The following is a 57671-nucleotide window of genomic DNA, read 5'->3' on the forward strand; positions in this document are numbered from 1 at the left end:
GGATTTTAATAGAACAGATTTTGATTTTGATAGAAAAGTTAAGTAGCTTGATGCGACAACTATATTGACAAACACCGCTATTACTTGATATAATTTAGTTGGAAGATAAAGGGGTGTGGCAGTACAATGCAGGAAACATTTGAAGCAATCGGGGCAGTTGCAGAAAAGAAAAATAAGATTTTGCATAGAAGTGTATTTAATTATTTAATGCTCGCCTTTTTTGGAGGGTTATTTATAGGATTTGGCATGCTTGCCTTCATTGTGTTGGGAGGATTATTGTCTCCATCAGAAACACCGTTGTTAAAAGTGATTCAAGCAGCGGTTTTCGGAATCGCTCTATGTATGGTCATGTTTGGAGGAGTCGACTTATTTACCGGTAATAATTTTGTTTTAGCAATCGGAGCACTGGAAAAAAAGATAGGCTGGTTTGAGGTAGTGAAGATTTGGACAGTCAGTTATAGCGGAAATTTTGCTGGTGCATACTTTTGCGCATCGTTATTTTTTATGACAGGCTATGTTGTCGATGATTTGGCGGTGTACGTGGAAAAAGTGGCAATTGCAAAAATTTCGGGTTCGGCTACTGAATTATTGTTCCGGGGTATTTTTTGTAATGTGCTTGTATGTTTAGCGGTTTGGTGTACATATCGCGCAAAGAGCGAAGTCGCAAAAATATTGCTTATCTTTTGCTGTATCTTCCCGTTCATATTGGCAGGTTTTGAACATTGTATAGCTAATATGATGCTCTTTTCGCTTGCAATGATGATTCCGCACAGCGATATGATTTCTATCAATGGAGCCATGCATAATCTAGTTCCTGTAACAGCAGGAAATATTATAGGAGGCGCCGTTATTTTAGGTCTCGGTCTTTGGCTAACTGAGTGGGGGCGCAATATCACGAAGGAATAGCATGTTGCATTAATCTGCTATTAGAAATTATCCGCCTGCATGAACTTGTTTAAAAGTTGGAACTATGCCACTATAAAGGAGATGAATGACTGGAGGTTACATAAATGGAACAATTACCAAAATGCCCGGAATGCGGGTCGGAGTATACGTACGAGGATGGTCAAAACTATGTATGCCCAGAATGCGCGCATGAATGGGCCCAATCGGAGGAAACGATTGAAGAAGGATTGGTCGTCCGCGATGCAAACGGCAACCTTTTAACTGACGGGGATACCGTTACAGTAATTAAAGATTTAAAAGTAAAAGGGAGCTCCTCAACACTGAAAATCGGGACACGTGTAAAAAACATCCGTCTTGTAGAGGGCGATCACAATATTGACTGTAAAATCGACGGCTTCGGGGCGATGAAGCTGAAATCGGAATTCGTAAAGAAAAATTAAAAAATGCGAGACCCATATCTGGACGGGTCTCGCATTTTTGCATGTCCTTCAATTATTCGGCTTTAAAACTAGTAAATGCGTCCTTTAAATCTGCATCCTTCACGTCCACTTTAGCTTCTTTAATTAACTCAGCCATTTTTGTGTTCCAATCGCCTTTAGTTGCTGCGATTGCTTCACGGATTTCCTCTTTTTTCTCTTCAAGTGTACCGTAGTCTTTAACAGCACGTTTTTCTTTCACCTGAATAATATGGTAACCGAAATCAGATTTTACGGGCTCGCTAATTTCATCGACTTTTAAAGCATACGCAGCATCGTTAAATGCAGGAACCATCGCACCAACTGAGAACCAGCCTAATTCCCCGCCTTTTTCAGCAGTGCCGGTATCTACAGAATTTTCTTTCGCCAATGCAGCAAAGTCTTCGCCATCTTTTAATTTTTTGACGATTTCTTTTGCAGTTTCTTCATCTTCCACTAAAATATGACGAGCATTTAATTCTTGAGAAGCTTGGTCATAATATTTTTGGATTTCTTCGTCTGTTACTTCAACATCTTTTGTTGCTTTTTCCTGTAACAATGTGAAACGAATGTTAGTTTTCAACATTTCCTCAGTCAAATTGCTTTGTGCTAAAGCAGCTTCATAGCCTTCGCCATACTGCTCTTTCACAGTCGCCAATTCTTCCTCGATTTCCTTATCTGTTACTTTGTATTTGTCATTTAAAATTTTCTCAACTACTACTTGTTGTAATAATTGGTCCCCGGCAATTTCTTTCATGGAGTTATAAAATTCTTCTTGAGTGACATCGCCCACACTCGTTGATACAACTACTTCATCTCCGGTATTACTGCATGCAGCTAAACCGATTGAAGCAGCAACTGTTAATGCAAAAAGGGTTTTTTTCATTTTAATACGCTCCTAACTTAACTTTAATGCAATTGTAACTATAACATAAACGTTTTAAAAACAAAATGGTTGCACGTTAGTAATGCCTATGTTTTGCAAAAGCGAGTGCATACGATATTGAGAGAAGGGAGGTGGCAGCATGGGTGGCGGAGGCTATAATGGCGGCGGCTATGGCTCTGGATTCGCGTTGTTGGTTGTATTGTTTATCTTGTTGATTATTGTAGGCGCAGCGTTTATTTATTAAGCAATACTTAATAAATAATGCCAAGTCAAAGGTGATAAAAATCGGTTTTTTTCGGTTTTTATCACCTTTCCTATTTCTGGATGCAGCATGAAGAACTACAATTTAAACTGCAAGCAATACTTCTACGTACAAGCTCACAAGCAAAATCGTAATTAGTACATTAATCGTACGGAAAATTTTCGGTTGTTTTTCTTCTGGAATTTCACGTCGACTGCATAGTGCGGCAGTCATTCGATTTATTTGGAATAAGTATATTACTGAAAATAAAATGACAACGAGTAGTAACAAATTTATTCCTCCCCTCTAAAGCGTCAATAAAAACTAAAAATCAAGCGGCACTAAAATTTCATATCCTCTTGGCGTCTCTTCAATTATAGCATTGTTTGGTGCAGACATTAAATTTTTCACATATAAAAAATCCATTAAACAAATACTGCAGTGAAATGCGAGCAGTACACCAAAATAATGCGCATATTGCGGAGTTAAAAAGCCACCGACTAACAAGCCTGTATTTATTGCGAAAAAAGGTGTTAGCAATGCGAAAATATAAGAACGTTTCGGAATGCCGTTTTGCAGGCGCATATGAATAATCGGAATAAAATAATATTGTATTTTAAAACGGAATATGAGCGATTTTTTATATTGTAATAATGCGATATAATGTAAAAATTTATGCATAGGATAAATAAACGGCATTATAAAGAAAACTAACCATAAATAGCGGTCATTATGCTTACCGGTAAAATTAAAACTAAATGCAATGTATGAAAAGCAAAAAACCAGCACGAAAAGAATCAAAGCAAGTAAATAAAGTCTTGTCGTGCCGTATTCCCGTTCAATATTAATCGTCTTCCAACAATGCATGAAAAATCCCCCTAAAACGTAATGGAAAAGGTTCTACTATGTTATTCCATTAAATGATACATATTTAACATTAAGCTAACTATAATGAAAGACAAAAGAAATGTCATCAAAATAAATTGACGACATTTCTTTGATTTATATAATGTTGGTTTTCGCAAAGGAGCATGGCTCACCTGGAAGGAACCGCCTCCATATTTCATTGCATAATCAATTCTATTAAAAGTTTTATATAGAAAATTTAAGTTGTGGTAGGGATAGTTGGTTTACCCGATTCATCCAATGTTTCTTTGAAGTTGAAAAAAGAGCGCTCGAAAATTTCGATGAAGTCATCCCCGTAAATATTGCGGATAACGGCCATTACATCCAAAAATTCAGGGAAACGCCCATAAAGTTCCTTTAATGGCAATGCGCCCAATAAAATAGAATGCTCTGTATCGTGATAATGTTCGTACATACGTAAAATCAGTTCAGAGCCTTTATCTGTTAGCTCGACATATGTATTACGCTTGTCTTCATCACGTTTTGAGAAAGTCAGTAATCCGCGTTCTTCCAATTTTTTCGAAAAGTTGAAAGCGGTAGATACATGCATGACGCCGAATTTAGCTACATCCGAAATCGAGGCGCCTTTCAAGTGATATGAAATCCATAAAATATGATGTTCATTAATGTTTAAATCGAAAGGTTTAATCCATGTTTGCCAATCTTTTTCGATAGCTTTCCAAAGAGCTTTCGATAGCTGTGCGACCCTTTGGCTAAATAGCATAGCCTCTCTTTGCGAGTATAAATCTTCTGTCAAAGCAATCACCTTCTTCTTTCATTTAGCATTTTAAAATTATTATAGCAATAAAAGAAAAAACTTTAAAGTTAGAAAAATTGAATAATTAAACATTGACTGAAATATACTAAAAAAAGATATTTTTGGGATTGAATTGGCTTTTTTTATAATAATATATAGGGCTAAAAAACTATAGGTGAATAGTTGTTCATTCTTTGGTATTTTTGTTTGAGGGGATATTCTTCTCGATTTCATTTATAGAATTCTGTAAATTTTCGATTTCTTGTTTCAGTCTTGTCGTTTCAGGCTCGATTTCTGTTTTGAAAGTTGTTAAATCATCCTTTAATTCATTTATTATACTAGGCATATTATTTTGTGCTTCAGCCTTTAATGTTGTAATCGATTGTTTTACATTATTTAATTCATTTTGAACTTCTTGGAATTTGGATTTTGCAATTCTTGTGTTTGATAAAATGTTTTGTCTTAGTTGTGTGCCTGTCTGCGGCGTGGAAAATAATATAGCTGCTACACCGCCTGCTAATCCCGTTGTGACACCTAAAAGAAATGATTTTGCTTTCATAATGAGAACCCCCGCTTTATTTATTATTTTCGTTATCCAAATCTTTTTCCGGATTTTCCATCCATTAAACATGGAAAGGACAAGATGTGGTCTATCTATGGAAAAGGTTTACTGAAAAATAGTTCAAATAAAAACCAGCATTTTCTGCTGTGAAAAAGATGCTGGTAATGAAGTTTTCATCCATCGATGTATATGATTATAAATATGCTTTAATTTGTTCTGAAATAGTTGTAAGAACATCCGCAGGAAACTCTTGTTGGCGACTATTCCATTCAACTTCTAAGCCATCCGTTTCATCATAGCGCGGAACGAAATGAAGATGGTAATGGAAAATTGTTTGGCCTGCAGCTGCACCATTATTGTTAATTGTGTTCATCCCGACTGGATTAAATGCCGCTTTAATCGCATTTGCGACTTTCGGGGCTGCTGCGTATAAATTACGTGCAACTTCCTCAGGCATTTCAAATAAATCTTTGCAATGTGTTTTAGGAATTAATAATGTATGGCCTTTTGTTAATGGCGCAATATCCATAAACGCGAAAACATGGTCATCCTCATATACTTTTATACTTGGGATTTCTCCTGCAATAATTTTGCAAAATAAGCAATCACTCATCGTTGTTTTTCGCTCCTTTTCATTTATTTTCCTTTATTTTATCATAGATTATTTGGAAAACTACCTTATATTGAGGAATTGCCGTACGCTAATAGAAATGATTGATACATTCAGTGTTCAACTTCATAAGCTTTTGATAAACTTAATTTTAGAAAAGAGGAGTGACGACTGTGACAATTTTACAACTGCAAAATGTAACAGGGGGCTATACAAGAAAGCCTGTTATTGAAGACTTATCATTTGAGATCAATAAAGGGGAGCTTGTTGGGTTAATCGGATTGAATGGCGCGGGGAAGAGTACGACGATTAAGCATATTATCGGCACGCTCTTGCCGCGTTCAGGCGAAATCCGCTTAAACGGTGTGACGTTAAAAGAAAATTTGGACAAGTACCGATCAAGCTTCTCCTATATTCCGGAAACACCTGTATTATATGAAGAATTGACATTGAAAGAGCATTTGCAATTAACCGCAATGGCATATGGATTAGATGAGAAAACATTGAATGAGCGTTCGGGAAGTTTATTGAAAGAGTTTAGGATGGAAAAACGTTTGAATTGGTTTCCATCGCATTTCTCAAAAGGGATGCGCCAAAAAGTGATGATCATGTGCGCGTTTTTAGTCAATCCGAGCCTTTATATTATTGATGAGCCATTCGTTGGTCTTGATCCGCTCGGTATTCAGTCATTGCTCGATCAAATGGATGTAAAGAAGCGTGCAGGTGCATCGATTTTAATGTCGACACATATTTTATCGACAGCCGAAAAGCATTGTGACCGTATCATCTTGCTGCATGAAGGCCGTGTACGGGCACAAGGGACGATGGACGATTTGCGAAAAGCGTTCAACATGCCGTCTGCGACATTGGATGATTTGTATATTGCGATGACAAAGGAGCAGGACAATGAACAACATGCATAATGTATGGGCTAAGCGCTTCGAGCATTACATCGGCGAAGTGATGAAATATATGCGCTTCGTCTTTACAGGGCATATTGCGATTGTCCTCGTTTTTATCGTCGGGGCAGGGGGATATCAATACAGTGAATGGCTGAAGGTCGTGCAGCCCGATTTTCCGGCAGAATGGCTCATTGCCGTTATAGTAGGGGGCTTAGTTGCATTCAGTCGACCGGTCACATTACTGAAAGAACCGGACCAAGTTTACTTACTGCCATTGGAAAGCCAGATGCCGAACTATTTCAAAAAGGCGATGAACTGGACATTTTGGTCACAGCTGTTAGTGCCGGTTGTTCTTTATATAATAGCGATTCCGTTATTGAAAGAGGTTACGACACTTAGCGCAGCGGAAATTTGGCTGACTGCTGCATTTATCGCAGTTTTAAAATTTATTAATGTTCGCGCGGAATTTAATTACCGTTATGCGAATCGCGGGAATGCCATAATACTCGACCGCTTTGTACGGGCAATCGTGTCGATTATCGGAATCCAAATGACCTTGGCAGACGGTTTGCTAGGCATCGTATTTCTTATTATGATGGCTTATTATACGTTTGCATTGAAAAGGAAAGTGCAAAATAACCCTGTGCCATATGAACATTTTATTAAACTCGAGCAAAACCGCATGATGCGTTTTTACCGTTTTGCCAACTACTTCACAGATGTACCGCATTTAAAAGGTTCTGTGAAACGACGTGCATGGTTGGATATCGCGTATAAGACGATTGCTTATAAAAAGGAAAATACGCAAGCTTACCTAATATACCGCACGTTTATCCGAACAGACGACCATTTTTATTTATGGGTGCGATTAACAGCGATTTCAGCCGTTATTGCAATGTTTATTACAATACCTTTTGTAACATGGATTGTTGTTGGTGCATTGGCGTTTGCGACGACATTGCAGCTTAAATATGCCCTTATGTCTGCGGGGGACTTCCGAATGGACATGCTATATCCAATTCCCCGTGATACGAGAAAGCAGGCGGTGGCAAAATTGCTTCGCCAACTGAGTTTTGTACAGGCAATCATTGTGACATTATGTGCAGTAACGCAGCCCCAATTTTATATTGCTCCAATTGTAATAATTGCTGTAAGTGAATTAACGATGCGCATGTCCAAATAAAAAAGGGGTAGTTAGCAATCTCGCTAACTACCTTATTTTCTTCTAGGTTTAAGCCCGCTGTTCAATAGCTCTAAAATGGATTGGGCTTGCTGCATATGGAGCATCATAGCATATTGAGTGGCCTGCATCAGAATACTTGCTTTCGTGTAGTTCATCATTTCTTTTGCAATATCCGCATCACGAATTCGGGATTCAGCGGCAGTTAGATTTTCGGATGTATTCATTGTCACATTATAGGCATGCTCCAGCCGATTTTGGTATGCGCCCAGTCTTGCGCGTTCCATCGATGTTTGGTGAAGGGATTGGTCCAATTGTGAAAGTGACTTTTCCGCGTCTTCCCTTGTCGCAATCGACAGATTATCCAATCCCAATGATGAGCTGCTCACTTCACCTATTAAAACTTCAATATTTTGTCCGCTATTTGCCCCGACCTGAATTTTTAAACCGCTATCTTTATAGTCGCCATTTAATAATGTGCGCGTATTGAATTCTGTATCTGTAGAAATACGGGTTATTTCTTTTTTTAATTCTTGAAATTCGATGTCGATTAATTGACGATCCTCGTCTGTCAATGTATCGGTCGAAGCTTGGACGGAAAGTTCACGCATACGCTGAATGATGGAATGTGTTTCGTTTAATGCACCTTCTGCAGTCTGGATAAGGGAAATCCCATCCTGAATATTTTTTCCGGCCATATTCAACCCGCGAATTTGGGCCCGCATTTTTTCCGAAATGGCCAAACCTGCAGCATCGTCAGCCGCACTATTAATGCGATACCCTGTAGAAATTCGGTACAACGCTTTATTCATCGCTTTATAATTCCGCGTATAACTATTGTAAATAGCTAAACCAGCCGCACCCCAATCACCAAGTCGCATGCTGCTCCCCCCTCAAATGTTCCTTATGAATATATTATCGGCAAAGAGAGGGTGAATATTAATTATAAAAACAAGCCGCCGATTAATAAGCCGCCTATAATGACGAAAGCAGGATGGATTTTAAATTTTTCCAAGGCCAAATAACCTCCAACAATTAAAACAATTGTTGGAATGAGATTGTTTAATTCATAAGATGTTTTCGCAAAATCGAATGTTAACGATAGCATCAAAATCGCAATTGCGGGCAGCACATAGCTAGATAGCCGCTTCACGCGCGGGGAATTGCGATGCTTATACAATATATTAAGCAATAGCAGCATGAGTGCTAATGATGGCGCAATCGTTGCAAATAGCGCCACACCACTGCCGAAAATCCCAGCCACCTCAAAGCCGATATAGCCCGCCATTTTTGTCGCAATAGGTCCAGGCAATGAATTTGCAAGTGCAAGCAATTCACTGAATTCTGTTTTCGACATCCACCCGTATTTTTGTACAACTTCATGTTCGATTAACGGAATAGCGGATGGACCACCCCCGTACGCAAGAATATTCGGAAAGAAAAATGCTAAAAATAATTGAAAATACGTCATGATGCGTCTCCCCCTTTAGAAGGAAGAATAATCGCAATAATCAACAATGTAGCAATGACAAAACCTGGATGAATGTTCAACAAAATAATTGCAATAAAGCTACCGGCAAAAATAATAGCCGCCAATTTAATGCCGAGCGATGTTTTTGATTTTTTTATAAAATCCCATGTTAAAACACCCATCATAACAGCGACGATTGGAATAACACCATGTGTCATACCGCTTACAAAACTTGATTCATTAAACTGATTCAATGAACCAAGCAATAAAATCAATAGGAGCACAGTCGGAAGTACAGTAGCGATCAACGCATTAATCAGGCCAAGCCAACCTCCGACCCGATAACCAATATAGCCGGCCATTTTTGTGCCAATCGGGCCTGGTAACGTATTGCCTATGGAGATGACATCCGCAAACTCTTCGTCCGTCATCCATTCATATGTTTTGACAACTTCCTTATGAACAAGCGGAATCGTAGTAGGACCGCCTCCGAAACCTAAAATTCCTGATCTGAAAAAAGCTATGAAAATATGTAACTGTTTCGCCAATATGTTTCCTCCTTTATGTAATAAGAGAGGAGCTACCTACAATACAGATAGCTCCGCGAAATATTATTCTCTAGGTGGGGCACTATATGTCGTAATATAAGAAGATGAATTGAACATCGATTGCAGTGCTGGAGTATTTCCTTCAAATACAGGTGAAAATGAAGTTTTATAATAATCGCCATTTTTCCATACTTCATAAGAAGCAGGGCCGCCCCATTGGATAATAAATAAATATGTCTCCGCTTTAATCGGACGAAGTAAACGATATGCAATCACACCATCATTTGAATTCAGTGATGGAATGATGTCGAGAGCTTTTTTCTCGAAAACAGGGCGCTCATCTGACATAATGGGCATATTGTAAAAAGTAAAATAGCCCTTTTGCTCAAACTGTCCTTTTTGTGCAATGACTTCAAAGTTCCGAGGTACAGCAAAAATGGATTTCTTATCTGTTTCATGTAATACAACGGAGTTTCCATTTCCGTGTAATAAGATCAATGGGTGCTGCGGATTTTTTGCGATTAACTTTTCCATATAGTCAGGTGTTCCTGAAGTTACATAAAAATTCATATAACCGACCTCCTTTACACTATTATTTCCATTTATAAAGATGTTCAAGCCATTTGTCAAAAAGTTATAAGGCAGAAGGGACAATTTTATGACATTTATTTAAGAAATCTATACAAGTTTTCATGAAAAGTTTATAGTCGATAATGGATATTAATAACGTTTTTAAAGTTTGGAAATAAAAAAGAATTTATTTTAAGGGGTAGAAATCTAACATGATGAAATTTAACGATACATTATTACGTGCTGCTCGTGGTGAACAAGTGGAACATACGCCAGTTTGGTTTATGCGTCAAGCAGGTCGTTCACAGCCAGAATATCGTGAAATTAAAGAAAAATACTCATTGGAAGAAATTACTATGCAGCCTGAGCTATGTGCATATGTTACACGTTTGCCCGTTGAGCAATACAACGTGGATGCTGCAATTCTTTATAAAGATATTGTAACCCCTTTACCAGGTATGGGGGTAGATGTAAAAATCAAAGCGGGTATCGGTCCGGTCATTTCAAACCCGATACGTTCGGCGGCAGATGTAGAAAACTTGCGCGAGTTCAATGCAAAAGAGCATACACCTTATGTTTTGGAAACGATTGAAATGCTGACAAAAGAGCAGTTGAATGTTCCGTTAATCGGATTTGGAGGCGCACCATTTACTTTAGCCAGCTATATGATTGAAGGCGGTCCAAGCAAAAATTACGCAAAGACAAAATCATTTATGGTATCACAGCCGAAAGCTTGGTTTTTACTAATGGAAAAGCTTGCAGATATGATTATTGCAGATATTACTGCCCAAGTGGAAGCAGGGGCAAAAGCAATCCAGATTTTCGATTCTTGGGTAGGCGCATTAAATGTGGAAGATTACCGCATTTTCATCAAACCAACGATGACGCGTATTTTTGCCGAGCTGCGTGCTTTAAATGTGCCTTTAATTCAATTTGGTGTCGGGGCATCACATTTAGTGAACGAATGGCATGATTTGCCGATTGATGTAGTAGGTTTGGACTGGCGTCTGCCAATTCGTGAAGCGGAAGCGCGTGGTGTAACGAAAGCAGTCCAAGGTAATTTAGACCCGACATTGTTATTGGCGGATTGGAATGTAATCGAAGCAAGGGCGAAAGATATTGTAGATCAAGGTTTAGCACATACAGGCGGCCATATTTTCAATTTAGGGCACGGTGTATTCCCGGAAGTGGATCCAGCCGTACTAAAACGCCTTACAACTTTTGTACATGAATACAGCCGAGAGCAAATCGCAAAACGTTAATTTTATATATTTTGGTAGATAGATGTATCTAAAAATATTCAGAGGTGATAGTACATGAAGGAAGTACGCGGGTTATTAGTGATGGCATATGGTACGCCATATAAAGAAGAAGATATTGAACGTTATTACACACATATTCGTCATGGCCGCAAGCCAAGCCAAGAGCATATCGATGATTTAACAGAGCGTTACCGCGCGATTGGCGGTATTTCACCTCTTGCAAAAATGACGGAAGCGCAGGCTCATGCATTATGCGCACGACTTAACGAAGTGCAAGATAAAGTGGAATATAAAGTATTTATCGGCTTAAAGCATATTGAGCCATTTGTCGAGGATGCAGTAGAGGCAATGGTGAAAGAAGGTATTACTGAAGCGGTATCGATCGTTTTAGCACCACACTTCTCAACATTTTCGATTAAGTCATACAATGGCCGTGCAAAAGAAGCAGCCGAAAAATTAGGTGGTACGCTAAATATCACTTCTGTTGAAGCTTGGTATGATGAACCGAAATTCATTGAGTTTTGGAAAGAAGCAGTGAACGGCGAGCTTGCGAAAATGACTGATGAAGAGCGTGCACATGCATGTTTAATCGTATCGAACCACTCATTGCCAGAAAAAATTAAATTAGCCGGCGACCCTTACGAAGAGCAATTAATCGAAACGGCGCGTTTAATTAAAGAGGCTTCCGATATCGTAAATGTGGAAGTAGGCTGGCAATCTGCTGGTCAAACACCTGAGCCATGGCTAGGTCCGGACGTACAGGATTTAACGAAGGATTTATTTGAGCAAAAAGGCTATAAAGCATTCATTTATACACCGGTAGGCTTCGTGACGGAGCATCTGGAAGTTCTATATGACAATGATATTGAGTGTAAAGTTGTATGTGATGAAATTGGCGCAAGCTACTATCGCCCGACAATGCCAAATACCGATCCTTTGTTTATTGATGCAATGGTAGATGCGATCAATAAAAAAATTGCGAAATAAAGTAGAGAGTGATGATGAAGGTGACTTTAAAAAGGGGAAAGGTTGTTATCGTTGGCGGTGGAATCACTGGTTTGACGACGGCATACTATTTACAGCAAAAAACGAAGGCGCATAATTTACCGTTGGATATCGTGTTAATCGAAGCGTCACTACGTTTAGGTGGTAAAATCCATACTGTACGCAAAAATGGATATATTATCGAACGTGGGCCTGAATCGTTTTTTGATACAGGTAGCAGTGTCCGTAAGTTGGCACGTGATTTAAATATCGAACATGAAATGATTCAGAATAATAATGGTCGAACTTTCATCGCAGTTGGTAGCAAGCTGCACCAAATACCGAGTAATCTTTTGCTCGGGGGGTCACCTAAAATCTTTCCGTTTATAAAATCGAATGTCCTATCTGTAATCGGTAAGCTGCGAGCAGCGGGAGATTTATTTTTACCGAAACTGCCGCATGAAGCAGACGAACCGATTAGCGAGTTTTTCCGCAGACGTTTTGGAAAAGAGCTTGTAGAAAATCTAGTCGAGCCAGTGTTGGCAGGCACATTTGCCGGTGATGTCGACCATGTAAGCATGCAGTCGATGTTTCCGCAATTTTATCAGCTGGAAAAAGATTACCGCAGCTTACTGATCGGCATGAAAAAAACAGGAAAAGGGATTTATGCGCTAGTGGATACGCCGGGGGAAATTCATTACGAATCATTTATAGACGGATTGGAATCATTAATCGAGGCACTGGAAAATTCTTTGACAGATGTAAAAATTCTAAAAGGATTAAAAGTGAATTCCATCGAAAATCAAAGTGAGCATACACAACTGATAGAACTGAATGATGGTACATCCATTCAGGCAGATAAAATAGTCGTCACGACACCGTTCAATGTGACGAAAAAAATCTTCCGTGATTCGGAAATTATGCAACAAGTTCCAGACATGAATTATGCGACAATAGCAACCGTAACGATGGCTTTTGAAGAGGGCTCGATGCAAAAGTATGAAGATGCACTTAATTTCTTTGTCTCCCGCAACAGTGATTTTGCAATTACAAGCTGCACATGGAGCCACCGGAAATGGGATAATGTATCTCCTGAAGGCCATGACTTATTGAGAGTATATATCGGTCGTGTCGGCGATGAATCAATCGTGGAGCTATCGGATAGTGAAATTGAAAAAATTGTACTGCAGGATTTGGAAAGAGCAATCGGATTAGATACACAGCCATTATTGACAGTAGTCGCTCGCTGGAAAGAAGCAATGCCGCAATATACAATCGGTCATGAAGCACGCATGTCGACAATGAAGGCACAGTTTTATAAGGAATTTCCGCATGTTTATTTGGCTGGAAGTTCCTATGAGGGAATCAGTATTCCGGACTGTGTGCTGCAAGGGAAAGATGCTGCTGAAAAAGTAATCAACCAATTAGTCGAATCTAAATTAGCGATATAATATTTCAATAGTCAAATTGAACGAAAACGCTGTATTAAAAGTGAAGCTGCTTTTAATGCAGCTTTTTTGTGTGCAGGGAATGCATGGTCGGTGGGATCATATATAGCCCGCGCCAAATTTGCTTGAGCTCTTATACCTTTAGCCGTTCACAAATTTTCCCTATTCCTTTCATGCAAATTTCACATTTTTTTAGTACGCTATTTGGTGAGGTGCAATGACTATGAAAAGAACTCGAATCTACTTTCTTTGTTGCATAATTTTTCTGCTCGCAGGCTGCAGTGGGGAAAGATTGCAAGAAATCAATCCGCACCAGCCTTTTGTTGCATCCGTAAATATTATACAGCCATCTATTACGTTTTATGACAATTCCGGGGAATTAATCGCGACCTGGCCTTTTGAGAAGGGCTATACAGGAGCAGCATTAATCGGCTTTGACCATGTGGTATTATATGGCTATCAATTGGAAAAAGCGGATATTGTACAGCTTTCGTCCGGTAAGTTTGTTCGTTCTATTGATGTAGGGGCCGGTGTGACAAATGCATACTATGATGAAATGACAAGCCGTTTATTTATGACAAACGGGAAAACGAATGAACTCGCCAGCTATACGGATAAAGGAATACTTGCGAATAAAGTGAAACTCCGCAATTATCCGATGTCCATGGTCTCGGCGCATGATTGTTTATATGTTGTAAATTATAAGGACACGGTGTTATCAGTCGTTCATAAAGAAAGCTTAAACGTGGTGGATGAGTGGTCTATATTGTCTTCCTCACAAGGACTGTTTATAGCAGAAGAACGTCAAGAGCTATGGGTAGGCGGTCATGGAAAAGGAAATAAACCGAATGAGTTCGTTCAAGTATATAATATGGCTACAGGGCAATTAAAAAATAAGATTTTGCTGCCGCTTATGCCGATTGCTTTTTCGCAAGCAGAGGGTGATGTCGTCATATCGAGTCATGGCTCAAATATGATTTATCGTGTGACGCTGGATGGGGATGTTTTGTGGAAGCGGGAGATTGGAGCGAATCCATTTGCGGTCACCCAATTTCAGGATAAGACGGTTGTTGCGGGATATGACGACCATACACTTTATTTTTTAGCGGATGGCGAAGTCCGGAAGCAAGTCCAAACATATAAAGGTCCTTTTCAATTGCTCGTAAGGGGGGATAGGCATTGACGACCATTTTAATAGTGGATGATGAAGAGAACATGCGAAATCTGATCGATGTCATTTTGCGCAATTCCGGCTTTCATACATTGCATGCAGGTGGCGGTGCTGAAGCGTATTTTATATTGTCGCGGCACCAGGTTGATTTAGTATTGCTTGATGTAATGATGCCGGGAGAAGACGGATTTGCTGTTTGTGAAGCGATACAGGCGATGGCTGCTGTCCCGATTATTTTTCTGACAGCCCGGGATGCAAATGAAGATAAAGTTAAGGGACTCATGATCGGCGGTGATGATTATATCGTGAAACCGTTCACCGGCGATGAGCTTGCCGCACGGATTTTTGCGGTATTAAGAAGGGCAGGTGTCGCAAGTGAACAACCCCAAATCAATTATTTGCGATGCGGGGTCATAAAAATAGATGAAGTTTCGCGCAAGGTATATGTCAATCAGGAAGCGGTGACTTTGACTTTAAAGGAATTTGAGCTTTTGCATTTGTTTATGCTGAAGTCGGGAATTGTCTATACACGTGAACAACTTTTGGAGCGTATTTGGGATGGCGATTATGTGGGTGGGACACGTACTGTTGATACACATATTAAAACATTGCGGCTGAAACTAGGCAAAAAATCGAAAGACGCGAGTGAATACATTCAAACAGTATGGGGTGTAGGCTATCGCTTTGAGTACAGGACATGAAAAAATTATCCTCAAAGCTGTGGCTGCTGATTGTCCTATTTTTAAGTGCTACAGTTATTTTTATGTACATATTTACGAATTTTCTGTATGAACAGCTATATGTGGAAGATACGAAAGCGACAATGATTGAAACAGGTGAAAAGCTCCAAGCAAAATATGCCGGCGGAAAAGTGTCGGAAGAGCTCATCGCCGATATTGAAGCATTTGCCGCTTATTCCAATATCGAAATATTTGCCGTTCGCAATCCGCGCGAGCTAAGCGCATGTGTGCCTTTTGAAATTGATTATGATGCTTTGATCGGGACCGATGAGCGTCAGCAGCTCCTATCAGGAAAAGCCATAACGAAAATAGGCTATGAAGAACGCTTCGAACGTCAGATTATATCTGTGATTTTGCCTTTTACCGATCAAAACCGATTAGAAGGGATCATTTATCTATATTATCCGCTTGCAAAAATTTCGGAGCTGGCAAAAGAAGAGGTGATTTTGCTTAGTACCGGGGCGATTATGTTTTTGCTTGTCGCTGCATTTTTCGTATATCAAGGAATGCGAAAAATTCTACAGCCGTTGGAAAATTTGCATCAAGCGGTAAATCAAATGACAAAAGGCGATTACGATGTGCGGGTCAACGTTTCATTAAATGATGAAATTGGCCATTTATCATCGGCCTTCAACCAAATGGCCGATGCAATCCAAAGGGATGACGAAGCGCAAAAATCCTTTTTGGCAACGGTTTCGCATGAACTGCGCACACCGATCAGCTATGTGAAAGGCTATAGCGAAGCCATTCAAAAAGGGTTGATTGAGGAGGAAAAGCGTGAAGAAGCCATCCAATTAATCGTGAGAGAAGCAGCACGGATGGAAAGATTGACGAATGAGCTTATGCAGCTTGCACGAAAAGAGAATGTACAGCAGGAAGCGCAATACGACATGCTCGTGCTCGCCGAAACAATTCGTGATGCACTTCGTCTAGTAAGTCAAAAAGTGACAGCAAAAAATATAAAATTGGTGCTGCGACTAAACGAAGATATTATTGTCATTGGCGATGAGGAAAAGCTCAAGCAAGTATTCATTAATATTATTGAAAATGCGATTCATTATTCATATGAACAATCAAACATCATCATTGAGTCGGACATCGTACAGTCACAAGCCGTATTGACAGTCACCGATTATGGCATAGGAATCCCATCCGAAGATTTGCCGCATGTGACGGAGCGATTTTATCGCGTCAATAAAGCCCGGAGTCGTTCAGACGGGGGCAGCGGTCTCGGATTATCGATTGTCGAGCAAATTGTTAAACAGCATAAAGGAAATTTAAAAATTGCAAGCAAATTAGGTGAAGGGACATCCGTTTTTATAACGCTCCCTTTAATGGAGGAATAATGATGAAAAAATGGTTATACAGTGCAGCAGCAGTACCGTTCTTATTATTTGGCTGTGGGGACGAAAAGGAAGTTGAAACATTGGACACAGCGGAAGTGCCTGAATTCGTGGAAGTGGATATTCAAACGGCGGAAGAGCTGAATGTAGGAGAATCGGTTCAGCTGGCTGCACATGTTACACAAAATGCGGAAGCTGTGGATGATGCGAAGGAAGTAATGTTTGAAGTATGGGAGTCAGGTCTTCGGGATGATGGCGAAATGCTGGAAGGGAAGCTGACTGAAGACGGTGTATATATCGCTGAATATACGTTCGATCATGATGGAGTATATTATATGTTTGCACACACAACGGCGCGCGGTATGCATGTGATGCCAAAGAAAAAGCTCATTGTCGGCAATCCGGATATGAGCAAAGTGCTGGAAGATACAAGTTCGGATTCAATGGAACACGGTTCAGAACATGGTGAACATGAAGACGAAAAAAAAGATGAAGAACATGATCATTAATTGTTGCAAAATGAAAAGAACGGTGTATAATAATGACTGGATGACCGGATTGGTCTTCCGGTCACTTTTTGTTTTAGAAGAAATTATAAAAATCGCATTTGTTATGAGGAGGTGGATTTATGGACCGTCGACATGAAATTTTGCTTGCTGCAACAAAATCCTTTACGTTATTTGGCTATAAAGCGACAACGATTGAACAAGTCGCAAAAATCGCAAATGTTGGGAAAGGGACAATTTATACTTTTTTCACAAATAAAGAAGAGCTTTTTCAAGAAGTGGTATTTCATTTGATCAATGAAATGAAACACGAAACAGATCAATTAATCGACGCTAATGCAAGCTTTATGAAAAATGCCCATACAGCGTTGATGAAAATGCTGCAATTCCGCGAGCGCCATTTACTATTTGCCAAACTAATAGAAGAGGAAACAGCGCTGGGAACACCGGAAGTACAGCAAATGCTATTAAAAATCGAGTCGGAAATCATTTCATATGTTTCAAGGCGAATTCGCAACGGCATCGAAAAAGATGAGATTATTGACTGTAACGCTGAGCATGTAGCCTTTTTATTGTTTAAATCGTATTTAGCTTTTATTGTAGATTGGCAGTTGACGCATAATGAGCCACTCAACGAACAAGAAATTTTGACATTATTCAGCGAGACCATTTTCCGTGGTTTAGCAAAGAAAAAGTAATATTCACTTCCACGTGAAGTGGTTTCTTTTTTACAGTGAAATGACCAATTGACGTTTTCAGTCATATAGTTTTTAAGGAGGGAATTAGTGTGATAAAAGCAGAATGGCTTAAGATTTTTAAAACAAGAAAAATGCTTATTTCTGTCATTGCCGTTCTTTTTGTTCCTGTCATGTACAGCGGGATGTTTTTATGGGCGTTTTGGGATCCATATGCCAATTTGGAAAGCATGCCAGTTGCCATTGTCAATGAAGACAAAGGAGCTGTGATGGATGACGAAACGATGGAACTCGGCCAAACATTGGTCGACAAGCTTATAGATAGTGAGCAGTTCCAATTTGAAGAAGTGGACGCGAATGAAGCAGAGCAACAATTATTAGATCAAAAATATTATATTTTAATTAAAATTCCGGAAAATTTCTCGGAGCACGCAACAACATTATTGGATGATGCGCCACAAAAATTAGTAATTGATTATATTCCGAATGAAGGCTTCAACTTTTTAAGCGCACAAATCGGTGAAACAGCAATGGACCGTATTAAAGCGGAAGTGAACACACAAGTTTCGGCAACATATGCTGAAAAATTATTTGATTCCATCACACAGCTTGGTGACGGTTTTGTTGAGGCGGCGGATGGTGCCGGCAAATTAGATGAGGGCGCAAAAAAATTGGCGGATGGCGCGGATGAGCTAAAAGGCTATTTAGAGCAATTGGCATCAAGCTCTGTTGAACTTTCTGACGGAACCGGCACATTAACAGCCGGGGCGAAAAATGCTGCGGCAGGCGCAAATGAATTAGCGACAGGTGTAGCAAAAATTGCTGACGGAAGCAACCAATTGGCAGCAGGAGCAAAATCAGCTGCAGATGGCGCAAATACAATGCAGCAAGGCATTGAGAGCTATACAGATGGTGTAGCTCAAGTAGCCAATGGTCAAAAGGAAATTACATCAGGCCAAGCGAGCTTAGCTGAAAACTTGAAGTTGCTAACACAAGGTACGGCTAATATTGATGATAAAGTGAAAGCATTGGCAGATGGCTCAGCAAGTGTAGCAGGAGGAATGGATCAATTGGCGAGCCAATTAGAGGCAATCCTTCCAATGCTGCCAGAAGAAAACCAAGCAGCTTTAAAAACAGCGCTCGCACAGTTGCAGGCTGGCAGTAAAGAGGTAAGCGGTGGTTTAGGCCAGTTACATGAAGGCACAAATGGGTTAGACGATAAAATCGCGGCGATCAGTGAAGGCGCGAATAAATTAAATGCAGGACAACAACAAGTAAATGCAGGTGTTGCACAATTACAGCAAAATTCGGCACAGCTTGTTTCAGGAGCTAAATCATTAACAGAAGGCAACACAACAATTGCAGGAAAATTAAATGAATTGAGCAAAGGTGCATCGAGTGCGGCAACAGGTGCGAATTCATTAGCGCAAGGTTTGAACACATTAGTAGATGGTTCGAATAAGTTAAATGATGGCACAAGCTTATTAGCTGAAAAATCAGGTGAGTTGGCGCAAGGTTCAACAACTCTAGTGGATGGCACAAAAGAGTTAAAGGACGGTACGACAACATTATCTGAAAAGTTAACAGAAGCAAGTGACAAAGTAGATGTCAACCCAACTGAAGATACGTACAATATGGTCGGCTCACCAGTGGAAGTCGAAAAAGAATCTGTAAACCATGTACCAAACTACGGTACAGGTTTTGCACCATACTTCATTTCATTGGGGCTATTCGTTGGGGCATTATTAATTTCGATTGTGTTCCCATTTGTTGAACCAGCCATTCTCCCGAAAAACGGTGCAAGCTGGTTTGCAAGTAAAGTAACAGTATTAATCGGTGTCGGGTTAGTGCAATCCTTCATTACGATTGCCATTGTAGTTTGGGGCCTCGGTCTTGAGGTCAACAGCATGCCGCAATTTATTATTACAACGATTTTAACAAGCTTTACATTTTTAGCGATGGTTCAATTATTAGTATCGTTGTTCGGCGATCCAGGACGATTTATTGCCATCGTCGTATTAATACTTCAATTAACGACAAGCGCGGGGACATTCCCAATTGAGCTAGTGCCAGAGCAATTGCATTTCTTCAACAAGATTTTACCGATGACATTCTCTGTGCAAGGCTTTAAAGCAGCCATTTCAACTGGCGATACATCATTCCTGATGTTCAACTGGTCGATTTTAGGTGCAGTAATGTTCTCATGCTTGGCAATCACGTTCGGCTACTTTGCATTGCTTCATAAAAAACGCTATTCAAAACATCATACAGAAGCATAGAAAGAAAAAGCATGGATTCGAGTTTCCCTTGAATCCATGCTTTTTTAGTACAGAAAAAACCGCGAGCATTGAGCGGGCTCGCGGTTCATGTAAGCTATTATAGGTTCATCTATTTTCTAAGATGAAGGCTTTAAAATAGTGCGAATTAAACAGTGAATAAAGAATTAAAGAGAGTTACATTTATCACAATTGTTGCTGTAGCACTCGCTTTGTTCTTCAATTTTGTCACCGCATTGAACGCAAATTTTATCAGGCAGGTTCTTGAAAAATTCCACTACGTTTTCTAACATTGTGCATGCCTCCTTTAAATTTCTGTTATATTACTTCTGTTTATATATCGTATTGTATTATAACAGATTTAATTCGTCAACACAAAATGCCTAATTTAAGTTAAAATAAATATGGACAATTTGTGGAGGAGTGAAGACTCATGTATTTTATCGATAATAAAGGAATTACAGATCCGCGCATTAACCTGGCGATTGAAGAATATGTGCTAAAAAACATGGATATTGAAAAAGATGATTATTTGCTGTTTTATATTAATCAGCCATCAATCATCATCGGAAAAAACCAAAATACGATAGAAGAGATCAACACAGACTATGTAGAAGAAAACGGAATCATTGTTGTTCGTCGCTTATCCGGCGGAGGAGCGGTCTACCATGACTTGAACAATTTGAACTTCAGCTTTTTAACAAAGGATGACGGCAACAGCTTCAGCAACTATAAAAAATTCACGCAGCCTGTAGTGGACGCACTTGCAAAGCTTGGTGTAAATGCCGAGCTATCGGGCCGTAACGATATTTTGGCGGAAGGCAGAAAAGTATCAGGGAATGCGCAATATTCAACGCGCGGGCGCATGTTCAGCCATGGGACGCTTATGTTTAACCTGGATATTGATGCTGTCGTGAATTCGTTAAAGGTAAAACAGGACAAAATCGAGTCAAAAGGCATTAAGTCGGTACGCTCCCGTGTTGCGAACATCATTGATTTTCTACAGGAGAAAATTACAGTTGAACAGTTCCGTATGGAAATTTTAAAATCGATTTTCGGTGGCGAGGAAAACATCAAATATTACGAGCTGACAGAAGACGATTGGGAACAAATCCACAAAATTTCGGAAAGCCGTTATCAGCTATGGGAATGGAACTACGGCAAATCGCCGCGCTTTAATATTCAAAAAACAAAGCGCTTCCCATCAGGCAGTTTGGATATTCGTTTAGAAGTAAATAAAGGAGTTATCGAAGAGGCAACAATTTTCGGAGATTTCTTCGGTATAGGCGATGTGGAAGAAATAGCACAATTATTGATTGGAACGAAATATGATCGAGCGGCGATTGCGGAAAAGCTGAAAGAAATTGATATCCCTACTTATTTTGGCGGCATTACAGAGGAGGATTTCCTTCAATTGATTTATTAAGCGCCATGCAAAAAAACGTAAACAAAATTTGAATAATACAATGAGGGGGCTCCTATTTTCGAGTGCTCCCTTTTTTTGTTACAATGAAAGAAACGAAAAAGGATTTCGTTTTTTTCGCTGCACTGAAGATGGTTGTGTATTTGCACCCATATTAGAGGCAGTACTTAAACAGCATAATTTAAAATATTTAGATAAATTTTAAATAATTTTTTTGAAAAGGAGGTCATTCAGATGGAAAAGCATCGAATTTTCATCGTTGAGGATGATCCGAAAATCGCCTCTCTATTGGCGGACACATTAAGGAAATACCAATATGACGTTGAAACGATTAAAGACTTCGATTTATTAGTCGAACAATGTTTAGCGTTTTCGCCGCATATTATTTTATTGGATATTAATTTGCCTTCCTATGACGGGTACTATTGGTGCCGGAAGTTAAGGCAATATACGAAATGCCCTATATTATTCATTTCGGCTCGCTCGGGTGAGATGGATCAAATTTTTGCGTTGGAAAACGGCGGGGACGATTTTATTACGAAGCCGTTCAACTATGAAATTGTACTTGCCAAAATCCGCAGTCATTTACGTCGTACATATGGAGAATATTCCACAAGGCAAGAGGAACGAACAATTGTACAAGGACAGCTCACTTTATATTTGGAACGGATGGAACTTCAATTAAAAGAGCTAGTCGTCCCTTTGCAAAAGAAGGAATGCATCATTTTAGGGTTATTAATGGGCCAGGCACCGAAAGTGGTGTCCCGTGATCAGCTGCTTGAGGAATTATGGGATGACCAAGCATTTGTTGATGAAAACACATTGAATGTAAATATGACGCGCGTGCGGAAGAAGTTGGCGGATTACGGCATTACGTCCGTTATTGAAACAGTTCGCGGGGCGGGATACCGCTTTTTAATGAGCGCGGAGGAAATGTAATGGCGATAAAGTTATTTTTCAAGGAGCATCTTTCCTATGTCATTTTTCAAGTCGCTTTAACTTTATTTTTGCTTTCTTTATTTTGGCTGGACGGCTTCCGCAATACGAATACCGCCATTTATGCGATTGCTATTAGCATTCTTTTGATTATATCCTTTTTAGTCATCCGCTATATGTTAAGACGGCGATATTTGGCAAAAATTTTAGCGCTGCCTGTGACGATGGAAGATGCGCTTCAAAAAAATGCAAAAACGTCGGAATATGCAGTGACAGAACGCTATTTGAACGAGCTGTACAAACTTTATCAGCATGAAGTGCAAGCTTTGTATGCGACACAGTCAAGACAATATAAATTTATGAATCAGTGGGTGCACCAGATGAAAACGCCTGTTTCGGTATTGGAGCTACTGCTGCAGCAAGAAGATGAGCTCGATAAAAAAAGCGTGCAGGAAGAAGTTGAGCGTTTGAAGAGAGGGCTTGAGATGGTGTTGATGCATGCAAGGCTGGAAAACTTTGCGGACGATATGCAAATTGCGAAAGTATCGCTCAAATCTGTAGTGACAGCGACCGTCAATGACAATAAGCGCCTATTTATAACTAATCGCGTCTTCCCTGAAGTAAATATTGCGGATGATTTAATCGTCATGAGCGACTTGAAATGGCTTCATTTTTTAATTGAACAGTTTATTACAAATGCAGTGAAATATACATTTGATCCGAATAAAAAAATATATATAACGGCAGAACAAAAGGAACACCAAGTACGGTTGCTCATCCGGGACGAGGGGATCGGCATACCTAAATCCGACTTGTCCCGTGTTATGAAAGCGTTTTATACAGGAGAAAATGGCCGGAAAACAGGGGAATCCACTGGTATGGGGCTCTATATCGCAAAGGAAATATGCGATAAGCTCGGGCATCAGCTCGTTATTGAATCAGAAGTAGGTCAAGGCACACAAGTAGAAGTGATTTTTCAATCATAGGAGGCGCGCTATGCTGCATATCGGGGACTGGAAATTAGCGGTAGATGTAGAAAAAACGAAGATGGCATTTGAATTTAATAGTTATCGTTGTATGAGTAACGAATGTCGAAATTTTGTCGAAGCTTGTGAAAACCATTTAAAACCAGCTGTACTTGAATTTGCAGGGGAGCTTGGTATTGACTTGTCGAAGCCCAGTCATCTGGAAAGCCATCAAGTAAACGACAATACCGCTATTATGTATGCGGGTAAGTACCATATTATCGGTGAAATTGTTGAAGGGGAAATAGATGGATGGGATGTAATAGTAGGTGAACACTGTTTTTCGCTGACGGACGAAATGGAGCGGGTTCCCGTAGTCTTGGACGGGCCGACTATCGAAATTAGCTTCGAAGTTGTCCTGCCCTGGGTGATAGAAAGTAAGATATATGTCTAAAAGGAGTTACTATGTCTATTTTACAAATACAAGAAGTTACAAAAGTGTATGAGGGAAAAGTTACGAAGCGCGCGTTAAATCAGCTTAGTTTTGAAGTGGAGAAGGGAGAATTTGTTGCCATTATGGGTCCATCCGGCAGCGGAAAAACGACACTGCTGAATATGGTCTCAATGATAGATACGCCCACATCCGGCGAAATTATATTCAACGGAATGAAACCGCAAAAGCTGAATAGCGAGGAGCTTGCATACTTTCGTCGACGCCAGCTCGGATTTGTTTTTCAGGATTTCAATCTGCTTCCGACATTGACTGTGGAGGAAAATATTATATTGCCATTAACGCTTGATGAACAGCCAATCTCCATTATGGAAGAGCGCCTTCATGATTTAAGTGAATTACTTGATTTAGCACCGATTTTACTGAAGCGTCCAAATGAAATATCCGGCGGACAAGCGCAGCGCACTGCAATAGCACGGGCTTTAATTCATAGACCGATGCTTGTTTTGGCGGACGAGCCAACCGGAAATTTGGATTCGAATGCATCACGGGAAGTATTGGAGCTTTTAGGGAGAATGAATAAAGAAAATGATACGACCATTTTAATGGTGACACATGATCCGATTGCAGCTAGCTATTGTGACCGTGTTATTTTCATAAAAGACGGAGAGTTTTTCAATGAAATTTATAAAGATGATCGGCGACAAACATTTTTCCAGCGCATTTTAAATGTATTAAGCCTATTGGGGGGACATGTCGGTGACTTTTCTTCAATTCGCTTACCGTAACGTTTTCCGGAACTTCCGAAACTATGCTGCGTTTTTCATGGCCAGTTTTTTTAGCGTTTTTGTATTTTTCATCTATTCCATGCTCATGTTCCACCCTGAAATCGAAAGCGGATTTTTAGGCGAAGTATCGATTGCGGGTATGGTTATTGCTGAAATAATACTTGTATTGTTTTCCTGGTTTTTTATTTTTTACTCAATGCGCGCTTTTTTGGAGACACGCTCCAAAGAATTTGCAATCCTGCTTCAACTTGGGATGGACCGCAACCAGCTAGGGAAATTGATCATCATTGAAACGATGACAATTGGCTTGTTTTCCTGTATTTCGGGAATTGTTTTTGGCTATGCGTTTTCAAAGTTTTTCTTTATGATCGTCCGGGAAATTTTGAACTTGACTGCATTGCCTCTCTATTTATCATGGAAGCCATTTGTGCTTACATTATTTGTTTATTTAAGCGCATTTATCGTAATTTCTACTATTAGTATGATGTTCAGTCCCGATATTAAAATCCGCACGCTGATCCGCGGACCTAAATATGTCGATGTCGCAGATTCCTATTCGGAGCGGAGCGCTATTTTAGGCATCGTATTAATTTTATTTGGCTATAGCTTGGCACTCGTTACGACAAAATCATCCATTTTTACGTACACACTGCTCATCCCGATTTTAGTAACCTTTGGAACGTACTATTTTTTTACGGATACAACGCTTTATATTATTGACCGTTTGAAACATCGTAAATTATTTTACTGGAAACGTGCACGCATGCTGGCGATAGCAGAACAAGTGCAAATTTTGCGTGTGAATTCCCGGATGTTTTTCATCGTGACACTTGTATCGACACTCGCATTTTTGACAGTCGGCGTTTTGTCTGCAATGTCTTCCTACACATCCCAATATGACAAGCTCAATCCGATTGGCATCCTTTATAAAGGAGAAATCGATAACCCGCATGAAACCGAGCATATATTGTCGCTTATTGAAGAGCTAGAATTCAGCGGGATCAGCTACCATATGACCCGCTTTACAGTAGTGCGCCAAACATCCTCTTACACATCCAATCCAGTAGAGGTTTTTAGGGAAACGGATATTAATCACTTGCTGTTTTCCTATAAATATCCGCTCGTCAACTTAAAAAGCGGTGAGGCGATGTTCATCCCTTATTCGGAAGATTCGATTGATACATTGGAAGAAACGGTTGTCACAACAGTCCTGAAGGAAAATAATATCGACTTGACGATTAATAGCGTCTACCCGAAAATGTTTTTTCCGGCGGCAATAATAAGCAGCAATTCGATTATTATTAGCGATGAGGATTTTGAACAGTTAGTAAATGATTTTGAACAGGCACCTTATGTGGAGCCAGGCTATCACTTATTTACATTCGATATTCCAAACTGGACGGAAACGGAAAATATAGGTGTGGGGCTTCAGCAAATGGTTGCACATGATTATATTTTGAATAATGAATATACGCTGCCATTTTACTTTGAAAATGCAGGCTTAAATTATTCTTATATATTAGCTACGTATTCCTTGTTAACCCTAGTTGGTATATTAGTAGTAGCTGTATTTTTACTTGCATCCGGCAGTTTCGTTTATTTCAAAATTTATGCAAACTTGGATCGGGAAAAAAAACAGTTCGACATGTTAAAGAGAATTGGTTTAAGCGACAAAGAACTAAAGCGGCTTATTACGCGGAATTTAGTTATCCAATTTTTCTTGCCATGGGGATTAGCCTTTGTACATAGCGCTTTTGCGTTCTATGTGGTACAAACGGTATTAAAGGATGTTATGAATTTATCGATCGTAAAAGAAGTTGTCTTTTCATTTACACTCTTTGCGCTCATCCAAATTGTTTACTTTTTCTTAATTCGCTGGCGCTATATTTCACATATACGCGTATGAAAGGGATTAGAGAAAAAATGATTTTAATACAATATTTAAGGATAAACGAGAGATTTATATTGTTTTATTAATATACTTATTTTATAATGTTAATAAAGTGAATATTTTTTCATTTTACGCATAAAGGGGATGGGTGTATTGAATTTAGTTGAAAAGGTAAGACAACAAGCTTTCGAACAACCAGAAAAAACAGCGTACTACTTTTTAGGGAAAGGCACATCATATGGCGAATTGGAGCAATCGATTGCACGTTTCGCCGCTGCCTTGGAAGATTTGGGTGTACAAAAAGGCGATCATATCGCTTTTTTGCTTGGAAATACACCACATTTCATCATTAGTCTATATGCGTCTATGCGTATTGGCGCTGTCGCGATTCCGGTCAATCCGATTTATACAGCAGATGAAATTTCGTACATCATTAAAAATGGTGATGTAAAGGTTGTTATCGCACTTGATTTATTATTACCGCTTGTGGAAGCAGGGGTGCATAGATTCCCGCAAGTCGAACATTATATCATTTGCGAAACTGCACAGGATGTCGGCGAAAAGTATGCTGCACTTTCGGATGCGGCAAAAGAAAAATCAAAGCTGTTTTCACAAGTGCTTGCTACAGCGACACGCATGATTGATCCTGTAGAAGTCGCACCGGATGATACAGCTATAATTTTGTACACATCGGGTACGACAGGTCATCCAAAAGGCGCAATGCTGACACATAATAATTTATATTCCAATGCACGAGATATTGGCGACTATTTAAAAATGACGACAGAGGACCGCATTATTGCAACATTGCCTGTATTCCACGTATTTGCATTGACTGTAGTCGTAAATTCACCATTAACTCGCGGTGCGACAATTTTATTGGCGCCACGCTTTAGCCCAGGGGAAATTTTTGAGCTTGCCTCCACATATAAGGCCACTGTATTCGCTGGTGTGCCGACGATGTTTAATTTCCTGTATCAATATGGGGAAGGCGATGTTTCTGCATTCTCGACTATCCGTCTAGCCATTTCAGGCGGTGCTTCATTACCTGTATCATTACTACATAACTTTGAGCAAAAGTTCAATGTGCGGATTTCCGAGGGGTACGGTTTATCGGAAGCTTCACCTGTAACATGCTTCAACCCGATTGACCGCGAACGTAAACCAGGTTCGATTGGACAATCCATCGTCAATGTAGAAAATAAAATTGTCGATGAAAATGGTGAAGAAGTAGCTGCCGGGGAAGTGGGGGAATTGATCGTACGTGGACCGAACGTAATGAAGGGCTATTACAAAATGCCGGAAGAAACAGCTGTTGCCATTCGTGATGGCTGGTTATATACTGGCGATTTGGCGAGAAAAGATGAGGAAGAGTATTTTTACATCGTGGACCGCAAAAAAGATTTGATCATCGTTGGAGGATACAATGTATATCCTCGTGAGGTGGAGGAAGTATTGTTCTCGCATGAAGGTATTGTAGAAGCGGCGGTTGTTGGCTTCCCAGACCCTGATTTCGGGGAGGCAGTACATGCGTATGTAGTATTAAAAGATCCGTCTGTAACAGTGGCGGATATTCAGGCATACTGTGCTGAGCATATTGTGAAATACAAAGTGCCGTCCATCATCGAAATTTTAGATGAACTTCCGAAAAACACAACAGGCAAAATACTGCGCCGCTCATTAAAAGAAATCGCCAAAGCATAAACTTTCAAACACCTATTGCATTTGTAGTAGGTGTTTTTCTTTTGATTTTTACATGTACATGTAAATACTGCATTCAGGGAGGAGAATTTCCTTCAAATCATTAATTATATTTTGAAATTTCAAATAAAAAATGATAAAGTATTATTACGAAAATCGAAATAAATAAGAGGTGCTAATATGACAAACTATGTAACGAAAGAAAGCTTATTTAATATTCAATCAATCACAAACCCTGTGCTTGCGCCAAACGAGCAAGAAGCGGTATTTATCCGCACGCAAATTAATAAAAAGGAAAATAATTACAATGCGCATCTATTCCATATCGACCTTCCAACAGGCGAGCTGACGCAATGGACATTCGGCAATGAACGTGTTTCGAATCCAAAGTGGTCACCTAATGGAAAGCAAGTTGCATTTTTAGTGAAGCGCAATGAAAAACAGCAGCTATACATTTTGAATAGCCGCGGTGGGGAAGCTCAGGAACTGACGACACTTCCGAATGGCGTCAATTCTTTCTTATGGAGCCCTTGCGGCGGGAAAGTTTGGATTACGAGTACAGTGAAAAAGGGGTTAGACATTACTGAAGAAGAGGAAAAAGAAGACACAAAGTTTCCGAAAGCCTATGTAGTCGACAAAATGAAATATAAAGCAGACGGTGTTGGGCTATTGCCTCAGAACCGCTATTCCCAAATTGCTGAAGTCGATTTGGCGTCAAAAGAAGTGAAAGTCTTTACGGAAGGTGATTATTCTCACAGCCTGCAAGGGATTTCCCATGATGGAAAAACATTGGTTGTCGCTGTCAATCGTGCCGAAAATACGGATGATGTATTCCGCACACCACTTTATTTAGTAAATACTGAGACGAAGGAAGAAACGGTGCTAATCGATACAGACGGCCACTACGGTGATGCGGCATTTTCATTTGATGATCGTTATATCGCATTTGGCGGGTCGGACCATACATATAAAAACGCAACGCATGGCCATGTTTATATTTATGATGCAAACACAAAAACAACGCAAAAATTAACGGAGATGCTGGACGTACCTGTAGGGGATTATGCGGTTGCGGATATTCAGCAAGGCGTCTCGGCACCAGCGGTAATGTGGACGGAAAACAATGATTTGTATTTCCAAGTGTCTACTGAAGGTGATATTCGATTATATTATGCAACATTGGAAGGGGCGCTTTACCCGGCTTCACCTGAAAATGAGCATGTATATGGCTATGCGATTTTCAAAAATGGCAATCGTGCATTAATGACCGTATCGAATGCAACATTCCCCGGGGAGCTATTCGATTTTGATATTACGTCAGGCGAGCGCAAGCAATTAACAACATTCAACGAGAAGTTTTTAAAGGAAACGACACTGTCAGCACCTGAAGCGATCTCATATACAGCAAAGGATGGTATTACTGTGCATGGGTGGATTATGAAGCCTGCTCACTATGTGGAAGGCGAAAAATATCCATTTATTGTTGAAGTGCATGGCGGACCGCATACTTTATATGCGAATACATTTTTCCATGAGATGCAATTACTTGCGGCGAAAGGCTATGGCGTACTCTATGTGAATCCGCGGGGCAGTCATGGCTACAGCCAGGAATTCGTCGATGGGGTGCGCGGCAATTATGGTGACGGAGACTACGAGGATATTATGGCTGGTGTTGACTACGTATTGCAAAACTATAAATGGATTGATGAAACGCGACTAGGTATTACGGGAGGAAGCTACGGCGGGTTTATGACGAACTGGGTTGTCGGCCATACGAATCGTTTTAAAGCAGCAGTGACACAACGCTCGATCTCCAACTGGATCAGCTTTTACGGTGTATCGGATATCGGCTATTATTTCTCGGAATGGCAAATGCTTGCGGATATGAAGGACGTGGAAAAACTGTGGCATCATTCGCCGCTGAAATATGCGGAAAATGTGGAAACACCGCTCCTTATTTTGCACAGTGAACGCGATTTCCGTTGCCCGATTGAGCAGGCGGAGCAACTTTATATTACATTAAAACGAATGGGGAAAGAGGTTGATTTCGTACGCTTCCCGGAGTGTGACCATAATTTATCGCGTACAGGTATTCCAAGCCTAAGATTGGAACGACTTGAGCAGATTACCGGCTGGTTTGAAAAATATTTATAAGTTTAATATGACAATAGTAGAAATATGCTTAATTGGCGTATTCCTATTATTAAAGAGGGCTGTGCAAAAAGATTTCGCTTTTTGCGCAGCCTTTTTTTATCTTATGGCCGATTATTAAAAGAGTCGTTACACTTCCATCAATTTACTTCCCTTTAAACTGCGGGGGTCTCTTTTCTGCAAAGGCATTGAGCGCTTCTACGCGATCTTCTGTAGGTATCGTAAGTTCATATGCTTTTCGTTCGATTTGGAGGCCTGTTTGAATGTCTGTTTTCATCCCTTGCTTCACAGCGAATTTCGCTTGCTGGATGGCAATCGGCGCATTTTTTAAAATTAATGCCGCAAAGTCTGCTGTCACTTCATGCAAATTTTCAACAGGCGCTATTTTTGTGACAACGCCGTATTGAAGCGCTTCTGCGGCAGTCATTCGCTTCGCCGTCAAAATGAGCTCCAATGCTTTTGCTTCGCCGATTAAACGGGGCAATCGCTGTGTCCCTCCTGCGCCCGGAATGATGCCTAGACTTGTTTCGGTTAACCCGACAGTAATATTGTCGGCGGCAATGCGGAAGTCGCAAGCAAGCGCAAGCTCAAGTCCCCCGCCAAAAGCATAGCCGTTCAATACACAAATTGTCGGTTGCGGCAATTGCTCAATGAGTGTAAACACTTCGCCAAAACGATTTAAATTCCGCTTTACAAGTGTGTCAGGCAATGTTTTGCGTTCTTTCAAGTCGGCGCCAACAGAAAAAGCTTTTTCGCCAGCCCCTGTAATGACGACAAGACGAATGTCAGGATGGATTTGAATTGATTCCATTACATTGCGCAATTGCTCAAGCATTTCAAAATTAAAGGCATTTAGCATATCGGGACGGTTTAGTGTAACGTATGCAATAAAATCTTTTTGCTCATATTTTACAGTATTCACATTTACTGCCTCCTCAAATTTTGTTAATCTAGTTTCATAGTACAATGTAAGGAAATATAATGACAACTTTTTACACATATAGATCATTGCTAATTTAATAGAGAAATCTAGTCGCGTATTTAAAAGTGAAAATATACTAGTATTGGGGAAATTCAATGTGGAAGTATTTATTGGCAGACAACCTATATTTAATATCCAGGAAGAAATTGTTGCATACGAGTTGCTGTACCGAAATAATAACGTAAATAACTTTCCACAAGTTGATTCGGATACAGCTACGATTGATTTATTAATAAATTCCTTTCTTTCCATCGGCATTCAGGAAGTGACATACGGAAAGCCTTCATTTATTAATTTCACGGAAAATTTAATTATGCAAGGGGCGTTGGATTTTCTGGATCCCGGGCAAGTCGTCATTGAATTGCTGGAAAATATACCGATTACACAAGGGCTGATTGAACAGCTGAAAATATTGAAAAACAAAGGCTTCAAACTTGCACTCGATGATTTTGTCATGGATGAAAAAGTGCTGATTTATGATGAGCTTTTCTCTCAAATTGATTATATAAAAATTGATTTTTTGCTTACGACTGCAGCAGATCGGCTGGAAATCGAAAATAAAATTAAAGCCAGATTCCCTCATATAAAGCTTTTGGCCGAGAAAGTGGAGTCGCGCGAACAATATGAAATCGCAAAGCAGGCTGGTTATTCTTTATTTCAAGGATATTTTTTTGAAGAACCGCAAATATTAACAGCAACCGATATTCCGGCAAATTTGTTTCAATATTTCCAGATCATTTCGCTGCTGCAGGATGATGAGACGAATATTGATTTACTGGCAGAAAATATTGAACGGGAGATATCTTTATCCTATCGTCTTTTAAAATTGATCAATGATTCGACAAAGCGTACAAATACGAAAGTCCGCTCCATTAAACAAGCGATATTATTGATAGGGTTAATGGAGCTGCGGAAATGGGTTTACTTGCTGGCGATGCGTGAATCGGACGGGAGAAAAAACGACGATATTTTTAAAGAGTTGATGTATGCTTCCTTATTTAGGGCGAAAGTATGCGAAAAATGCGCGCGCCGCAATTATAAAGGCAATTTTTCGGAGTATTTTTTAGTCGGGCTGTTTTCATTGATCGATTCACTATTGAAGCGGCCGATGAACACAATCGTGTCACAATTGCCGTTATCGGAAAATATTTTGGAAACAATTACAGGGGAAAATACAGAGCTGACACCTTATTTGCAATTCAGCATCGCTTTAAACAAACTCGACTGGGGCAATATCACGCCACTAGCCGCCGAATTAAACATTCCGAATGACGAAATTTTGCTGATGTATAAGGAAGTGAGAATTTGGGTCGAAGAAGCGTTTATTATGAAATGAATGGTGGGATGAACGTATTTCTCCTTTAGTTTAATGAAGTTCTCATTTCGAAGAGGATTTGCTATAATTCAATGGAATTTGTAAAAGAAGCGAGGATTTATATGACGTATAGTACGCAAAATTCAGTGAAAAATAGCATTAAAGAATATGTATTTGTCATTATCGGCGCGGCAGTTATCGCGTTTGGCTTCAATGTGTTTTTATTTCCGAATCAGGTAGCATCCGGCGGTGTAAGCGGAATTAGTACAATTTTGCACGGCATGTTCGGATGGAATGCAGGGATTGTGCAGTATGCATTCAATATTCCGCTATTTATTGCAGGTGTCCTCGTATTAGGAAAGAAATTCGGCATTAAATCATTCGTCGGGACTGTAGCTTTACCATTTTTCGTAATTATAACGGAGCGCTGGGACCCGTGGACTTTGAATCCATTACTAGGAGCAATTTTTGGGGGCATCGTTGTCGGCTTAGGAATCGGGCTCGTATTTAAAGGCAATGCTTCCACGGGCGGCACGGACTTGCTTGCCCAAATCATTACGAAATTTACAGGTTTAACTTTAGGGACAAGCGTGCTGTTGATTGATGGGGTAATCGCGGTAAGTGCAGCACTTGTTTTCGATTTGGAAAAAGGTCTCTACGCGTTAATAGGTCTTTATGTTACGACAAAGACGATCGATATTGTGCAGCTTGGTTTTAGTCAATCGAAAATGGTCTACATTATCACGAAAAAGGAAATGGAAGTGCGCGATGCCATTTATAAAGAGATTAATCGCGGTGTTACGAAGCTTTCCGCATTTGGCGGCTATACGGGCGAGGAACGCCCTGTATTAATGGTTGTCGTCTATCAAACAGAGTTCACAAAGCTGAAACAAGTGCTTAAAACAGTGGACCCTCAAGCATTTGTCATTGTTTCGGATGCATATGAGGTGCTTGGCGAAGGTTTCAAAAAGGTATAAGTTTGTTATAATCGATAGTGCAATATAAGTTCATTTTTGGAGGGTTCAGAATGAAAAAAGGCTTACTGACATTAGTGTTCGGCTCTGCTATCGTTTTGGCGGCATGTGGCGGAGGAGATTCTAAATCATCGAATGGAGAGAAAGAAGAATTAAGCGGCGAGAAGCTTGTACAGCGCTCTTGTGTAACATGCCATGGCGGTCAGCTTCAAGGGGCAAGTGCTCCGGCATTAAATGAATTAGGGGCGAAATATTCAGAGGACGAAATATTGGATATTATTTTAAATGGTAAAGACCGTATGCCTCCTGGTTTACTAAAAGGTCAAGAAGCGGAAGCGGCAGCCGAATATTTGGCAGGATTAAAATAATGAAACAAATAAACGATGGGGCGATAATTGCCTCATCGTTTTTAATTTTTTTAAAGGGGGTGCAAATATTACTGAAAGAATTACTAAAGCCGAATTTCAGCGCAATTATATTAAGGCATAAATGATATTCAAAAAATTAAGCTCGTTTTATATAGGAATTGGAATAGTCATGATAAAATACAGGATAGATGCAAGAAGATGGGAGCGTACCAAATTTATGATTCAAGTAATTACGAAAGATGTTATGGAAAAGTTTAATTTGGAGCTGGCTAGTGGAGAGGAAGGAATTGGACGTTATATAACGACGAGCGATATTTCACGCCCTGGGTTGGAAATGGCGGGCTATTTTACACACTACCCTGCAAATCGTGTCCAGCTTTTAGGGAAAACGGAGCTGTCCTTTTTTGAAATGCTACCTAAAGAGGAGAAAAGAAGTCGCATGAAGCAATTATGCTCCGACGAAACACCTGTCATCATTATTTCGCGCGATTTAGCGGTTCCGCAAGAGCTTATTGATGCATCAAACGAAAATCATGTGCCTGTGCTCATCACAAAACAAACGACGACACGATTTTCAAGCCGTTTGACCAACTTTTTGGAAAGCAAGCTTGCACCGACAACGGCAATGCATGGCGTCCTTGTGGATGTTTACGGAATTGGCGTGTTAATAATGGGCAAAAGCGGTGTAGGTAAAAGCGAGACTGCTCTTGAGCTTGTAAAAAAGGGGCATCGTTTAGTGGCGGATGACAGCGTGGAAATTCGTCAGGAAGGCGAAAATATACTTGTTGGCAGCCCTCCGCCTTTATTGGAGCATTTACTTGAAATCAGAGGGATCGGTATCATTGATATAATGACGCTTTTTGGCGCGAGTGCAGTGCGTCCTTACAAACGCATTACATTAATCGTCGAGCTTGAAACATGGGACCCGGAAAAGTTTTATGATCGCCTCGGATTAGATGAGGAAAAGATGAAAATTATTGATACCGAAGTAACAAAGCTTACGATCCCTGTTCAGCCAGGGCGAAATGTCTCGGTCATTATTGAAGTGGCGGCTATGAATTACCGTCTGAAAAAAATGGGCGTGAATGCAGCAGAGGAATTTTCGCGTCGTCTGGACGATATGCTTGTCGTAAATGATGAAATGGATGATTATTAATGCAATGAAGAAATATAAATGGTTTAGGTAGTTGAAGGGAGAACTTTATGACAACAAATTTATTAGCGATTAATCCTGTCGCGTTTCATCTAGGGCCAATCCCAGTGAACTGGTACGGAATAATTATCGGAGTAGGCATCGTCCTTGCTTATTTTTTGGCACAGCGGGAGTCGGTGCGCCGCGGATTTGATCCGGAATTTATGGCAGACTTGCTTATATGGGCAATACCGATTTCGATCTTATCAGCCCGTATCTATTATGTTGCAATGAAATGGGATTATTACAGCCAAAACCCAGGTCGCATCATCGAAATTTGGAATGGCGGTATAGCGATTCATGGTGCTTTAATCGGAGCATTTATTACCGCTTATATTTTCACTAGAAAGCGCAAAGTAAGCTTTCTGCGTTTAGCTGATATTGCTGCGCCAAGTATTTTAGTTGGCCAGATTATAGGTCGCTGGGGCAACTTCATGAATCAGGAAGCTTATGGCGGCCCTGTAACACGCGAGTTTTTGGAAGGTTTGTATTTGCCGAACTGGATTATCGAGCAAATGTATATTAAAGAAGAAGCTACATATGTACACCCGACTTTTTTATATGAATCATTATGGAATGTTGTTGGCTTGGCCATTTTGCTGTTTGCACGTAAATGGAATTGGCGCCGCGGGGAAATGTTTTTCTTCTATTTAATTTGGTATTCATTCGGACGCTTTTTCATCGAAGGAATGCGTACAGACAGCTTGTACTTAGTAGGAGATTTACGATCAGCCCAAATCGTCTCCATTATCGGAATTGCGGCGGGTATTATTGCTATCGTTTATCGTCGAATTAGTGTGAAGCCTGCTGTCCATTATTTAGATGGAGAAAAGCCGGCTGCTGATAATAAGAAGAAAAGTAAGAAAAAGAACTAATACTAACACCGTTTGCATGTTTGCGAGCGGTTTTTTAAAAGGAAGAGGTTATTTTTCATGAAAACTACAGCATTATTATTTGATTTTGATGGCACGTTATTAAATACGAATGAACTGATTGTGCAAACATTTATGTATATTTTTGACGAAAAATTTCCCGGGCAATATTCGACAGAAGACTGTTTAAAATTCCTCGGCCCGTCTTTAAAGCAAACTTTTGACGAATTAACCCCTGGCGAAACCGAAATAATGATGGCTAAATATAGAGAATGGAATGCAACTCACCATGATGAACTAGTGACAGGCTATGATGCGGTCGTGGAAACGTTGGAGGAGCTCCGTGCATTAGGGATGAAGATGGCGATTGTTTCCACGAAGAGCAGTGAAGGATTGGCACGCGGCATGAAAGTGCTGCAAGCAGAGCATTTATTTGATGCCATTGTCGGGTTGGATGATGTCGAGCATGTGAAGCCGCATCCGGAGCCGATTTTATTGGCGCTGCAAAAGCTTGGGGTCGATAAAGAGGAAGCGATTATGATAGGGGATAATTCGCATGATATAGAAGGCGGAAAAAATGCAGGTGTTCGAACAGCGGGGGTTGCTTGGTCTGCGAAAGGTGTCGACTATTTAATGTCATACGAACCGACATATATGCTGCATCATATGCGTGATTTACTGAAAATTGTGAAAGGGGAATCTTCATGAGAAGGACTGAACGCTATCGGGTGCAAAATGCCAATTCATTATGGAATGTATATAAAACTGTTTCGTTTTGGAAAGTGATGAAATGTTTTATCTTCATTCAAATTGGTCGCATTACACCATTTATGTCTTGGAAAAATTGGCTGTACCGCACTTTTTTAAAAATGGAAATAGGTAAACAAACGTCCCTTGCATTAATGGTCATGCCGGATTCAATGTTCCCGGAGCGCATTTCGGTTGGCGACAATACGATCATCGGTTTTAACACAACGATATTGGCGCATGAATACTTAATTGAGGAATATCGGTTAGGCGATGTCCAAATAGGCAGTAATGTCATGGTCGGCGCAAACTCCACGATTTTGCCGGGAGTGAAAATCGGCGACGGCGCAATTGTATCAGCTGCCACATTAGTCCATAAAGATGTCCCCGCAGGAGCGATGGCGGGTGGCAACCCAATGCGCATTATTTTTACTGCCGAAGAAATGGAAGAGCGAAAAAAGAATGATCAGCCAGTGTGGCATAATTGAATTTCCGTTTGTTAAGGCGCCTTGCGATTGCAGGGCGCCTTTATTGGATTAAAAACGATTTTAAGAAGAGCAAAGAATTGCAGGCGAAGTATTGGATAAGATTACGGCGTTTGTGTTGTATAGGCTACAGTTATATTTATATGTAAAGCGGCTTATATAATTTATCTCTTCGGCACTGTTCTGCTTATTCAAGCAAATGGACCAATAAGCTAACCTTAGCGGCTTCTAAAAATCCCTTTATCACTAAAAGCTAGATTACTGCTTTAGTTTATACGTATTAACGTAATTCCCCCTCTTTACAAACCAACCTGAACTAAACAAGCCTAAATAAGGTATAATTAAAAATCAGAATATTTAATTATATACGAATATTTCAAGAACCGATTGACTGTTAAGCAAAGTAACAGTAAAATACTTTCATACACTAGTGATTCATCACTCTAATATGATGAAGTTAAATTACGGAAACGGAAATAATAATCTATTCAAAAAGTTTAGGATGTGTCAAAATGTCATCGATAAAAATGTTTGAAAAACCGCTTGGGATGCGTGATACATTTCCCGAAATTTACGAGAAACTCGAATTGATCCGCTCAACAGGACGAGAATTGCTCCGTGCGCGCGGCTATGAGTTTATTAAAACACCATCTGTTGAATATTACGATACTGTCGGCAAAGCGTCCGCGATTTCAGATGCGAGACTTTTTAAACTTGTCGATAGCCAGGGAAATACACTTGTGCTAAGACCGGACATGACGACACCGATTGCACGTGTTGCTACGGCAAAATTATTAAAAGAGAAAATCCCGCAGCGGTTGGCGTATTTTGCCAACGTGTTTCGCGCACAGCAACGCGAAGGCGGGCGCCCGGCGGAATTTGATCAAATGGGTATCGAACTGATCGGCGATAATTCCGTATTTGCAGATGCGGAAGTTATTATGACCGCCATCGATTTAGTGAAAGCGTACCATATTTCCGATTTTAAAGTGACGATCGGACATGCAGGTGTTTTGAGCTGTATTTTAAAGGACTATACAGAGAGTGAAGCTCAAGCCTCACATATAAATGAATTGCTTGTTCAGCGAAATTTTGTCGGATTTGAAGAAGCGGTATTGACATTTGACTTGCCGAAGACAAAATCGGATGCACTGTTATCGTATATCGAGGAAGCAATTAGCCTTCCTTCCATTGAAGCAATTGAAAAATATGTACGCAAAAATGATGCATTGGAATATATGCGGAGCTTAGCGGAAATTTTGGATGTGGCAGGGTATGGGAAGTACATAGCGTTTGACTTTACATTATCAAGCCATATGAGCTATTACACAGGAATGCTTTTTGAAGTATTCGCGTCAGGGAGCGGCTTCCCGCTAGGAAATGGCGGACGCTATGATGGATTGCTGCAGCATTTCGGGTCACAGGTTGGGGCGACCGGCTTTGGTTTACGGGTAGATCGCGTATTTGAAGCAATGCCGAAAATTGAAATTGCAAATGATGAAGTGCTCGTGCTTTTTGCGGCAGACCGGTTCTCGGATGCTCTGGCACAAGTGCAATTTTTACGCGAGCAAGGAAAACAAGTGACATTCCAATCATATGAAGGAATCGGGAATATCGAGGCATTAAAGGCGCAATTCAAAGTAGTCCAAGAATTCAACAGCAGGGGGGCAAGAGCATGACACAGCTAACAATCGCAATGCCAAAAGGGCGTATTTTTGATGAGGCATATGAAATGCTGCTTGAGGCAGGCTTCAACCTCCCTGAAGAAATGGAAATGTCGCGTAAATTAATGATAGATATTCCCGAAGAGAAAATCAGCTTCATTTTAGCCAAGCCGATGGATGTACCTGTATATGTCGAACATGGAGTAGCGGATATCGGCATAGCAGGAAAAGATGTATTGCTCGAACAGCGCCGCACTGTACATGAGCTGCTCGATTTGAAAATCAGTGAATGCTATATCGCATCGGCAGGTTTGCCAAATACGACGATGAATGAAATCGCGCCGCGAATCGCGACAAAATATCCGAATATTGCACTGAAATATTATAAAGGGATTGGCGAGCAAGTGGAAATTATCGAATTGAATGGTTCGATTGAACTCGCACCGATGATTGGTTTAGCAGACCGCATCGTCGATATTGTTTCGACGGGTCGGACATTAAAGGAAAATGGCTTGATCGAGTATGAGCATATTGCCGAAGTATCGTCACGCTTAATCGCCAATCCTGTAAGCTACCGTATGAAAAGCGACCGTATTCAAGATTTAGTGGCACGGTTAAAAAAATGTGTGAAATAAGAGGGGCATAAAATATGAAAATAACAATTTTAAACGATGCTATTTCTTTAAAACGCCAACTCGAGCAAGGCAATGAACAGCAGCTGCAAACCGTTCGTGAAGTCATTCAGGAAGTGCGCGTGAAAGGCGATGCGGCAATTAAATACTATAGTGAGAAATGGGACGGTTTCGCGCCTGAAAAATTGCGCACAACAGAGCAGGAAATTACAGAGGCTGTCAGCAATTTTGATAAGCAGTTATATGAGGATTTACAAGAAGCGGCAAACAATATTCGCCTATACCATAATGAGCAAAAACGGGTAGGGTTCCGTTTGCCATTAGCTGACGGATCTTATTTAGGACAACGCATTACACCGCTCGATGCAGTAGGTTTATACGTTCCCGGGGGATCGGCGGCATATCCGTCCTCTGTATTAATGAATGTGATTCCCGCACAAACAGCGGGCGTGAAGCGCATTGTCATTGCATCTCCCGCCGGCAAAGACGGGAAATTGCCGGATGCCGTCCTCGTTGCGGCACATATATTAGGCGTGACGGAAATATATAAAGCGGGCGGGGCACAAGCGATTGCGGCACTTGCCTATGGGACGGAAACAATCGCCCCGGTTGATAAAATTACAGGTCCGGGCAATATTTTCGTCGCATTGGCAAAGCGCGAAGTATTTGGCGATGTCGCAATTGATATGATTGCCGGACCTTCTGAAATTTGTATATTGGCGGACGAAACAGCATATGCCGATGAAATTGCGGCAGATATTTTATCACAAGCTGAACATGATGCGTTGGCAAGTGCAGTCTTGATTACAACAAGTGATGATTTAGCCGATGCAGTGGCAGAACAAGTAGAAATTCAATTGTCGAAATTACCACGGGAAGCAATTGCCCGAAAAGCGATTGAAAAATTTGGGCATATTTATATCGCAGAATCGATCGGAGAAGCGGTCCGCGCTGTGAATTCGTTGGCGCCGGAGCATTTGGAAGTCATTACCGAAAATGCTGAGCAAGTTTCGGAAATGATCAGCCATGCGGGAGCGATTTTTATTGGCCGCTATAGTTCGGAGCCTGTAGGGGATTATTTTGCGGGCACGAATCATGTATTGCCGACAAATTCAACAGCCCGGTTTGCAAGCGGCTTAAATGTCGATGATTTTATAAAGCGTACGAGCGTTGTATATTACAGTGAAAAAACTTGGCAGCAAAATTCACCGAAAATTGCGCGTCTTGCACGGCTTGAAGGATTGGAAGGACATGCAAGAGCGGTAGAATCACGCGGATGGGATAAAGGAGAAGAAGCATGAGACGTTTTGCGGAAATCGAACGAAATACAAATGAAACAAAAATTGCAGTAGAGCTTAATTTAGACGGTTCAGGTCAAGCGGAAATAAAAACAGGTGTCGGCTTTATGGACCATATGCTTGATTTGTTTATGAAGCATGGATTGTTTGACGGGAAAATTATTGCAAACGGAGATACTTGGATTGATGATCACCATACGACAGAAGATATCGGTATTGTTTTGGGCCAAGTTTTCCGCGAAGCATTGGGCGACAAAAAGGGAATAAAACGTTATGGCACCGCGTTTGTGCCGATGGATGACGCATTAGCCCAAGTTGTTGTGGATTGCTCAAACCGCCCGCATTTGGAATACCGGATTACACCAGAGCTAAATGCAAAGGTAGGGGCATTCGATACAGAATTAGTGCATGAGTTTTTATGGAAGTTCGCATTGGAAGCACGCATTAACTTACATGTCATCGTGCCATATGGGCATAACACGCACCATATTATTGAAGCTATTTTTAAAGCGCTGGCACGTGCATTGGACGATGCCATTCAAATTGATCCGCGAGTAAAAGGTGTGCCATCAACGAAGGGGCTGTTAACGTGAAGATTGGTGTAATAGATTACGGGATGGGCAATTTATTCAGTGTCGAGCAAGCATTAAAGCATCTGGATTCACAAGTCTTTATCTCGAATGATAAAGCACAGCTAGAAACGGCGGATGCTTTTGTGCTTCCAGGCGTCGGCGCTTTTCCGGATGCGATGAAGCGTTTAGAGGGTGCGGGTTTGGTTCGTTTCATTCAAAATACGAGAAAGCCATTACTTGGGATATGTTTAGGGATGCAATTATTATTTGAAGAAAGCGATGAAGTTGCAGCGACAAAAGGGCTTGGCATTTTTAAAGGACGTATTCAGCGGTTTACAGGGGTTTCGCGTATTCCGCATATGGGGTGGAACGACTTATCTTTACAGCAAAAACCGGATTGGCTAAGCGGGGGAAATTTACCTGAAGCGCGCCATGTTTATTTTGTCCATTCTTTTTATGCAAACAATACAGATGACAAAGAGCTTATCGCTTCTGCGGATTATGAAGATGTGCAAGTTCCAGGTATTGTTGCGAAGGCTAATTTTACAGGCATGCAGTTCCACCCCGAAAAATCAGGTCCGTTTGGCGTGTATTTATTGAAGGCTTGGGCAGAAGGAGTTAAAGAAAACATATGTTAACGAAACGAATTATTCCATGCTTGGACGTAAAAGAGGGGCGTGTTGTAAAGGGTGTCCAATTTGTGGAGCTGCGCGATGCGGGCGATCCTGTTGAATTGGCGAAATTTTATGATGAACAAGGTGCGGACGAGCTCGTATTTTTGGATATTTCGGCCTCACATGAAGGACGTGAAACGATGGTCGATGTTATTCGCCAAACAGCAGCGACTTTGGCCATCCCATTTACAGTAGGAGGCGGCATTCGAACGATGGAAGATATGAAGCGTATTTTGCGGGCTGGCGCCGATAAAGTATCTGTGAATACATCTGCTTTAGAGCGTCCGGAGCTTATTAAAGAAGGCGCAGATTACTTTGGCGCACAATGCATCGTTTGCGCAATCGATGCGAAATATAGCGAGGAAGACGGCACTTGGATGGTATATACACATGGCGGACGCCATAAAACGGCATGGACAGCCATTGACTGGGCGAAAGAAGCAGTGCGGCTAGGGGCCGGCGAAATACTCCTTACATCGATGAACAAAGACGGCGAAAAATCGGGCTTTGATCTGGCTTTGACGAAAGCAGTGCGCGACGCTGTAACAGTGCCTGTCATTGCGAGCGGGGGTGCGGGCAATGCGGAACATTTTCGTGAAGCATTGCAGGACATTAATGCAGATGCCGCACTTGCAGCAAGCATTTTCCACTATAAAGAAACGAGCGTGGCGGAAGTGAAGAGCTACTTAAAAGAAAAAGGGGTATGTGTACGATGAACGTAAAATTTAACGAGCAAGGCTTAATTACAGCAGTCGTTCAAGATGCACAATCGAGAGAAGTATTGACGGTTGCCTATATGAACGCGGAGTCACTGCAAAAAACAATGGAAACGAACGAAACTTGGTTTTATTCCCGGTCACGCCAAGAGCTTTGGCATAAAGGGGCTACGAGCGGCAACACGCAAAAGGTTATTTCGATCAAAACAGATTGCGACCAGGATGCATTGGTTATTGAAGTGATTCCTGCTGGGCCAGCTTGCCATAATGGAACAGCAACCTGCTTTACTGAAAGCTTGCTGGAAAACGAGCGTCCAGGTTCTGCCGCGATTTTGCCGCAGCTTGCTGAAGTGATTAAACAGCGTGAAACTGATATGCCAGAAGGTGCTTACACGACGTATTTATTCGAGAAGGGCATCGACAAAATTTGCAAAAAAGTCGGCGAAGAGGCAACGGAAGTAGTGATCGGCGCAAAAAACCGTGATGCCGAAGAAGTGAAATGGGAATCGGCTGACCTGCTTTATCACTTGCTTGTCTTGCTCCAGGAACAAAAGGTTGATGTATATGAAGTGCTTCATGTATTGCAAAAACGCCATGAAGGAAAAAGGGGATAATCGCTACATAAATTTCATCATTTTGCCAAACACGGTTTTAGGACATATTTGATGAATATGCTATAATGGAAAGAATTGATTAAGGGACGGCATATGCTCGTTCCTTATTTCTTTGTTTAAAAACATTATTTCACGCAATATACTGCATTGTTTAACTTCTTTTCAGTAAAAAGAAGCTGAACCACCGGCGTATTAGATTACGCCAGGGTGTAATTGATTATAAAGAAGTACATGAACGGAAAATGACTCGGAGGAATTTTATTGGAAAATAAACGTTTAAAAGCAAAAACAACAAATGTCGTGTCGTTTGTTCCGAATGGTGATTATTATTACAATAAAGCTTTAAAAGCAATAGAACGAGACGAGATGGATAAGGCGTATAAATTTATTAAACGCGCGGCAGACTTAAGTCCGGATGATGCGCATGTGCTGTTACAATACGGCATTCTGGAAATGGAGCTGCAAAATTTTGAACATGCTTACGAATTAATCCATACTGCATATAGTTTAGAGCCAAACGAACCTGAAATTATTTTCATGTTGGCGGAAGTGTCGGGCTGTATCGGGCATATTGCAGACGCTCAAAAATATGCGGCACAATATTTGGAAATGGAGCCGGATGGCATGTATATTGAAGACGCCTCCGAAATATTGGAGTTTGTTGATTATGTTTCGGAAGATTTTGATGAAATGGATGAATTTGATGGCGCGAAGCTTGTGGCGCAGGAAAAGGCCCGCCGTTATATGGAGCAGGGGGATTTCCGGACAGCGATCGAAATATTGGAGCAAACAATCGAGGAGTTTCCGGACCTTTGGAATGCCCATAATAATTTAGCGTTAGCATATTTCTATATTGGCGAGACTGAGCAAGCGCGCGCTATCCTGAATGAAGTGCTTCGCGAAAACAAAGGCAATCTTCATGCGCTTTGCAATTTGGCGGTATTTGCCTATTACGAGAAAAATAGCGACGAGCTCAAAAATCTGCTGTCGCTATTAAAGAAAATTCAGCCATTCGAATGGGAAAATCGCTATAAGCTCGGTGCAACATTTGCGTTGATCGGTCAATATGAAGAGGCGTATAAATGGCTGCGCTCCATGAGTAAAAAAGGGTATGAAGGCGATACAGGATTTTACTTTTGGCTTGCCCAATCCGCGTATTTCTCGGGGCATGAAACAGTAGCAAATGAAGCATGGAAAGTATTGATTCAAATGGATCCGTCAAAAGAAGGAATGGAGCCATGGGCAACCGGCGACGAGACAATTTCAAGAAAATCGGCGGAAAATCATCGCGACTTTATCATTCGTCAATTAACGAATGAGCATGAGTCGAGTCGATTATTCGGTCTCTTTCTATTGAAGCGTTCCATGCATAAGCAGGAAATTATTGCACATCCAAAAATTTTGGATGTCGCCGCTTTTTCCGACTTGGAAAAGCTCTGTCTAGCATATGCGCTTGATTATAACTTCAATGTAAACAGCAAGGAAGAGAAGCATTTCCTTCAATTTATGGAAGTGGCAGAGCTTATTGCAGCAACGAATGAGTCGATTTCATTGGAAGTTTCCCAAATTTTAAGTACGTGGTTTGCACTTGGCGAAATCGCGTTCCAGCAAGGCTATGCGTTTAAAAATTGTGCTGCATTAGCTGCCGCAATTGAATATTCATTTCATATTGCAGTCGAAAAAAATGTGACGAAAAAGGCGATTGCGGGCAAATACGGCATTTCAACTGCGACACTGACGAAATATAATGATGAATTATATGAGTTCGTGCCAGCCGACTTCGAATAGGCAGTATAGTTGTATTTATAAGAGCAATCTTATACGATAAATAGTAATGGTACACGCAAGAGGAGGATCAATATGTCTGAAGAAAAAATTTATGATGTAGTAATCATCGGAGCAGGTCCGGCAGGTATGACGGCTGCAGTTTATGCATCTCGCGCAAACTTATCAACATTAATGATTGAACGTGGTATTCCTGGTGGGCAAATGGCCAACACTGAAGCAGTGGAGAACTATCCAGGTTTCGATACAATTTTAGGACCGGAGCTTTCTACAAAAATGTTCGAGCATGCGAAAAAATTCGGTGCCGAATATGCATATGGCGATGTGTCTGAAGTAATCGATGGCGATGAATATAAAATCATCGTTTCAGGTAAAAAGCAATATAAAACACGCACGATTATTATTACAACAGGCGCAGAATACAAAAAACTGGGTATTCCAGGTGAAACAGAGCTTGGCGGCCGCGGTGTAAGTTATTGTGCCGTATGTGATGGCGCATTCTTCAAGCAAAAAAACCTGATCGTAATCGGCGGGGGCGACTCTGCTGTTGAAGAGGGCGTTTATTTGACGCGTTTTGCAGACAAAGTGACAATCGTTCACCGCCGTGATAAATTACGCGCACAGAAGATTTTGCAAGACCGCGCATTTGCCAATGAAAAAGTGGACTTCATCTGGAATTCAACGGTGAAAGAAATTCATGAAGTGAATGGCAAAGTAGGAAAAGTGACATTGGTATCAACAGTTGACGGCACAGAATCCGAAGTCGAGACAGACGGTGTATTCGTATATGTAGGCATGCTACCGTTAACAGCGCCATTTGCTTCACTTAACATTTTAAATGAAGCAGGCTATATTGTAACGAATGAAAAAATGGAAACGGCAGTGCCAGGCATTTATGCAGCAGGCGATGTGCGCGAAAAAATGCTGCGCCAAATTGTTACAGCAACAGGTGATGGCAGTATCGCCGCACAATCTGCGCAACATTTCGTAGAAGAAATAAAAGAAAAGATAAATCAATAAATCCTTAACATAAATGTAATCATATCGTTACAAAATACGGGTATACTTAATGTAGAATTTGTTTTAACCCCCTTATATTTTTATCCTAAGGTTGTTTCAAGCGTGTCTTGCGCTGAAACAACCTCTTTTTTTGGTAATTTGTCGTTCCCTCCAGCATGCTTCACTTAGAAAACCGGTCAAATGATACGAGTGCTTTTACGGAATGCATAGGACAAGGTATAATAGAAATAAGCTTTAGAAAAACACGTTTCGCTCCAAATAGCGCGAAATGATGTCCTTACTTATGTGGATATCCTTGAAAGCGACTCCACTAAATGAAAGAGTTGAGGTGTTGTGTATGCAACGTATTACAAATTTACTTGCTATTAAAGATGGTCAAGTATTATTGCTTCAAAAACCGAGAAGAGGCTGGTTTGTTGCGCCAGGCGGCAAAATGGAGCCAGGAGAATCCATCTATGAATCCGCTATACGCGAATTTCAGGAAGAAACGAATTTAACACCAAAAGACGTTCATTTAAAAGGCGTATACACAATGGTCATAAAAAATGGGGATACAGTCGTGGATGAGTGGATGCTTTATACATTTATCGCTACAGATGCGGAAGGCACACCATTTGTGGAAACACGTGAAGGATTATTAGGCTGGCACTCGATAGAACGGTTAAACGATCTTCCTATGGCTGAAGGAGACCGGACAAATTTATTGTTTGCGGCATTAAACAAAGGTATGCAATATGGTACATTTGAATATACAGAGGATTTTGAGCTATTAAGCGAGAAAATTCAAAACTCGATGGGAGAAAACTAGAGGAGATGAAACAAGTGGGTAGTTCGAGCTATACACATGAGTTAGTTATCATTACAGGAATGTCAGGGGCTGGAAAAACGGTAGCAGTGCAAAGCTTTGAGGATTTAGGCTATTACTGTGTCGACAATTTGCCGCCAGAACTTTTGACTACTTTTTTAGCGTTGATGAAAGATTCCGAGAAGAAAATTTCACGTATTGCGGTTGTAATGGATTTACGTGGGAGAGAATTTTTTGGCTCACTGATTGAAACGCTCGACGCATTATTGGATGAAGAGGATATTTTACTGCGCATTTTATTTTTGGAATCCGATGATGCCACATTAGTTCGACGCTATAAAGAATCGCGTCGTTCACACCCACTTGCACCGAAAGGCTTACCATTGGAAGGAATTCAATTGGAACGACAATTGCTTTCCGAAATAAAAGGGCGCGCGAAAACCGTCGTGAATACTTCCAAGTTGAAGCCCCGCGAATTGCGTGAACGCATCGCACAGGAATTTACAAACATGAGCAGCCCCACTTTTTCACTCAATATTATGTCATTTGGCTTTAAACACGGGCTTCCGATCGATGCCGATTTAGTATTTGATGTACGGTTTTTAAAAAATCCATATTATGTGGAAGAATTACGACATAAAACAGGACTCCAAACCGAAGTTTCATCTTATGTACTCGCAACAGAAGAGACACAGCAGCTTATAGCTAAACTGACGGACCTGTTTACATTCATGATCCCGCATTATAGAAATGAAGGGAAATCACAGCTTGTTATCGCTTTCGGCTGTACGGGTGGCCAGCATCGCTCGGTTACACTTGCGGAATATTTCGGGAAACTATTAGCCAAAAATGATCAAGTCATTATTTCACATAGAGATATCAATCATAGGAAGGATTGATGGAATGAAAAAAAAGAAGACACGCATCGTCGTAATTGGCGGAGGTACGGGCCTTTCGACAATATTACGCGGTCTAAAGCAACATGCTTTTGATATAACAGCTATCGTCACGGTTGCGGATGACGGTGGCTCTTCAGGTCGTTTACGGGACGACTACGATATACCGCCTCCAGGGGATGTGCGTAATGTCATTGCAGCTTTGTCCGATGTGGAACCGCTTGTAGAGCAAATGTTTCAGTACCGATTTTCGCAGTCAAATGATTTGGAGGGCCATTCGCTAGGCAACTTAATGCTGGCCGCCTTGACCGAAATTACAGGTGATTTTAATCATGCCATTGCTGAAATGAGCAAAGTTTTAAATGTGCATGGGAAAGTTATTCCCGCAGCAAACAAAAAAGTAACATTGCATGCGGAATTGACTGACGGAACATCGATTATCGGAGAATCCAAAATACCATCCGGCCATGCGCCGATCAAGCGCGTATATTTGGAGCCAAGCAATTTAAAGCCCTTGCCAGCTGCAGTTCATGCGATTGAACGGGCAGATTTTATTTTGATCGGACCTGGAAGCCTTTATACGAGCATCATTCCGAATTTGCTAGTAAGAGGGATTGGGCAAGCGCTCATTCGTGCAAAAGGCGAAAAGATTTACATCGCAAATTTAATGACCCAGCAAGGCGAGACAAGTCACTATACGGCATCACAGCATATTGAGGCGATACATGCACATGTGGGGGAAGCTTTTATTGAGTCGGTATTGATCAATGAAAGGGAGCTCCCTTCTTCAATCTATGAAAATTATTTGGAGGAAAATGCGGAGCCTGTGAAATTTGATGTGGAAAAATTGAAAAAAATGGGCATTAAAATCATTCCGAAAGAGATTGCCCTTATCCATAATGGAACTGTACGTCATGATGCGAAAAACTTAGCAGATTGGCTTTGTGAATATACAAAACAAAAACAACAAACGATGGAGTAAAATCATTCTGAAATAACTACATAGTTTGCTAGGAAAGGGGGAGCACAACGATGTCATTCGCATCAGAAACGAAAAAGGAGCTCACGCAAGTTGAAGCCGATGACAGCAGTCTAAAAGCAGAAGTGTCCGCCCTTATTCGAATGAACGGTTCTTTAAGCTTCGCAAACCGCCAGTTAAGCCTGGATGTTCAAACAGAAAATGCCGCGATCGCACGCCGGCTTTATACAATTGTGAAAAAGCTTTATCCGTATAATGTAGAGCTGCTCGTGCGTAAGAAGATGCGCTTAAAAAAGAACAATGTCTATATATGCCGTGTTCGGGATGGGGCTCGCGAAATTTTGGCCGACTTGGAAATTGTATCAAATTCCTTTGAATTCAATCATACAATTTCGGAAGTTATCATCCCAAAAAATAGTGAGCGTCGGGCATATTTACGCGGCGCCTTTTTAGCGGGGGGATCTGTCAACAATCCTGAAACTTCTTCATATCATTTGGAAGTTTATTCTTTATATAAGGAGCATGGGGAAGCGTTGGCACAGCTCATGAACCGCTATGATTTAAATGCGAAGACAATCGAGCGCAAAAAGGGCTTCGTAACATATTTGAAAGAGGCGGAAAAAATTTCGGACTTTTTAAATTTAATCGGCGCAACACAGGCGATGCTGAAGTTTGAGGATGTGCGCATAGTAAGAGATATGCGCAATAGCGTAAACCGTATCGTTAACTGCGAAACCGCCAATTTAAACAAAACGATTGGCGCCGCGTTAAGGCAAGTGGAAAATATTCGCTATATTGATAATGCTGTTGGATTGGACCAATTACCGGAAAAATTACGGGAAATCGCTCGGCTTCGTGTAGAATACCAGGATGTGACATTAAAAGAGCTGGGCGAGATGGTATCGACAGGGGCTGTCAGCAAATCGGGGGTCAATCACCGCTTGCGCAAGATTGACGAAATTGCCGAAGCACTGCGCCGCGGCGAAAAAATTTAACTTTTTTAACGTGTTTTAAAAATGGGCGAAAAGAATTTCAAGCCCCTGTTGGATAGGAAGTATGCCGGAAAATATGAATAAATGAGAACGATTTCATGGATGGCGTATTCTATTGTTGTTCTTTTCGGATAATTCCGATAAGATGAACTTATAGAAGCGATGAACGGTTGTGAAAGGGAGTATTTCAAGATGATCGAAAAACAAGTGGAAGTCAAGCTGAAATCAGGCTTACAAGCAAGACAAGCTGCGTTGTTCGTACAAGAAGCGAATCGTTTTAAAGCAGATGTCTTTTTACAAAAAGATACAAAAAAAGTAAATGCGAAATCGATCATGGGGATTATGAGCTTAGCGGTCGCAAAGGGGACGGTTGTTACATTATGTGCAGACGGCCATGACGAAGAAAAAGCTATACATGCTCTTCAGCTTCTAATCGAAAAAGCAGACTAATATGAAAAGCACAGCCAGCTCAGCATAGATTGAAGCGGCTGTGCTTTATTTGTGTTGGAGGAGATAGAAGGCAAGGCGCCAACTGATGGCAGAGCACGCGTAAAGCGTTGTTTTTGAACCTCGGCATAGCTGCAATAAAAGCTTGCTGTAAACGACGCAAAATTGCCCGTCCAAATAACAAAGCACACAAGATCAACTCTTGCATGCTTTCGGTTTACATTATTTTTTTAATTGGTTGCGCTCATAGATTTGGTCGATTAGGCCGTACTCTTTTGCTTGCTCCGCTGTCATGAAGTTATCACGATCTGTGTCGCGAGCTAAAGTTTCATAATCTTGGCCACTGTTTTCTGCCATGATGCGGTTCAGCTTTTCACGCAGGTGCAAAATGCGTTTTGCTGCGATTTCGATTTCTGTCGCTTGGCCTTGTGCACCGCCAAGTGGTTGGTGAATCATTACTTCTGCGTTCGGCAATGCGATACGCTTGCCTTTTGCACCAGCAGAAAGCAAGAATGCCCCCATTGATGCAGCCATACCGATACAAATAGTCGATACATCAGGCTTGATGAAGTTCATCGTATCGTAAATTGCCATACCAGATGTGATGGAACCACCCGGAGAATTGATGTATAGGTAAATATCTTTATCTGGATCTTCTGCTTCCAAAAATAATAGCTGGGCAACAATTGAGTTTGCAACATTGTCATCGATAGCGCTGCCTAATAAAATGATGCGGTCCTTTAATAAACGTGAATAAATGTCATATGCACGTTCGCCGCGGTTTGTTTGTTCAATAACTGTAGGAATTAAGTTCATTGAATAATCCTCCCTTTGTTAAAGCTTTTATTCGAATACTGATGCTGAAAAATGGAAAGTATTTCAGCTGTAAACCTATCATACACGTATTAGTCAGTTATGGTCAAATATAAACTCTGAATTTTGCAGTTGAAATTGACGGCGTTCATCTGTATAATGGGAAAAGTTGAACGTATATTATTATATGTCCTCGTGGTGTAATGGATAGCACGTAAGATTCCGGTTCTTAAAATGGGGGTTCGATTCCCTCCGAGGGCGTCACTTGCTTCATTTCTGAAGTAAATGAAATTTGAATAATTCTTGATCTCTCAGCATTCTGAAATTATTTTGCATAGAGAGTATCGCCAAAAATTCCATAAAAGATAAAACTGCGCTACACAAATACTACACATTTTTAATTTTATTTTAATGAGTTGAAAATATTCCTTTTCCACTGGGAAATTTCAAAACTACCCTATAAGTTTCCAATTCCATTATAAATGAAACACACTTCTTATGAAAATTTAAAATTCTTCACTGAAAATCATAGTTTAGACTTGAAAAAAGTGCAGATAATTAGTACATTATTAAATGTTGTGTCTTATCCGGATAGATAGACGCACTTTTGCATAATGCTTAGCAAAAGTCATTTAAAATATATTATCATGTCCTTTATTGGGCACCATTTTACTGTTTTAATATACTTTTCTATACCAATTGTAGAAATAGCTTAATAGCTTACTGTCTACAATCGAGAATGAAGTTTCGCTAGAATAAAGAGAATCACTGTACCGGTTCTTTTTATTCTATATTCATTCTCTTTTAAAATAATGACCAAAGACTACTTCTAAGATTCCCGTCGACGAAGTAGTCTTTTTTTTTTAAAAAGGGCTATTTTGCATATGCAAAATAGCTTTCTTCTATCAACCTAACCTTTCTCCCGCAAAAATAAACCCGCCTTTTCGCAAATTTTTCTAATAACAAACATACTTTATAGAAAATAGGGAATACAACTGACAGCATGCTCAAGCATATTTTGTGAAGAAAATATAATAACAGAATAATAAGATGATGAATAAATATTGAATTATATGAAAGAATCTTATCGAATTTGTTATAAAAATTCATCATAGTGCAATAATAATCATTTTTTTCAAAATTAAATGTTGTATATTAATTGTGAACTTAATATAATTGAACATGTTATTATCAAAAAAATTTAAACATCCAGGAGGATATTCATAATGAGCACGAGAAAATTATTTAAATGGGCAGCTCCTTTAGCGGCAGCGTCGATGATTTTAGCGGCATGTGGAGCAGATGAAAATACAGCAGGAGACAAAGAGTATACGAAAGTCGTAGCAGGAACAGAAGCAACCTATGCGCCTTTCGAGTATTTGGATGATAAAGGAAGCGTTGTCGGATTGGATGCCGATATTTTAACGGCAATCGGTGAAGAAATGGGCATCGAAACAGAAATAAAAAATGTTGGCTGGGACTCGATGATGAGCCAAGTAACAACAGGCGAAATCGATATGGGTGCAGCTGCGATCACGATTACAGATGATCGTAAACAAACATATGATTTCACGGATCCATATTATGAAGCGACATTATTAATTGTGACGAAGGAAGATTCGGCGATCGCTTCAATGGAAGATATTAAAGATGAAAAAATTGCGGTTCAAATTAATACGACAGGCCATCTTGCGGCACAGGATTTGCAAGGGAAGGCAAGCTCGAATATTTTGGCCTACGAAAACTTCTCTGTGGCGCTTACTGAAGTGTTAACGGGATCAGCAGAAGCAGCAATCGGTGATAATGCAGTAATTTTAGAATACTTAAAGAATAATCCGGATTCAGGCTTAAAAGCAGTTGAGGATGATTCATTCGAAACAGATTACTTCGGCTTTATGGTGAAAAAAGGCAATACCGAGCTATTGAATATTTTAAATGAAGGTCTTCAAAAAATTAAAGACAATGGCAAGCTAGCTGAAATTACAGGCACAGAAATCGAATAAGCGACAATGAAGTTATTGGAGGGTTTCAGATGGATTTTTTTGATTTTTTCCGTTGGGATATAATCTGGAACTACCGTGAACTATATGCAAAGGGTCTTTGGGCGACAATTGTTTTAACGGCATGTGGTTATATTGGTGGTGTCATATTCGGTCTACTTTTAGGATTAGGCCAAGTTTCAACAAAAAAATGGATTTATTGGCCGGCTAAAATATATGTAGACGTATTCCGTGGTACGCCAATGCTAGTGCAATTACTATTAATTCACTTAGCTGTTATTCCGACAATTTTTGGCTCATCGCTCGGTTGGTGGGTATCTGGTATCGTCGGCCTGATTTTAAATAGTGCGGCATACAACGCGGAAATTTTCCGTGCAGGGATTCAATCTATTGACAAAGGGCAGATGGAAGCGGCAAGGTCATTAGGTTTAACACATAGCCAGGCAATGCGTAAAGTTATACTACCGCAAGCATTCCGCCGCATGATTCCTCCTTTAGGGAATGAATTCATCGCATTATTGAAAGATTCTTCACTTGTAACGGTAATCGCCGGGGCAGAGATTTTATACGTAAGTAAAGTAGTTGCCGGAACGTATCAGCGTTTTTGGGAGCCATACTTATTTGCAGCATTCCTATATCTTGTATTAACGTATGCTGTAACGAAGCTTATTGCATTTATCGAAAAACGAGTTGATATTAATTACAACCCACGTAAGAAAAAGGAGCGCGCATAAATGATTAAAGTAGAAAACTTACACAAGCATTTTGGCAAGCTCGAAGTGTTAAAAGGAATCGATTATGAAGTACATGAAAAAGAGGTAGTTTGTGTTATCGGGCCATCCGGTTCCGGGAAGTCAACGTTTCTTCGCTGCATGAACTTGCTGGAGGAAGTAACGGATGGTGCAATCTATATTGAAGGTACTAAAATTAATGATCCGAAAACAAATATTAACGAAATCCGTACAGAAGTAGGGATGGTGTTCCAGCAGTTCAACTTATTCCCGCATATGTCGGTCATTGATAATATTACGATGGCACCAATGCAAATTCGCCAGCTGAGCAAAGCCGATGCCGAAAAACTGGCATTGGAGCTACTGGATAAGGTCGGTTTGCGTGAAAAGGCATATAACTACCCGCAGCAGTTATCAGGCGGTCAGCAGCAGCGTGTCGCGATTGCCCGCGCATTGGCAATGAAGCCGAAAGTGATGCTGTTTGATGAACCGACATCAGCTCTTGACCCGGAAATGGTAAAAGAGGTTTTGGAAGTAATGAAAAACCTTGCAAAAGAAGGCATGACAATGGTTGTCGTAACACATGAAATGGGCTTCGCACGAGAAGTCGGCGATCGTGTCCTGTTTATGGATGGCGGCTACATCGTAGAGCAGGGCCACCCGGATGATGTATTCGGCAATCCGCAAAACGAACGTACGAAAGCATTTTTAGGAAAAGTATTATAGCAGCAATGAAGAAACTATCTTATTATATATGAAAATATAGTGAGATAGTTTTTTTTATATTAATAAGTATCGGAAAATTCCGAATATATATTGTATTAATATTTATAAAGATGTATAATTATTACAAAAATATAAAAGGGGGATTTACATTGTTCAAAACAAATAAAATGCTTGCGGCGATGCTGCTTATTGCATTATCTGTTGTTTTAGCAGCATGCGGCACTGCGGATGAAAAAACTTCAAGTTCAACAGGGGATAACAAATACGCAAAATTACTAGTAGGAACCGAGGCAACTTTTGCGCCATTTGAATCGATGAACGACAAGGGGGAGATTGTCGGCATCGATGTGGATATTATGAAAGCAATCGGTGAGGAAGTCGGTTCAGAGGTGGAATTCAGAAATGTCGGTTGGGAGCCTGTATTCCAACAAATTACGAATGGGGAATTAAATTTAGGGGCATCAGGAATTACAATTACGGATGAGCGTAAACAAACATATGATTTCACGGATCCATACTATGAAGCGACATTAATGATTGTTGTAAAGGAAGATTCGCCAATCACGACATTAGATGAATTAAAGGATAAAAAACTGTCTGTCCAAATTAACACAACAGGTCATGAGGCAGCGAAAAAGCTGCAAGGAATGTCGAGCTCGAACATTTTAGCTTACGAAAACCAGCCGATTGCATTCCAGGAAGTAATCAATGGGGCAACAGCGGCAGCAATCGGTGACAATGCGGTTGTATTGGAATACTTGAAAAACAATCCTAAATCAGGCTTAAAAGCGATTGAATCAGATCAATTCGAAAAAGAATACTACGGCTTCATGGTGAAAAAGGGCAACACAGAATTGCTGGATCATTTAAATGAAGGCTTAAAGAAAATCAAGGAAAACGGCAAACTGGAAGAAATTACAGGACAAAAAATCGACTAGTTTGACTGCACATATTTCGAATGACATAGTATTATAATTAAAAAAATCTGCCTTGCACAAAAATACAAGGCAGATTTTTTGTTGTTTGATTAATTAACAGTAGCAGAATTTACAGGTGAAATGGATTTTTCGGCAACTTTTAATACTGCATTCACGAGCACGTCAGCACCTTTTGAGCATTCTTCGTAGGAAGTGTATTCGTCTTCCCGATGGCTGTAGCCCTTTGCGCTTGGCACGAAAATCATCGTTGACGGAATAAATCCGGCAATAAATTGTGCGTCATGACCGGCGCCGCTGAACATTTGGTGGCTTGAATATCCTAATTCATCGGTACTTGCTGCTACCGCATCCACTACTTCCGGTGCGAAATGCACGGTATCCCTTCCCCATAATTTCGTATAGCTAAGCAGGCAATTTTCGATTTCTTTCGGCAGGTCGAAAATAATTTGTTCCACTTGTCGAATAACTGTAGGGTCTTGGTGGCGGGATTCCAACGAGAAAATCACATTGTTTGGAATGACTGTATGAATATTCGGGTAAGCATTGATGCGCCCGATTGTATAAACGAGATCATCTGGAAGCTGTTTTAATTTATTTTGTAATACTGAAATAACTTGCATCGCGGCAAACATACTGTCCTTGCGCATTGAAATAGGGGTAGTGCCCGCATGATTTGATTCACCAGTTAATGTGATGTCATAACAAACCATGCCAAGAACGCCTTCAACTACGCCAATTTCTTTTTTATAATGTTCCAGCACGGGTCCTTGCTCGATGTGAAGCTCCAAATAGGCATGTGCATCCGTTAGCCGGTTTGCAATTTCACCCTCATAGCCGCTTTGCTTCAGTGCCTGTTCGAATGTCACGCCCTCCCGATCAGTGGAGGCAAGCATCTTTTCTTTTTCGAATTTCCCCGAAAGAACTCCCGAAGCCATTAATGATGGCTCGAATCGCGCGCCTTCTTCATTTGTGAAGTTTACGATTGTTAAAGGATGATTCAGTTCAATATCTTCGTCAATAATCGTTTGCACAGCCTCCAAAGCTGTTAAAACACCGAGAACGCCATCGAAGCGCCCGCCCTTAATAACTGAATCCAAATGCGAGCCCATCACAATCGGCAAATTATTGGAACTGTTTTGCAAGGTTGCATACATTGTGCCCATATCATCCGTCGTTACAGCCATTCCAAGCTGTTCACACATTTCCTTCAATTTATTGCGTGCGAGAATATCCTCACGGGAAAGGCTTAAACGCGTAACACCGCTATTTTCCGTTGCCCCAAATTGGCTGAATAGCTCGATATTTTTTTTCAGTCTTTCACGATTCGTTTTTAACATTGCGGGACCTCCTTTAAATGAATAATATATTTACATTAGCACGAACATATAACAAATTTATATATACTTAATGTAAAATGTTACAATAATTGTATGGACGAATTGTTAATTATAGGAGGCTGCTTATGTTAACTGTCAAAGAAGTTCTAAATCGGAAATACTTTGAATCTGCCAAAGTCGTTGCAGGTCAAACAGGGTTAAATCATGCTATAAAATGGATTCATATATTGGAAGTTATCGATGTGAAGCAGCTTATTAAGGGGAATGAGCTCATCCTTACGACGGGGGTAATTTTAAAGGACAACGAACAGGGGTTTATGAAATTTGTCCGGCAGCTCAGCGATTTGGATGTAGCCGGGCTGTGCATAGAAT

General features: G+C 40.6%; 62 protein-coding genes and 1 tRNA gene (1 of these 63 running past the window's edge). 49 read left to right on the plus strand and 14 right to left on the minus strand.

Translation table 11 applies throughout. The features are described from left to right. The first annotated feature begins 126 nt into the window (after window positions 1-126). Together ACTHOQ_RS08500 and ACTHOQ_RS08505 are read left to right on the plus strand one after the other, a co-directional pair. Window positions 127-906, plus strand: coding sequence for a formate/nitrite transporter family protein (locus ACTHOQ_RS08500; RefSeq protein ID WP_440495477.1), 780 nt, complete (start codon window positions 127-129; stop codon window positions 904-906). A 104-nt stretch (window positions 907-1010) separates the two neighbouring features. Further along, window positions 1011-1346: a zinc ribbon domain-containing protein YjdM gene (locus ACTHOQ_RS08505; RefSeq protein ID WP_440495479.1), complete on the plus strand. Its 336-nt coding sequence runs from the start codon at window positions 1011-1013 to the stop codon at window positions 1344-1346. A 52-nt stretch (window positions 1347-1398) separates the two neighbouring features. Here the strand turns inward: ACTHOQ_RS08505 and ACTHOQ_RS08510 are convergent, their stop codons facing one another. Continuing rightward, window positions 1399-2247: a peptidylprolyl isomerase gene (locus tag ACTHOQ_RS08510; RefSeq protein ID WP_440495481.1), complete on the minus strand. Its 849-nt coding sequence runs from the start codon at window positions 2245-2247 to the stop codon at window positions 1399-1401. 139 nt (window positions 2248-2386) lie between these two features. Between ACTHOQ_RS08510 and ACTHOQ_RS08515 the strand changes: the two genes are divergently transcribed. After that, window positions 2387-2491: a YjcZ family sporulation protein gene (locus tag ACTHOQ_RS08515; protein ID WP_081483416.1), complete on the plus strand. Its 105-nt coding sequence runs from the start codon at window positions 2387-2389 to the stop codon at window positions 2489-2491. Window positions 2492-2593: 102 nt separating this feature from the next. On the opposite strand, the gene ACTHOQ_RS08520 is transcribed toward ACTHOQ_RS08515, so the two are convergent. From ACTHOQ_RS08520 to ACTHOQ_RS08540, 5 genes are all read right to left on the minus strand, one after another. Beyond that, on the minus strand, window positions 2594-2779 hold the full coding sequence (locus tag ACTHOQ_RS08520; RefSeq protein ID WP_191699486.1) for a hypothetical protein: 186 nt from the start codon (window positions 2777-2779) through the stop codon (window positions 2594-2596). 33 nt (window positions 2780-2812) lie between these two features. Further along, window positions 2813-3355, minus strand: coding sequence for a DUF3267 domain-containing protein (locus ACTHOQ_RS08525; RefSeq protein ID WP_440495483.1), 543 nt, complete (start codon window positions 3353-3355; stop codon window positions 2813-2815). 238 nt (window positions 3356-3593) lie between these two features. Beyond that, window positions 3594-4157, minus strand: coding sequence for an HTH-type transcriptional regulator Hpr (locus ACTHOQ_RS08530; protein ID WP_440495630.1), 564 nt, complete (start codon window positions 4155-4157; stop codon window positions 3594-3596). Between the two features lie 181 nt (window positions 4158-4338). Beyond that, on the minus strand, window positions 4339-4710 hold the full coding sequence (locus ACTHOQ_RS08535) for a YtxH domain-containing protein (protein ID WP_440495484.1): 372 nt from the start codon (window positions 4708-4710) through the stop codon (window positions 4339-4341). 196 nt (window positions 4711-4906) lie between these two features. Continuing rightward, window positions 4907-5326, minus strand: a complete 420-nt coding sequence (locus tag ACTHOQ_RS08540) for an HIT family protein (protein WP_502229918.1) — start codon at window positions 5324-5326, stop codon at window positions 4907-4909. Window positions 5327-5496: 170 nt separating this feature from the next. Here ACTHOQ_RS08540 and ACTHOQ_RS08545 point away from each other — a divergent pair, with 170 nt between their 5' ends. Together ACTHOQ_RS08545 and ACTHOQ_RS08550 are read left to right on the plus strand one after the other, a co-directional pair. Continuing rightward, on the plus strand, window positions 5497-6246 hold the full coding sequence (locus tag ACTHOQ_RS08545; protein WP_440495486.1) for an ABC transporter ATP-binding protein: 750 nt from the start codon (window positions 5497-5499) through the stop codon (window positions 6244-6246). Beyond that, a complete protein-coding gene (locus tag ACTHOQ_RS08550) occupies window positions 6230-7408 on the plus strand; it encodes an ABC transporter permease (RefSeq protein WP_440495488.1) in 1179 nt (392 codons plus the stop codon). The genes ACTHOQ_RS08545 and ACTHOQ_RS08550 overlap by 17 nt, the downstream gene beginning before the upstream one ends. Before the next feature lie 32 nt (window positions 7409-7440). Here the strand turns inward: ACTHOQ_RS08550 and ACTHOQ_RS08555 are convergent, their stop codons facing one another. The 4 genes from ACTHOQ_RS08555 to ACTHOQ_RS08570 form a co-directional block, all read right to left on the minus strand. Continuing rightward, window positions 7441-8286: a flagellin N-terminal helical domain-containing protein gene (locus tag ACTHOQ_RS08555; protein ID WP_440495490.1), complete on the minus strand. Its 846-nt coding sequence runs from the start codon at window positions 8284-8286 to the stop codon at window positions 7441-7443. 62 nt (window positions 8287-8348) lie between these two features. After that, a complete protein-coding gene (locus ACTHOQ_RS08560; RefSeq protein WP_440495492.1) occupies window positions 8349-8876 on the minus strand; it encodes a chromate transporter in 528 nt (175 codons plus the stop codon). Beyond that, on the minus strand, window positions 8873-9424 hold the full coding sequence (locus tag ACTHOQ_RS08565) for a chromate transporter (protein ID WP_440495494.1): 552 nt from the start codon (window positions 9422-9424) through the stop codon (window positions 8873-8875). Before ACTHOQ_RS08565 ends, ACTHOQ_RS08560 begins: the two co-directional genes overlap by 4 nt. A 63-nt stretch (window positions 9425-9487) precedes the next feature. Further along, window positions 9488-9994 carry an antibiotic biosynthesis monooxygenase family protein gene (locus ACTHOQ_RS08570; protein ID WP_440495495.1) on the minus strand — a complete coding sequence of 169 codons (507 nt, stop codon included), beginning with the start codon at window positions 9992-9994 and terminating at the stop codon, window positions 9488-9490. A gap of 212 nt (window positions 9995-10206) precedes the next feature. On the opposite strand from ACTHOQ_RS08570, the gene hemE reads away from it, so the two are divergent. The 9 genes from hemE to ACTHOQ_RS08615 all read left to right on the plus strand — a co-directional run bounded on the left by hemE (window position 10207) and on the right by ACTHOQ_RS08615 (window position 20422). After that, on the plus strand, window positions 10207-11256 hold the full coding sequence (hemE, locus tag ACTHOQ_RS08575; protein ID WP_440495496.1) for a uroporphyrinogen decarboxylase: 1050 nt from the start codon (window positions 10207-10209) through the stop codon (window positions 11254-11256). A 54-nt stretch (window positions 11257-11310) separates the two neighbouring features. Beyond that, a complete protein-coding gene (hemH, locus tag ACTHOQ_RS08580) occupies window positions 11311-12243 on the plus strand; it encodes a ferrochelatase (protein WP_440495498.1) in 933 nt (310 codons plus the stop codon). A gap of 14 nt (window positions 12244-12257) precedes the next feature. Continuing rightward, the gene (hemY, locus tag ACTHOQ_RS08585; RefSeq protein ID WP_440495499.1) at window positions 12258-13691 is read left to right on the plus strand and encodes a protoporphyrinogen oxidase; all 1434 of its coding nucleotides are present in this window, start codon (window positions 12258-12260) and stop codon (window positions 13689-13691) included. Between the two features lie 289 nt (window positions 13692-13980). Next, on the plus strand, window positions 13981-14871 hold the full coding sequence (locus ACTHOQ_RS08590) for a YncE family protein (RefSeq protein WP_440495501.1): 891 nt from the start codon (window positions 13981-13983) through the stop codon (window positions 14869-14871). Continuing rightward, window positions 14868-15560, plus strand: coding sequence for a response regulator transcription factor (locus ACTHOQ_RS08595; protein ID WP_440495502.1), 693 nt, complete (start codon window positions 14868-14870; stop codon window positions 15558-15560). Before ACTHOQ_RS08590 ends, ACTHOQ_RS08595 begins: the two co-directional genes overlap by 4 nt. Further along, window positions 15557-16945 carry a sensor histidine kinase gene (locus ACTHOQ_RS08600; RefSeq protein ID WP_440495503.1) on the plus strand — a complete coding sequence of 463 codons (1389 nt, stop codon included), beginning with the start codon at window positions 15557-15559 and terminating at the stop codon, window positions 16943-16945. Before ACTHOQ_RS08595 ends, ACTHOQ_RS08600 begins: the two co-directional genes overlap by 4 nt. Before the next feature lie 2 nt (window positions 16946-16947). Beyond that, window positions 16948-17451: a FixH family protein gene (locus tag ACTHOQ_RS08605; RefSeq protein WP_440495504.1), complete on the plus strand. Its 504-nt coding sequence runs from the start codon at window positions 16948-16950 to the stop codon at window positions 17449-17451. Window positions 17452-17570: 119 nt separating this feature from the next. After that, complete coding sequence (locus ACTHOQ_RS08610) at window positions 17571-18146, plus strand: TetR/AcrR family transcriptional regulator (RefSeq protein ID WP_440495505.1); 576 nt, start codon at window positions 17571-17573, stop codon at window positions 18144-18146. 89 nt (window positions 18147-18235) lie between these two features. After that, window positions 18236-20422, plus strand: coding sequence for a YhgE/Pip family protein (locus ACTHOQ_RS08615; RefSeq protein ID WP_440495506.1), 2187 nt, complete (start codon window positions 18236-18238; stop codon window positions 20420-20422). A 164-nt stretch (window positions 20423-20586) separates the two neighbouring features. On the opposite strand, the gene yhfH is transcribed toward ACTHOQ_RS08615, so the two are convergent. After that, window positions 20587-20712, minus strand: a complete 126-nt coding sequence (gene yhfH / locus ACTHOQ_RS08620; RefSeq protein ID WP_008406441.1) for a protein YhfH — start codon at window positions 20710-20712, stop codon at window positions 20587-20589. A 140-nt stretch (window positions 20713-20852) separates the two neighbouring features. Between yhfH and lplA the strand changes: the two genes are divergently transcribed. The 8 genes from lplA (at window position 20853) to ACTHOQ_RS08660 (ending at window position 30728) form a co-directional block, all read left to right on the plus strand. Then, complete coding sequence (gene lplA / locus ACTHOQ_RS08625) at window positions 20853-21845, plus strand: lipoate--protein ligase (protein WP_440495508.1); 993 nt, start codon at window positions 20853-20855, stop codon at window positions 21843-21845. A 231-nt stretch (window positions 21846-22076) separates the two neighbouring features. Then, on the plus strand, window positions 22077-22781 hold the full coding sequence (locus tag ACTHOQ_RS08630; RefSeq protein ID WP_440495510.1) for a response regulator transcription factor: 705 nt from the start codon (window positions 22077-22079) through the stop codon (window positions 22779-22781). Then, window positions 22781-23764 carry a sensor histidine kinase gene (locus ACTHOQ_RS08635; protein WP_440495511.1) on the plus strand — a complete coding sequence of 328 codons (984 nt, stop codon included), beginning with the start codon at window positions 22781-22783 and terminating at the stop codon, window positions 23762-23764. The genes ACTHOQ_RS08630 and ACTHOQ_RS08635 overlap by 1 nt, the downstream gene beginning before the upstream one ends. 10 nt (window positions 23765-23774) lie before the next feature. Next, window positions 23775-24197, plus strand: a complete 423-nt coding sequence (locus ACTHOQ_RS08640; protein WP_440495513.1) for a hypothetical protein — start codon at window positions 23775-23777, stop codon at window positions 24195-24197. Window positions 24198-24208: 11 nt separating this feature from the next. After that, window positions 24209-24982: an ABC transporter ATP-binding protein gene (locus ACTHOQ_RS08645; RefSeq protein WP_440495514.1), complete on the plus strand. Its 774-nt coding sequence runs from the start codon at window positions 24209-24211 to the stop codon at window positions 24980-24982. Further along, window positions 24954-26888: an FtsX-like permease family protein gene (locus tag ACTHOQ_RS08650; protein WP_440495515.1), complete on the plus strand. Its 1935-nt coding sequence runs from the start codon at window positions 24954-24956 to the stop codon at window positions 26886-26888. The genes ACTHOQ_RS08645 and ACTHOQ_RS08650 overlap by 29 nt, the downstream gene beginning before the upstream one ends. A 138-nt stretch (window positions 26889-27026) precedes the next feature. Beyond that, window positions 27027-28577 (plus strand): fatty acid--CoA ligase family protein, encoded by a 1551-nt coding sequence (locus ACTHOQ_RS08655; RefSeq protein ID WP_440495516.1) that lies wholly within the window; start codon window positions 27027-27029, stop codon window positions 28575-28577. A 177-nt stretch (window positions 28578-28754) separates the two neighbouring features. After that, window positions 28755-30728, plus strand: coding sequence for a S9 family peptidase (locus ACTHOQ_RS08660; RefSeq protein WP_440495517.1), 1974 nt, complete (start codon window positions 28755-28757; stop codon window positions 30726-30728). A gap of 142 nt (window positions 30729-30870) precedes the next feature. On the opposite strand, the gene ACTHOQ_RS08665 is transcribed toward ACTHOQ_RS08660, so the two are convergent. Further along, window positions 30871-31647 (minus strand): enoyl-CoA hydratase-related protein, encoded by a 777-nt coding sequence (locus tag ACTHOQ_RS08665; protein ID WP_440495518.1) that lies wholly within the window; start codon window positions 31645-31647, stop codon window positions 30871-30873. 157 nt (window positions 31648-31804) lie between these two features. On the opposite strand from ACTHOQ_RS08665, the gene ACTHOQ_RS08670 reads away from it, so the two are divergent. The 21 genes from ACTHOQ_RS08670 (at window position 31805) to ACTHOQ_RS08770 (ending at window position 50757) form a co-directional block, all read left to right on the plus strand. Continuing rightward, on the plus strand, window positions 31805-33043 hold the full coding sequence (locus tag ACTHOQ_RS08670; RefSeq protein ID WP_440495519.1) for an EAL and HDOD domain-containing protein: 1239 nt from the start codon (window positions 31805-31807) through the stop codon (window positions 33041-33043). A gap of 101 nt (window positions 33044-33144) precedes the next feature. Next, entirely contained in the window at window positions 33145-33999 is an 855-nt protein-coding gene (locus ACTHOQ_RS08675) for a YitT family protein (RefSeq protein ID WP_440495521.1), read from the plus strand. A 50-nt stretch (window positions 34000-34049) separates the two neighbouring features. Further along, the gene (gene cccB, locus ACTHOQ_RS08680) at window positions 34050-34364 is read left to right on the plus strand and encodes a cytochrome c551 (RefSeq protein WP_440495522.1); all 315 of its coding nucleotides are present in this window, start codon (window positions 34050-34052) and stop codon (window positions 34362-34364) included. A 217-nt stretch (window positions 34365-34581) separates the two neighbouring features. Continuing rightward, window positions 34582-35520, plus strand: coding sequence for an HPr(Ser) kinase/phosphatase (hprK, locus tag ACTHOQ_RS08685; RefSeq protein ID WP_440495523.1), 939 nt, complete (start codon window positions 34582-34584; stop codon window positions 35518-35520). A 47-nt stretch (window positions 35521-35567) separates the two neighbouring features. Then, a complete protein-coding gene (gene lgt, locus ACTHOQ_RS08690; RefSeq protein WP_440495524.1) occupies window positions 35568-36431 on the plus strand; it encodes a prolipoprotein diacylglyceryl transferase in 864 nt (287 codons plus the stop codon). A gap of 57 nt (window positions 36432-36488) precedes the next feature. Further along, window positions 36489-37136, plus strand: coding sequence for a pyrophosphatase PpaX (gene ppaX / locus ACTHOQ_RS08695; protein WP_440495526.1), 648 nt, complete (start codon window positions 36489-36491; stop codon window positions 37134-37136). Continuing rightward, the gene (locus ACTHOQ_RS08700) at window positions 37133-37663 is read left to right on the plus strand and encodes an acyltransferase (RefSeq protein ID WP_440495527.1); all 531 of its coding nucleotides are present in this window, start codon (window positions 37133-37135) and stop codon (window positions 37661-37663) included. The genes ppaX and ACTHOQ_RS08700 overlap by 4 nt, the downstream gene beginning before the upstream one ends. Window positions 37664-38172: 509 nt before the next feature. After that, window positions 38173-39339, plus strand: coding sequence for an ATP phosphoribosyltransferase regulatory subunit (locus ACTHOQ_RS08705; protein ID WP_440495529.1), 1167 nt, complete (start codon window positions 38173-38175; stop codon window positions 39337-39339). Continuing rightward, on the plus strand, window positions 39336-39959 hold the full coding sequence (gene hisG / locus ACTHOQ_RS08710; RefSeq protein ID WP_440495531.1) for an ATP phosphoribosyltransferase: 624 nt from the start codon (window positions 39336-39338) through the stop codon (window positions 39957-39959). The genes ACTHOQ_RS08705 and hisG overlap by 4 nt, the downstream gene beginning before the upstream one ends. Window positions 39960-39973: 14 nt before the next feature. Then, window positions 39974-41257 (plus strand): histidinol dehydrogenase, encoded by a 1284-nt coding sequence (gene hisD, locus ACTHOQ_RS08715; protein ID WP_440495532.1) that lies wholly within the window; start codon window positions 39974-39976, stop codon window positions 41255-41257. After that, on the plus strand, window positions 41254-41847 hold the full coding sequence (gene hisB / locus ACTHOQ_RS08720) for an imidazoleglycerol-phosphate dehydratase HisB (protein WP_440495533.1): 594 nt from the start codon (window positions 41254-41256) through the stop codon (window positions 41845-41847). Before hisD ends, hisB begins: the two co-directional genes overlap by 4 nt. Continuing rightward, window positions 41844-42464: an imidazole glycerol phosphate synthase subunit HisH gene (hisH, locus tag ACTHOQ_RS08725; RefSeq protein ID WP_440495534.1), complete on the plus strand. Its 621-nt coding sequence runs from the start codon at window positions 41844-41846 to the stop codon at window positions 42462-42464. The genes hisB and hisH overlap by 4 nt, the downstream gene beginning before the upstream one ends. Then, window positions 42458-43216 carry an imidazole glycerol phosphate synthase subunit HisF gene (hisF, locus tag ACTHOQ_RS08730; RefSeq protein WP_440495535.1) on the plus strand — a complete coding sequence of 253 codons (759 nt, stop codon included), beginning with the start codon at window positions 42458-42460 and terminating at the stop codon, window positions 43214-43216. Before hisH ends, hisF begins: the two co-directional genes overlap by 7 nt. Continuing rightward, the gene (hisIE, locus tag ACTHOQ_RS08735) at window positions 43213-43830 is read left to right on the plus strand and encodes a bifunctional phosphoribosyl-AMP cyclohydrolase/phosphoribosyl-ATP diphosphatase HisIE (RefSeq protein WP_440495537.1); all 618 of its coding nucleotides are present in this window, start codon (window positions 43213-43215) and stop codon (window positions 43828-43830) included. Before hisF ends, hisIE begins: the two co-directional genes overlap by 4 nt. Window positions 43831-44091: 261 nt before the next feature. Continuing rightward, window positions 44092-45618: a tetratricopeptide repeat protein gene (locus ACTHOQ_RS08740; RefSeq protein ID WP_440495538.1), complete on the plus strand. Its 1527-nt coding sequence runs from the start codon at window positions 44092-44094 to the stop codon at window positions 45616-45618. Between the two features lie 72 nt (window positions 45619-45690). Next, window positions 45691-46635: a thioredoxin-disulfide reductase gene (gene trxB, locus ACTHOQ_RS08745; RefSeq protein ID WP_440495539.1), complete on the plus strand. Its 945-nt coding sequence runs from the start codon at window positions 45691-45693 to the stop codon at window positions 46633-46635. 337 nt (window positions 46636-46972) lie between these two features. Beyond that, complete coding sequence (locus tag ACTHOQ_RS08750; RefSeq protein ID WP_440495540.1) at window positions 46973-47443, plus strand: 8-oxo-dGTP diphosphatase; 471 nt, start codon at window positions 46973-46975, stop codon at window positions 47441-47443. A 14-nt stretch (window positions 47444-47457) separates the two neighbouring features. Further along, window positions 47458-48339: an RNase adapter RapZ gene (rapZ, locus tag ACTHOQ_RS08755; RefSeq protein WP_440495542.1), complete on the plus strand. Its 882-nt coding sequence runs from the start codon at window positions 47458-47460 to the stop codon at window positions 48337-48339. A gap of 4 nt (window positions 48340-48343) precedes the next feature. Next, window positions 48344-49318 (plus strand): gluconeogenesis morphogenetic factor MgfK, encoded by a 975-nt coding sequence (gene mgfK / locus ACTHOQ_RS08760; protein ID WP_440495543.1) that lies wholly within the window; start codon window positions 48344-48346, stop codon window positions 49316-49318. A gap of 50 nt (window positions 49319-49368) precedes the next feature. Then, the gene (gene whiA, locus ACTHOQ_RS08765; protein WP_440495545.1) at window positions 49369-50310 is read left to right on the plus strand and encodes a DNA-binding protein WhiA; all 942 of its coding nucleotides are present in this window, start codon (window positions 49369-49371) and stop codon (window positions 50308-50310) included. 189 nt (window positions 50311-50499) lie between these two features. After that, complete coding sequence (locus ACTHOQ_RS08770) at window positions 50500-50757, plus strand: HPr family phosphocarrier protein (RefSeq protein WP_440495546.1); 258 nt, start codon at window positions 50500-50502, stop codon at window positions 50755-50757. Between the two features lie 219 nt (window positions 50758-50976). On the opposite strand, the gene clpP is transcribed toward ACTHOQ_RS08770, so the two are convergent. Further along, window positions 50977-51570 (minus strand): ATP-dependent Clp endopeptidase proteolytic subunit ClpP, encoded by a 594-nt coding sequence (clpP, locus tag ACTHOQ_RS08775; protein WP_440495547.1) that lies wholly within the window; start codon window positions 51568-51570, stop codon window positions 50977-50979. Between the two features lie 186 nt (window positions 51571-51756). On the opposite strand from clpP, the gene ACTHOQ_RS08780 reads away from it, so the two are divergent. The 5 genes from ACTHOQ_RS08780 to ACTHOQ_RS08800 all read left to right on the plus strand — a co-directional run bounded on the left by ACTHOQ_RS08780 (window position 51757) and on the right by ACTHOQ_RS08800 (window position 55962). Continuing rightward, a tRNA-Arg gene (locus tag ACTHOQ_RS08780) sits at window positions 51757-51828 on the plus strand. A 965-nt stretch (window positions 51829-52793) separates the two neighbouring features. Then, window positions 52794-53570: a basic amino acid ABC transporter substrate-binding protein gene (locus tag ACTHOQ_RS08785; protein ID WP_440495548.1), complete on the plus strand. Its 777-nt coding sequence runs from the start codon at window positions 52794-52796 to the stop codon at window positions 53568-53570. A gap of 29 nt (window positions 53571-53599) precedes the next feature. Continuing rightward, entirely contained in the window at window positions 53600-54301 is a 702-nt protein-coding gene (locus ACTHOQ_RS08790) for an amino acid ABC transporter permease (protein WP_440495550.1), read from the plus strand. Beyond that, window positions 54302-55024 (plus strand): amino acid ABC transporter ATP-binding protein, encoded by a 723-nt coding sequence (locus tag ACTHOQ_RS08795; protein WP_440495552.1) that lies wholly within the window; start codon window positions 54302-54304, stop codon window positions 55022-55024. It begins immediately after the preceding gene. A 149-nt stretch (window positions 55025-55173) separates the two neighbouring features. Then, window positions 55174-55962 carry a basic amino acid ABC transporter substrate-binding protein gene (locus ACTHOQ_RS08800; protein WP_440495553.1) on the plus strand — a complete coding sequence of 263 codons (789 nt, stop codon included), beginning with the start codon at window positions 55174-55176 and terminating at the stop codon, window positions 55960-55962. A gap of 89 nt (window positions 55963-56051) precedes the next feature. Here the strand turns inward: ACTHOQ_RS08800 and ACTHOQ_RS08805 are convergent, their stop codons facing one another. Beyond that, window positions 56052-57299, minus strand: a complete 1248-nt coding sequence (locus tag ACTHOQ_RS08805; RefSeq protein WP_440495554.1) for a Zn-dependent hydrolase — start codon at window positions 57297-57299, stop codon at window positions 56052-56054. A 125-nt stretch (window positions 57300-57424) separates the two neighbouring features. Between ACTHOQ_RS08805 and ACTHOQ_RS08810 the strand changes: the two genes are divergently transcribed. Continuing rightward, a protein-coding gene (locus tag ACTHOQ_RS08810) for a PucR family transcriptional regulator (protein WP_440495555.1) crosses the window boundary here: on the plus strand, window positions 57425-57671 show its start. 1295 nt of this gene lie beyond the right edge of the window; only the first 247 of its 1542 coding nucleotides appear in the window; it begins with the start codon at window positions 57425-57427; the stop codon falls past the right edge of the window.

The sequence above is a fragment of the Solibacillus silvestris genome, assembly GCF_051967575.1.
GTDB classification, from domain to species: Bacteria; Bacillota; Bacilli; order Bacillales_A; family Planococcaceae; genus Solibacillus; species Solibacillus silvestris_B.

Bases quoted from the DNA above. Each gene is read 5' to 3' on its own strand.
- hprK (WP_440495523.1), top strand. From the start codon at position 34,582: ATGATTCAAGTAATTACGAAAGATGTTATGGAAAAGTTTAATTTGGAG.
- ACTHOQ_RS08570 (WP_440495495.1), bottom strand. From the start codon at position 9,994: ATGAATTTTTATGTAACTTCAGGAACACCTGACTATATGGAAAAGTTA.
- ACTHOQ_RS08660 (WP_440495517.1), top strand. From the start codon at position 28,755: ATGACAAACTATGTAACGAAAGAAAGCTTATTTAATATTCAATCAATC.
- ACTHOQ_RS08515 (WP_081483416.1), top strand. From the start codon at position 2,387: ATGGGTGGCGGAGGCTATAATGGCGGCGGCTATGGCTCTGGATTCGCG.
- ACTHOQ_RS08505 (WP_440495479.1), top strand. From the start codon at position 1,011: ATGGAACAATTACCAAAATGCCCGGAATGCGGGTCGGAGTATACGTAC.
- ACTHOQ_RS08610 (WP_440495505.1), top strand. From the start codon at position 17,571: ATGGACCGTCGACATGAAATTTTGCTTGCTGCAACAAAATCCTTTACG.
- hisIE (WP_440495537.1), top strand. From the start codon at position 43,213: ATGAACGTAAAATTTAACGAGCAAGGCTTAATTACAGCAGTCGTTCAA.
- hisG (WP_440495531.1), top strand. From the start codon at position 39,336: ATGACACAGCTAACAATCGCAATGCCAAAAGGGCGTATTTTTGATGAG.
- ACTHOQ_RS08785 (WP_440495548.1), top strand. From the start codon at position 52,794: ATGAGCACGAGAAAATTATTTAAATGGGCAGCTCCTTTAGCGGCAGCG.
- whiA (WP_440495545.1), top strand. From the start codon at position 49,369: ATGTCATTCGCATCAGAAACGAAAAAGGAGCTCACGCAAGTTGAAGCC.
- ACTHOQ_RS08795 (WP_440495552.1), top strand. From the start codon at position 54,302: ATGATTAAAGTAGAAAACTTACACAAGCATTTTGGCAAGCTCGAAGTG.
- ACTHOQ_RS08535 (WP_440495484.1), bottom strand. From the start codon at position 4,710: ATGAAAGCAAAATCATTTCTTTTAGGTGTCACAACGGGATTAGCAGGC.
- ACTHOQ_RS08630 (WP_440495510.1), top strand. From the start codon at position 22,077: ATGGAAAAGCATCGAATTTTCATCGTTGAGGATGATCCGAAAATCGCC.
- ACTHOQ_RS08805 (WP_440495554.1), bottom strand. From the start codon at position 57,299: ATGTTAAAAACGAATCGTGAAAGACTGAAAAAAAATATCGAGCTATTC.
- hisD (WP_440495532.1), top strand. From the start codon at position 39,974: ATGAAAATAACAATTTTAAACGATGCTATTTCTTTAAAACGCCAACTC.
- ACTHOQ_RS08675 (WP_440495521.1), top strand. From the start codon at position 33,145: ATGACGTATAGTACGCAAAATTCAGTGAAAAATAGCATTAAAGAATAT.
- ACTHOQ_RS08770 (WP_440495546.1), top strand. From the start codon at position 50,500: ATGATCGAAAAACAAGTGGAAGTCAAGCTGAAATCAGGCTTACAAGCA.
- hemH (WP_440495498.1), top strand. From the start codon at position 11,311: ATGAAGGAAGTACGCGGGTTATTAGTGATGGCATATGGTACGCCATAT.
- hemE (WP_440495496.1), top strand. From the start codon at position 10,207: ATGATGAAATTTAACGATACATTATTACGTGCTGCTCGTGGTGAACAA.
- hisF (WP_440495535.1), top strand. From the start codon at position 42,458: ATGTTAACGAAACGAATTATTCCATGCTTGGACGTAAAAGAGGGGCGT.
- ACTHOQ_RS08605 (WP_440495504.1), top strand. From the start codon at position 16,948: ATGAAAAAATGGTTATACAGTGCAGCAGCAGTACCGTTCTTATTATTT.
- ACTHOQ_RS08705 (WP_440495529.1), top strand. From the start codon at position 38,173: ATGTCATCGATAAAAATGTTTGAAAAACCGCTTGGGATGCGTGATACA.
- ACTHOQ_RS08500 (WP_440495477.1), top strand. From the start codon at position 127: ATGCAGGAAACATTTGAAGCAATCGGGGCAGTTGCAGAAAAGAAAAAT.
- mgfK (WP_440495543.1), top strand. From the start codon at position 48,344: ATGAAAAAAAAGAAGACACGCATCGTCGTAATTGGCGGAGGTACGGGC.
- lgt (WP_440495524.1), top strand. From the start codon at position 35,568: ATGACAACAAATTTATTAGCGATTAATCCTGTCGCGTTTCATCTAGGG.
- lplA (WP_440495508.1), top strand. From the start codon at position 20,853: ATGTATTTTATCGATAATAAAGGAATTACAGATCCGCGCATTAACCTG.
- ACTHOQ_RS08540 (WP_502229918.1), bottom strand. From the start codon at position 5,326: ATGAGTGATTGCTTATTTTGCAAAATTATTGCAGGAGAAATCCCAAGT.
- trxB (WP_440495539.1), top strand. From the start codon at position 45,691: ATGTCTGAAGAAAAAATTTATGATGTAGTAATCATCGGAGCAGGTCCG.
- cccB (WP_440495522.1), top strand. From the start codon at position 34,050: ATGAAAAAAGGCTTACTGACATTAGTGTTCGGCTCTGCTATCGTTTTG.
- ACTHOQ_RS08525 (WP_440495483.1), bottom strand. From the start codon at position 3,355: ATGCATTGTTGGAAGACGATTAATATTGAACGGGAATACGGCACGACA.
- ACTHOQ_RS08555 (WP_440495490.1), bottom strand. From the start codon at position 8,286: ATGCGACTTGGTGATTGGGGTGCGGCTGGTTTAGCTATTTACAATAGT.
- hisB (WP_440495533.1), top strand. From the start codon at position 41,254: ATGAGACGTTTTGCGGAAATCGAACGAAATACAAATGAAACAAAAATT.
- ACTHOQ_RS08640 (WP_440495513.1), top strand. From the start codon at position 23,775: ATGCTGCATATCGGGGACTGGAAATTAGCGGTAGATGTAGAAAAAACG.
- ppaX (WP_440495526.1), top strand. From the start codon at position 36,489: ATGAAAACTACAGCATTATTATTTGATTTTGATGGCACGTTATTAAAT.
- ACTHOQ_RS08790 (WP_440495550.1), top strand. From the start codon at position 53,600: ATGGATTTTTTTGATTTTTTCCGTTGGGATATAATCTGGAACTACCGT.
- ACTHOQ_RS08635 (WP_440495511.1), top strand. From the start codon at position 22,781: ATGGCGATAAAGTTATTTTTCAAGGAGCATCTTTCCTATGTCATTTTT.
- ACTHOQ_RS08550 (WP_440495488.1), top strand. From the start codon at position 6,230: ATGAACAACATGCATAATGTATGGGCTAAGCGCTTCGAGCATTACATC.
- ACTHOQ_RS08600 (WP_440495503.1), top strand. From the start codon at position 15,557: ATGAAAAAATTATCCTCAAAGCTGTGGCTGCTGATTGTCCTATTTTTA.
- ACTHOQ_RS08510 (WP_440495481.1), bottom strand. From the start codon at position 2,247: ATGAAAAAAACCCTTTTTGCATTAACAGTTGCTGCTTCAATCGGTTTA.
- clpP (WP_440495547.1), bottom strand. From the start codon at position 51,570: ATGAACTTAATTCCTACAGTTATTGAACAAACAAACCGCGGCGAACGT.
- yhfH (WP_008406441.1), bottom strand. From the start codon at position 20,712: ATGTTAGAAAACGTAGTGGAATTTTTCAAGAACCTGCCTGATAAAATT.
- hemY (WP_440495499.1), top strand. From the start codon at position 12,258: ATGAAGGTGACTTTAAAAAGGGGAAAGGTTGTTATCGTTGGCGGTGGA.
- ACTHOQ_RS08750 (WP_440495540.1), top strand. From the start codon at position 46,973: ATGCAACGTATTACAAATTTACTTGCTATTAAAGATGGTCAAGTATTA.
- ACTHOQ_RS08560 (WP_440495492.1), bottom strand. From the start codon at position 8,876: ATGACGTATTTTCAATTATTTTTAGCATTTTTCTTTCCGAATATTCTT.
- ACTHOQ_RS08645 (WP_440495514.1), top strand. From the start codon at position 24,209: ATGTCTATTTTACAAATACAAGAAGTTACAAAAGTGTATGAGGGAAAA.
- ACTHOQ_RS08700 (WP_440495527.1), top strand. From the start codon at position 37,133: ATGAGAAGGACTGAACGCTATCGGGTGCAAAATGCCAATTCATTATGG.